The following is a 55,700-nucleotide window of genomic DNA, read 5'->3' as shown; positions in this document are numbered from 1 at the left end:
TAATTCTTCGCCGGCTTCAAAGGCGCTGATCACCTTATGCTCGGCTCCGTGATACTGGAACAGACGTTTAATCACAGGGGTCTGTGAAATGGCTGTCAGATAGACTAACAGCAGAATCAGTTTAATGCCGCCTTCTACGAGGTTGTGCAGAATGTAGTTATCAAATGCATCTTTGAAAAGGAAATTCTCCACAAAGACAGGCACCAGCGTGAAAATGAGCTTACCGAACAGAAATGACAATATCCCCATAACGGCGACGCCAAAAATCATGCCAAGGCTCCAGCCTTCTTCCTTCTTCTTGGTCTTTTCTTTCTGCTTCGCCAGCTCTTCCGGCTCTGTCTCATCCTCGGCATAGGATTCAGCCGAATAATTGAGGTGCTTGGAGCCTTTGGCGCTTGCATCTATAATACTGACAATGCCGCGAAGCAGAGGAATCCTGCGCAATTTGATGACCCAGCTCTTATCGCTCTTCGGCACCTCCAAAAATGTAATTTCCTGATTCTTCCGCCGTACGGCTGTTACGTTGATATGCTTGCCGCCGAACATGACGCCTTCGATAACGGCTTGGCCGCCGTAACTGGGAGTTTCCTGGGACAACCAATTCACCTTCCCGCATATTAATATGATTTATATAATCCATTGTAACTAATTTATGCTTACATTGCTAGTTGGATTGCCTTTTCCTGTGCATACTAGCATATAGAGATCCGAGAAGCGCACCGCACACCATTTACCTGAAAGTGAGGCCATAAAATGAATAAAGCAGGCAAGAGAGAATCAGAACATACGAACCAGTTGTTTTTTGCGGTTGAACTGGGGATATTTGCCGGATTGATCTGGGGAGGTATCCGCTGGCTAATCTATACACTGCATTTCACCAAGGTGATCCCGGGTTTTTTGGCAGAGCCCTTTTTTAAGCATGAGTTCTTAATCAAACCTGCCGGGCATCTGCTCGGATATTTGTTTTATATCGCGTTTTCTGTAATTGCATCACTGATCTATGTACTGATCTTCCGCAAGCTGAAGGGGCCTTGGCCGGGCATGATTTACGGCATGCTCTGGTGGGCGGGAATCTTCCTAGCCGGCTCATGGATGTTCCTGCTGCAGCCCATGTTCAAGCTGCCATGGAACTCTGTTGTCAGTGAGTTTTGCATCTCTTTACTCTGGGGTTTATTCATCGGTTACACAGCGGCAATTGAGTATACCGATGAACGAAAACGCGAACAGCGGACAAAGCTTGCCTGAACGCCCGAAAAAACTTCTCAAGGGCATAACCCTATGTTAAAATACAATGTGGCTATTTCGAGAGGAGAATGAGAATGGGCAACAAGCGCGTCTCCAAGCTGCGTAAGGTTTTGCAGGAACAGGGATTGGATGCGATGTTAATCACCAGCGGCATTAACCGCCGTTATTTGAGCGGATTCACCGGCTCCTCCGGTTACGTGCTGGTCACTGGTGATGAGAGTTATCTGTTGACTGATTTCCGGTACCGGACACAGGCGGCAGAACAGGTAGCAGGGTTAAAGGTTGTTGAGCATGGTCCGAAATTCATTGACACTGTGCGTGAACTGCTTCCGCAGGGCGGCTCAGTCCGAGTCGGCTTTGAACAGGATGACGTTACCTTCAGCGCATATACGGCTTATGCTGCTGCGCTGCAGCCTGCAGTACTGGTTCCGGTATCCAAGGCTGTAGAGAATCTGCGCATGTTCAAGGACGAGGACGAGCTGGCTGTGATGCAGCGGGCGGCGGATCTGGCGGATGCGACCTTCAGTCATATTCTGAATGTGATCAAGCCCGGCATGACCGAGCGTGATGTTGATCTGGAAATGGAATTCTACATGCGCACCCACGGCGCAACCTCTTCATCGTTTGATACGATCGTTGCCTCAGGTGAACGTTCCGCCATGCCGCATGGTGTAGCCAGCAGCAAGGTGATTCAGAACAACGAGTTCGTTACTTTCGATTTCGGGGCGCTGCTTGACGGCTACTGCTCGGATGTAACCCGCACCATTGCACTGGGGACTCCCGATCCGAAGCTGAAGGAAATCTATGATGTCGTGCTTGAAGCCCAGCTGCACACGCTGGCGAATATCAAACCGGGCATGACCGGACGGGAAGCCGACGCTTTGGCGCGCGATATCATTACCAGTTACGGCTACGGAGAATACTTCGGGCACAGCACCGGGCACGGTCTGGGCATGGAGGTTCATGAATGGCCGCGTTTGTCCAAGCTTGCCGATGAGATTCTGGAGCCGGGGATGGTCGTTACCGTGGAACCGGGAATCTATCTGTCAGGTCTTGGCGGCGTGCGGATTGAAGATGATATCGTGATCACGGAGAGCGGCATTACGCTGCTGACGCATTCGTCGAAAGATTATCTTGTACTGTAATTCTGCTTCATCATGTTAATTAATCCAGGAGGGATTTTTAGTGATTTCAGTCAATGATTTTAAAACAGGTTTGACCGTAGAGGTGGACGGAGATATTTTTACCGTTCTTGATTTCCAGCACGTAAAGCCGGGTAAAGGCGCGGCATTTGTCCGCTCCAAGCTCAAGAACCTGCGCAACGGCAACACTGTTGAGCGCACATTCCGTGCCGGTGAAACGATCGGCCGCGCAATTATCGAAAACCGTGGCGTGCAGTACCTGTATGCCAGCGGTGCAGAGCATGTATTCATGGACAATGAAACCTATGACCAGTTTGAGCTGAGTGCCAAACAGCTGGAATGGGAGCTTAATTTCCTGAGAGAGAATATGACGGTTAACATCGTCAGCTACCAGGGCGAAATCCTCGGAATCAACCTGCCTACAAGTGTTGAGCTGAAGGTTACTGAAACAGAACCGGGCGTTAAGGGCAACACTGCTCAAGGCGCAACTAAAGCGGCTACGCTGGAAACCGGTCATACTGTACAGGTTCCGCTGTTCATTAATGAGGGAGATGTTCTCCTGATCGATACCCGCGAAGGTAAATACATCTCCCGCGCGTAGGATTAGTACGGCATTAGCCGCAGTTCGCTTTCAAGAAGGCCTCCCCGCATAGCGGCGGAGGTTTTTTTTGTGAAACCATTAACGCTTAATATGAATTTCGTATTATACTGGGTTAAAGCGTTAATCCAAATATAAGCTTCATAGAGCGAAATAGGGAGTGAATGGGACTTTGTCACTTTATGTCATGAAATTCGGAGGCAGCTCCGTCGGCGACATTGAACGTATGAAACGGGTCGCTAAGCGCATCGCAGACAAGCAGGATGAAGGTCACCGCTGCGTTGTGGTTGTATCTGCTATGGGGGATACTACGGATGATTTGATTGATCAGGCCAAACAGCTGAATGAACAGCCGCCTGCACGCGAAATGGATATGCTGATGACGACCGGGGAACAAATTTCAGTTGCTCTCCTGTCCATCGCGCTGCATGGGATTGGCAGGGATGCCGTCTCTTATACAGGGTGGCAGGCAGGCTTCCGCACCGATGAGACCCATGGACGGGCACGGATCAACGAAATTGTACCGCGGCGTGTTCTGGAGTCCCTGGAACGTGATCAGATTGTCATTGTAGCCGGATTCCAGGGGATGACGCTGGACGGCGAGATTACAACACTGGGCCGCGGAGGTTCAGATACGACAGCCGTAGCGCTGGCTGCCGCGATCAAAGCAGATGTCTGCGAGATCTATACGGATGTCGACGGAATCTATTCAACGGACCCGCGTATTGTGAAGACGGCGCGCAAGCTGAAGGAGATTTCCTATGATGAGATGCTGGAGCTGGCCAATCTGGGTGCAGCAGTACTCCATCCCCGTGCCGTTGAATATGCCAAAAGATATCAAGTGAAGCTGGTCGTCAGATCGAGCTTTAATCATAATGAAGGTACTGTTGTGAAGGAGGAAGCAAGCATGGAGCAGGGAGTTGTAGTTAGTGGTATTGCGTATGACAAGAACGTAGCGCGGATCAGTATTCTTGGGGTGCCGGATGTTCCGGGCGTACTTGCCCAGGTATTCGGCAAGCTGGCTGCTGAAGGCGTTGACGTAGATATTATCGTGCAGAGCGGTGTCCAGAACGGGGAAGCGGACTTCTCCTTTACACTCGCGCTGAGTGAGCTTGAGCGGGCCAAGGGAATCATCGAAGGTCTGCACACCGAACTGCCTTACCGCGAAGTGACCTCTGAGGACAATCTGGTTAAAGTTTCGATCGTCGGTGCAGGCATGGTCAGCCACCCGGGGGTTGCAGCGCAGATGTTCGAAGTGATTTCCGGCGAAGGGGTCAGCATCAAGATGGTCAGTACCTCTGAAATCAAGGTGTCCTGTGTCATTGAATCAGGTAACCTGCCTACAATCATCCAGGCGCTTCATACCGCCTACAACTTGGATACAGAAGAGCAGGCCTTCGTTGGTGGTCCTAAGGACCGCCGCTAGGCCGCTGCTACACAAACAAAGGGATGTTTCTTCAGCCGGAGGGCTGGAGACACATCCCTTTTTGCTTAATGAGACTGAGAGAACCATGTACCCTTAAAAAGAAGTACACAGGCATCAAGCAATTTGTATTGGAGCCGCAGCAAGGTGATTGGGCGGTTGCAGGTATATCGATCTGTTCTAACAGAAAGTGGCGGAAGGGGATTTTGGAACTGTAGGAGCGAGAGCGTTCGCCTTTGTCTGCGGATTTCCACCGCGAACAGCGGTCAAATCAAGAAATCTGCAGAAGGGCAGCGGCCGGAAGTCCAAACATTCTCTGGAGTCACGGCTAATCCGTAAACTGAAAAATACAAGCTCAATTTATATAGCTAACCGAGCCGTCTGAATCTGCCTACGATCTCCACCGTCTCCAGCACGTTGACGAAGGATTTGGGATCCGTTTCCAGGATCGTCTTCCGCAGCTCAGCCAGCTCATAGCGTGTCGTTACCGTCATCAGCATCGTGTTGCCCTCATGGCTGTATCCGCCCTCTGCATTGACGACGGTGATGCCGTGCGGAAGCAGGGTCAGGCGATCCAGCATTTTTTCCCGTTCCTTCGTTACAATGAAGCAGGTTAGTTTAATATGGCGGATATGAATCATATCTACAACCCTGCTTTTGACGAAGATACAGAGCATCGCATACAGGGCGGAGTCCCAGCTCTTAAAGAAGCCGAGGCTAAGAATAACCAGACCGTCCAATACAAACAGCACAGTCCCCATTGGAATATCGCGTTTACGGGTAATAATTGAGCCTAAAATATCAAATCCTCCGGAAGATCCTCCCGCACGAAGCGAGAACCCTACCCCGCCCGCAATGATCACTCCGCCAAAAATACTGGCCAGAATCGGATCCTTGGTCAGCTTAATCACCGGAATTACAGTCAGGAACCAGGTGGTGGAAACGACGGACAGCATGCTCAGACAAATATATTTTTTACCTACGGCCACAAAGCCCCAGATCAGAATTGGAAGATTAATTGCAAAATAATACAGTGAGATATACTTCGGATTTGTCAGATAGCCGATGATGGAAGCCGTCCCCGCCACCCCGCCGCTTAGCAGCTGATGCGGAATTAGGAACAGCCGGAGCCCGCTCGCCACCAGAAAGGCTGAAAAGATAATGACAGCCACATCTTTTACCTGCTTGGCAGCAGTGCTTGATACGAGCGGTACTACGAGATTACGAACTTGCATGATAAAAAATCCCCTCTTTTAAGTAGTATTTAATCAGATGCAGGAAAGCCATTAAGCTGAAAATATAAGGATGTCTTAGTCTAACCAACCTCCTGCACTTCTATTTTCCATTAGGCCTAAACGCTTAATAACAAATTTATTTTATCACACTGATGATATTTTTTTATGAAAAAATTCACTATGATTTCTTTCACATTTCGCTTCCAGTGCCCTGCCGATTTTAGGTTGTCTAAAGTGGGAGGCTTCCGCATATCCATGGAATACAGCTTGTTTAAAAAAGCTAAAGAATAGTTCTAGCAATAGATTTGGAAAAAGGAGTGGAGCGGATTGGACAAGTATGTAAGCTGGATGGCGGTGCTTAGGCTGCTCTCCGGCAGTGTGGAAATAACGGCTGCCCTGATCATGCTGAAGTTGAATCAGGTAGATAAGGCGCTGGCGGTTAATTCCGGGCTGGCCCTGGTTGGACCGACGATACTGATTCTGACGACGGCTGTCGGCCTTACAGGGATGGCTCAGGAGCTGTCATGGGGCAAGCTGGGCTGGATTGGCTGCGGAGTAGCCTTTCTCTTAATCGGTATTTTGAAAAAATGATAGATGATAGTCATAAAGCACAGGTACAAGCATAAATATGGAATAAAGCTATAAAAGTAGAGGAGAACTTGGGGGTACTCTGTATGGCAAATGACTGGCTTTTATTATTTCCTGAAAAAGTAAGGGTGCTGCTGAACGGACTCCCGGTCCCGCTGCTCGCGAAAGTAGAAGAAATCAGGGTGCGAGAAGGGCGTCCGCTGGAGATCAACTATTCCGGCCACTATCATTTCCTTACCGTGAGCGGCAGCCTGACGCAAAATCCTGGCGAAGCGTACAAGCCAAGCCGTGAGGACACGCACCGGCTGCTCGACCTGATCAGCAATCATTCACTGTATACGATGGAAGAAGAGCTGCGCAAAGGCTTCATTACCATCCCTGGAGGGCACCGGATCGGCCTTTCAGGCCGGACAGTGCTCAGCGGCGGCGGTGTGGAGCATCTGCGGGACATCACCGGATTCAATGTCCGGATCGCCCGCGAGATTCCGGGCATCGCCGACAGCGTGCTGCCGTATTTGCTGGAGCGGGGACGGCAGCGTATCATGCATACGCTGATCCTCTCGCCTCCGCAGCACGGCAAGACTACACTGCTCCGGGACCTTGCCAGGCAGATCTCGGCGGGAAGCCGGGAAGGCCGTGAGGGCAGCCGGGCGGGCCTGAAGGTCGGTATCGTCGATGAGCGCTCGGAGATCGCCGGCAGCCGCCGCGGCATCCCCGCCTTTGACGTCGGGCCGCGCACGGACATCCTCGACGGCTGTCCCAAAGCGGAAGGCATGATGATGATGATCCGCTCTCTCTCGCCGGATGTGCTGATTGCCGATGAGATCGGGCGGCTGGAGGATGCCGAAGCCGTCACTGAAGCGCTGCATGCCGGCATCTCGGTAGTGGCATCGGCCCACGGCAAGGAAGTGGCCGAGCTGGCCCGCCGTCCCGGCCTTGGCGGACTACTCGAGCACCGGATGTTCGAGCGGTACGTCATTCTGCACCGCACAGAGGCGGGACTTACCTTCCGCATTCTGGACGGGCAGAAGCGGGCACTGCTGCTGATCTCGCCGGAGGAGCGGCTGGGCGGTGAGCGCCATGCTTAAGCTGCTCGGAGCTGTGCTGATCGTGCTGGCCGGCACGTTGGCCGGGTTCAAGCGGGCTGCCCAGTATGCAGACAGGCCAAGGAACATCAGGGCCCTCATCGCCGCCCTGCAGCGGCTGGAGACCGAAATCCTGTACGGGTACACCCCGCTTCCGGAGGCTCTGCACCGGATTGGGCAGCAGTCGAAAGAACCGCTGCGGACCTTTTTTACCGCAGCGGCGGATGAGATGAGCCCGCCGCAGAACCGCAGTGCCGAGGAGGCCATTCAGCGGGCGATGGAGGTTCACTTCACATCCGCCGCTCTGAAGGGGACGGAGAAGGAGATTATCCGGCAGCTGAGCTGCACCCTGGGCACAAGCGACAGATCGAATCAGAGCACGCATATTGCGCTGGCTCTGCAGCAATTGAAGCAGGAGGAGACAGTAGCCAGAGAAGATCAGGGCAAATATGAAAAAATGAGCAAAAGCCTGGGTCTGCTGCTTGGAGCATTGATCGTCATTTTGATCTTTTAGCGAGGTGCCAGGAATGAATATTGAAGTCAACGCGATCTTTCAAATCGCCGGCATCGGCATCATCATCGCCATGATTCACACGGTGCTTAAGCAGATGGGGAAAGAGGATATCGCCCACTGGGTGACCATTGTCGGATTTATCATCGTGCTGTTTATGGTGATCCGCATGCTGGACGGACTGCTTCAGGAAATTAAAACGATTTTTCTTTTTCAATAGGCAGGCGATATGGAAATTATTCAAGTAGTGGGAATAGGACTCTTGTCGACGGTGCTGATCCTTGTGCTGAAGGAACAAAAGCCGATGTTCGCCTTTCTGCTGACTACGGCAGCAGGCATACTGATTTTCCTGTTCCTGATCGGCAAGATCGGCACGATTCTGGGGACGCTGGAGCGGGTGGCGGAGTCCTCAGGAATGGAAATGATCTACATCAAAACCGTATTCAAAATTATCGGAATTTCCTATATCGCGGAATTCGGGGCGCAGATTGTGCGTGATGCCGGGCAGGAATCGATCGCCTCCAAGATTGAGCTGGCCGGCAAGGTCCTGATCATGGTGCTGGCGGTGCCGATCATCAGCATTATTATCGAAACGGTAATGAAGCTCCTGCCCGCATGAACCGTGCTGAGGCCCAGAATAATCCAGAGAAAGGCGGTGGTAAGCCCATGTGTGAGCGCAGTGTGTTCCGGCCTCCGAAATTAAAAATGCTGCTGCTCATCCTGCCCTGCCTGCTTTTTCTCTGGTTTGCGGATACCGCCTGGGCCACCAGTGCTCCGCAAGCTTCAGGCGGTTCGTCCTCACCCGTTGACGGATGGGTCAAGGGTCAGGTGGAGAACCTGCCGATGGACGGGGTTGAATCGTACTGGGACCAGCTGATGAAGGAGTACGGGGGATTTTTTCCGGACGGTAAAACGCCGTCGCTGATGGATATGCTGCTTCCCGGTGAGGACGGGCTGAGCTTCAAAAGTGTCCTGTCCGGGCTCACCCGGTTCATGTGGCATGAAGTGCTGTATAACGGCAAGCTGCTGGTCACGATCGTGATGGTCAGCGTGCTGAGCATGATTCTGGAGACTCTGCAGACCGCTTTTGAACGGAAATCTGTTAGTAAAATCGCTTATATGCTCTGTTATATGGTGGTGCTCGTCATCGCCGTTAACAGCTTCAATATCGCCATCGGGTATGCGAAGGATGCGATTGACCGGATGATTGACTTTATGATGGCCATGATCCCGCTGCTATTCGCACTGCTGGCGTCCATGGGCAATATCGTGACCGTGTCGGTCACCCATCCGCTGATTGTATTCATGATTCATACCGTAGGCACGCTTATCCACACCATCGTGTTTCCGCTGCTGTTCTTCTCAGCGGTGCTGCACCTGGTGAGCGCCATGTCGGACAAATACAAGCTGACTCAGCTGGCTAATCTGCTGCGCAATATCGGTGCCGGACTGCTGGGCGTGCTGTTGACGGTATTTCTCGGAGTGATCTCGGTCAGAGGCATCACAAGTTCAGTGACTGACGGTGTGACGATCCGGGCCGCCAAATACATTACAGGTAATTTCGTACCGGTCATCGGCAAAATGTTCGCGGACGCCACGGACACGGTGATCTCGGCTTCACTGCTTGTGAAAAATGCAATCGGGCTCTCAGGCGTCATTATTATCCTGTTCCTTTGCGCATTTCCGGCAATCAAAATATTGGTTCTTGCTCTGATCTACAATGTAGCCGCCGCTGTGATGCAGCCGCTGGGTGATACACCGATCGTATCCTGCCTGCAGACCATCGGCAAAAGCATGATCTATGTATTCGCGGCACTGGCCGCGGTCTCTCTGATGTTCTTCCTGGCTGTCACAATCATGCTGACCGCCGGCAATGTCACCGTCATGATGCGGTAAAGGCGTATGGGCGAAATAGATTAGGATGCAGAAACTTTTAGGAGGTATCCAATGACCTGGTTAGGCGGGTGGCTGCGGGAGCTCATACTGGTGGTCCTGATGGCTGCCTTCGTGGAAATGCTGCTTCCGAGCAAGTCGATGGAGCGTTACGCCAGGCTGGTGCTCAGTCTGCTGGTGCTGCTGACGATGCTTAGTCCGATCGTCTCCCTGCTGAAAGGGGATGCCGCGAAAGAGCTGAGTGTCGCCATGGTGCAGCAGGAGCAGGATGGCGGGCTGCTGTCCGGTGCGGGAAAAGGGGCCGATTCGCTGGAGAAAATTCTGGCGGACGGGCGGAGGCTGGCAGCCGGAGCCAGGGAGCAGAGCCTCCAGCTTGCCGCAGAGGAAGTCGCCGGACAGATGCGGGAGCAGATTGCCGGCAGTACAGGCGTGAAGGGAGCCACAGTTACAGTGAAGCTGGGGATGGGGAAATCCTCCGCTGGTCTAGGAGGTGATGCGGTTCCCGTAATTTCTTCGGTAACTGTTTCCCTGCCGGCAGCGGCCGGACCGGCACAGACCGGCAGCATGGGAGGAGATACAGATCTCGCAGCGGGAACAGAGCCGATTGAAATCGAGCCGGTAGCCCCTGTGCAGGTGGATATTGGCGGAGAAAATGCGGATTCAGGCATTTCAGCTACCGAGGCGGTTGCTTCACAGGCAGACCTGGCCGGTGCAGATAGTGCTGCCGGGAAAGCGGCTAACAACGATACAGAGGCAATCATCAAGCTGCTGGAAACGAACTGGAATCTTGAGCGCGAATTGATTCAGGTAGTTGACAGCGGAACAGATACAGGGAAATCATGAAAAGCAATGTGAAACCTGCGAGGGGGGATAGAAGTGGGCAATTGGTTAAAGAAGCTGGAGCAATGGGCAGGCGGCGGCTCCGGCAGTCCGAAAAGGAGTCATACCTTCCGCTGGCTGATCATTTTGGGACTGCTGGGCGCGGCGATCATGCTGTTCAATTCCTTCGTGAATGTGAAGAAGCTTGACAGTGAGAACACGGGGAGGGAGCCGCCGGTCAGCGAATCGTCACAGGCCACCCTGCAGCAGGGGGATATGGGGTCTCCGAATTCTTTTGACGGAATTGAACAGGCGATGGAGGATCGCACCAAGGAAATCCTGGAGAAAATCGTCGGTGTCGGAACCGTGGACATCATGGTAACGGTAGATTCTACAGAGGAAATCGTAGTGCAGCGGAATATGAATGATTCGCAGCAGCAGAGTGAAGAGACCGATGCCAGCGGCGGCAAACGCCATACGACTCAATACACAAGAGATGGTGAAATTGTCACCTACAGCCAGTCGGGTGACGAAACCCCGATTATCACCAAACGGATCAAACCCCAGGTACGCGGCGTTCTTGTCGTCGCCAAAGGCGCGGAGAATAAGGTCGTACGGGGACTGATCGAAGAGGCGATCCAGAAAGGCCTGAATGTGCCAAGCTACCGTATCTCAGTCGTGCCGCGGAAGCAGGAATAGATTCTAGGCTGTGAAGTGAGTTTGCGAAGCGATTACTAAGAAGTAAATGCTATCAATAATTTTTAGGAGGAATAAAAATGAAGGGCAAAAGACAAACAATTTGGTTGGTTTCCATGCTTAGTTTGATGGTGGTGCTCTCGGCATACTATTTATTTACAGAAGACACAGGTGCTTCTATCCCCAAGGAAACGGCGGGAACAATCCAGGTAGACAGCGCGGATAACGGAACAGACTCCACGGTGCTCGATAACGGCCTGGTTGTCAATGAAGTGGACACACAGGGTGCGCTTGAAGCTGATGCTGATTCAAAGGATGCAGCAGCAGGCAATGACAGCAGCACAGCAGCTGTTACAGACCCTGCAGCTGTTACAGACCCCGCTGCCATTACAGACGACAGCAAAGCGGCTACAGCTTCAGAGGACACCAAAGCCGCTGAGACTACTAAAGATAAACCTGCTGCTGCAACAAGCGGGGACTCAGACAAGACGGCGGCAGCAGAATCGGATGCTGCAGCAGATAAAGACACCGCGAGTGCTTCAACCGGCAAGACACCGGCTAAGGGTGATGATGAGATTCTTAAAGAGGTTGCCGCCCAAAGCTCCTCCGCAAGCAGTTTGTTCAACAATTATCTTTTTGAACGCGAGCAGAAGAATCTTAAGAACTACAATGATCTGATTGCCCAGATCAATGACATGGAGAAGACGCCTGCCGAGAACGCGGCTGCCCAGGAGCAGCTCAGCAAGCTCGAAGAAAAAGAATCGAAAATCAACGATATTGAAACCAAGTTACAGCAAAAATTCGGTGAAGCCATCGTCAAGGAAGAAAAGGGCGAAAGCTACACAGTGGTTGTGCAAAGCGATAAGCTTGATGTGAAAGAGGCGGTTGGGATTGTTGATCTTGTTATGAAGGAACTGAGCGTCACCCAAGATAAGATCAGAGTCCAATATGTATCAGAGCAATAATTTACTGAAGAATACAGCAAAAAATGCCGAAAGAGCTCGGGTTGTCCCGGGCTCTTTCCATTTCTAGCGTTTGTGATATAATACATAAAGTTATCTTGATGAAAGCGACCCCAGGATTGCGCAAACAACTGAAGCTATGCAAGGAATAGCGAAACGGCGCAGCCGTTTTTTGCTTGAAAGATAAGAATTTATTTGCTTTACGCAATAAATGATCCTTCTCTTTCCCGCAGAAACGGATACCTTCCCTATAAGGATGGCATGGTCGTTTCTTCTTGTCTGCACCAGAAAAGTGGCTTCGAGAGAAAGCTGAAGGAGTGAACTATTAAATGTTCAAGTTAAGTGAGATTAAGGAATTGATTAAATTGCTGGACCAGACCTCCTCTGTACATGAGCTGGAGATTGAAAGCGAAGGCATGAAGCTGGCTATACGTAAACCGGATCGCCCTGAAGCTGATGGAAACGCAATTCAGGCGGCTCCTTATGTCTATCCCTTTACGCCGGCACCCCAGCCTCAGAGCCCGCAGCATGTAGCACCTACGGTTTCAAGTGAGATTCCAGCTGCTGTGCAGCCGCAGGTCTCTTCTGCCGAAGGAGCATTACATAAAATTGTTTCTCCGATGGTAGGAACCTTCTATAGTGCAGCTTCTCCGGACAACCCATCCTTTGTAAGTGTAGGAGACCGGGTGAATGAGAAAACAACGGTCTGTATCATTGAAGCGATGAAGCTGATGAACGAGCTGGAAGCGGAAATTAAGGGCGAAATCGTGTCCGTGCTTGCCGAGAACGGCCAGCTTGTAGAATATGGCCAGCCGCTGTTTCTGGTAAAACCGGAGTAAACGCCGCAGAACTAGAGGAGCTAGCAGGCCTCGTTAAACTTTGGGAGGAAACGCATGAACATTCAAAAAGTGCTGATTGCCAACCGCGGTGAAATCGCGGTCCGCATCATTAGAGCTTGTCGTGAACTGGGCATTTCCACCGTCGCGGTCTATTCAGAGCCTGACCGGGATTCACTTCATGTCCGGCTGGCGGATGAAGCTTACTGCATCGGCCCGATGCCGTCTAAAGATAGTTATCTGAACTTTACCAATATTATGAGCGTGGCTACTCTAACCGAGTGCGATGCCATCCATCCGGGCTACGGATTTCTGGCGGAGAACGCCGATTTCGCAGAAATCTGCGAATCCTGCAATATCACCTTTATCGGGCCTTCACCGGATGCCATTACCCGCATGGGTGACAAGGCTGTGGCCAAGGAAACGATGAGGCTAGCCGGTGTTCCTATCATTCCCGGCTCTGACGGGCTTGTAGGGGATATCGAGGAGGCAGTTATGCTGGGCCGCGATATCGGGTATCCGATCATTGTTAAGGCTACCGCAGGCGGCGGAGGCAAAGGCATCCGCATTGCCGAGGATGAGGAATCCCTGGTGAAGCAGATTACAGCTGCCCAGCAGGAAGCTCAGAAGGCCTTCGGCAATGCCGGAGTGTACCTGGAGAAATTCCTTACCGGCATGAAGCATGTGGAGATTCAGATCATTGCCGACAATCACGGAAATGTGGTTCACCTGGGCGAACGGGACTGCTCCGTGCAGCGCCGCCGACAAAAGCTGGTGGAGGAAGCGCCTTGCTCCGTGCTGACACCGGATATCCGCGAAGCGATGGGCCAGGCAGCAGTACGTGCAGCACTCGCCGTGAATTACTCCGGAGCAGGTACCCTTGAGTTCCTGCTGGGACCGGACGGGCAGTTCTACTTCATGGAGATGAACACGAGAATTCAGGTGGAACACCCGGTAACTGAGATGGTGACCGGCGTTGATTTGATCAAGGAGATGATTTCGGTGGCGGAAGGCAATCCGCTTTCTTTCACCCAGGAAGACATCGTGATCAACGGCTGGTCGATCGAATGCCGTATCAATGCGGAGGATCCGGAACGTAACTTCATGCCTTCGCCGGGCAAAATCGGGTTTTACCTGCCGCCAGGCGGACTGGGAGTACGGGTTGATAGTGCGGCTTATCCAGGCTATACAATCTCGCCATTTTATGACTCCATGATTGCCAAGCTGATCGTCTGGGCGCCAACGCGCCAGGAGGCAGTTGCGAAGATGAAACGGGCACTCGCTGAATTTGCTGTAGAAGGCATACATACCACGATCCCATTCCATCAGAAGCTGCTGGAGCATCCTGTGTTTTTGGACGGGGATTTCGATATCAAATTCCTTGAAGAGTATGAAATTTAGGATCGCTTCACATTGTTTGTCATAAAGTTCGGCAAATGATATAGTATGTTTAATAAGAGACGTGCTCTCCGCTAGAAATGTTGAACAACTTTTTTATTGAAAGGGTTGAAGTCCAAAATGAGTACATTGCCGACGGAATATGAACGTACGGAAATCGGCGAAATCCAGATCGCTCCAGAAGTGATCGAGGTTATCGCTGGTTTGGCAACCGTAGAAGTTAAAGGCGTGGCTGGCATGAGCGGCGGATTTGCCGGAGGAATTGTCGAGCTTCTCGGACGCAAAAACCTGTCCAAAGGAGTCAAAGTAGAGGTTGGACAGCGTGAGGCTGCAGTAGATGTGTCCGTCATTATTGAATATGGCAACCGTCTTCCGGAAGTAGCCGGTGAAATTCAGCGCAACGTTAAACGTTCCATCGAGACAATGACCGGTTTGACCGTAGTCGAAGTGAATGTGCATATTCATGATGTGCAGTTCAAAACGACTGGCAATGTAGATAAGAACGAAGATACAGAAGCGGTTCTCCGCGTGAAATAAGGGCCATCGTTTATCCATAAACCCCCGACAGCACCGTCGAGGGTTTACTCTAATTTAAGGAGGTTATGAGACTCGTGGCAAAAATTTTGGACAGGCTTCTGCTGTTTCTGTACAGCTTAAGCATCGGAATATTATCTGTAATTGCCATCCTCCTTCTAAGCGGCGCAATTCCCGATACCCTGGAAATTCAGGATGGTCCGGCCGCCTATATTGCTGCAATTGCGGTGGCAGTTATTCTGTTCCTGCTCAGCATCCGGTTCTTCTATATTTCTCTGCGCCGCGACCGGGCTTCACAGCCTTCAGTAGACCAGCGTACGGAATACGGGGACATACAGATTTCCATGGAAACGATTGAGAACCTGAGCCTGAAAGCAGCCGGCAAAGTTAAAGGCATCCGGGACCTGAAGTCGCGCATCCGCGTTTCACAGGCCGGGCTTGAGATTATGATCCGCGCAGTGGTGGACGGCGAGCATTCGCTGCCGCTGCTTACGACGGAGGTCCAGCGTCAGGTGCACGATTTCGTGCAGGAAACAACCGGAATTCCGGTTGCAGACGTGTCGGTCTATATTGCCAACCTCACACAGTCTCCAAGCTTCAAAAGTCGAGTGGAATAGAGGTGAGTTTCCCTTATGCCCTGGAGAGAAGTATGGGAAAGTCACGGGGGTAGAATTACCGGAGTAACCTTCGGTATTGTTCTTGGTTTGATTTATTTGATTAGCGGTTTTTGGGATATGTTGTTCTTTGCACTGGTAGTGTTCATCGGATATACGCTCGGCAAAAGAAAGGATACCGCACAGCCCCCGCTGTTTCAGTGGCAGGAGCTGGCTCAGCGGCTGTCCGGACGCTGGCGTCCCTTTAAGTGAACCGCGATAGTCTTTCTCCCGGAGCATGGAACCCGTCACTTGAGTTGCCTGGCTTGCAGGAAGAAAGGCTGTGCGGTTTTTTTGATGATAAGAATCTATCTGTTTTCTGAGCTAGAAAACCATGTCTTGTTGTGAAGAAAAGTTACGAAGAGAGTAGTGTAATTGTAGATCGTGCAACTAAAAGCTGTTAAGACATCTCACAGTTGGTTTAACTGTATTTCGTACAATTAAATCCAGGAACGAACTCAGAAATAACCCTTTTTCTGATTTTTAATTGTACGAAATACAATTAGGGATAGAATTTGCTGATATTAGCTCAAAATAGCTGCATGAAATACAATTATTTATTTTATAAACAGCAAAAAACAATGGAATACCAATATAAAAGTATGCGAGATAAGATTGTAGGAGGAACACATGAAGAGACGTTTAGCAAGAGAGATTATTGTCCAGAGCCTGTACCAGATGGAAATGAACGATGTAGACAGCGCGGAAGCAGTAGAGATGCTGATTGCCGAGGCTGCAGATGAGAATGAGACGGAACATGTAATTACGGATGAGATTGAGTTGAAGACTTATGTTGTGCAGCATGTGAATGGCGTGTGGGAGCATAAGGTCGCCATTGACGACATGCTGGAGCATTATTTGAAGGGCTGGCAGATGAGCCGCCTGTCACGCGTTGATCGCCAAATTCTGCGTCTGGCAACTTTTGAAATGGTCTTTGCAGATGATGTGCCGGCTAAGGTTGCCGTGAATGAAGCGATTGATCTAGCCAAGCATTTCGGCACGGAAGACTCCGGCAAATTCGTGAACGGTGTACTGGGGAAAATGATTCAAGAGGTTGACACGCTGAAAGGCGATCTGTAAACCGCACGATAAGACATTAACTATTCATTAACGTTCCAGCATCCATCTACAGTAGATAAAAGGGGAGAGACTTACATGACAGCAGCAATCATCAGCGGTAAACAGGTATCAGACGAAATTCGTATTGACATTGCCCAGCAGGTTAAACAACTGGCCGAACGCGGCGTGAAGCCCGGTCTTGCTGTCGTGCTTGTCGGTGAAGATCCGGCTTCTCAGGTCTATGTCCGCAATAAGGAGAAATCCAGCACCGAGCTTGGCTTCCACTCGGAAGTGCACAGACTCGATGCAGCGACAACCCAGGAAGAGCTGCTTGCCCTCGTGGCAGAGCTGAACAGCCGTAATGATATCGACGGTATTCTTGTCCAGCTGCCGCTTCCTAAGCATATCGAGGAGAAGGCGGTTATTGACGCCATTGCTGTAGAGAAGGACGTGGACGGCTTCCATCCGATCAATGTGGGCAATCTGGTGATCGGGGATGACAGCCTGCTGCCTTGTACACCTGCCGGTTGTATCGAACTGATCAAGCGGACAGGAACCGGAATTTCCGGCAAGCATGCCGTCGTAATCGGCCGCAGCAACATCGTCGGCAAGCCGGTCTCCCTGCTGCTGCAGCGCGAGAATGCCACTGTAACGATGTGTCACTCCCGCACGGCTAATATGGCGGAAATCTGCCGCCAGGCAGATATTTTGGTAGTAGCTATCGGCCGGGCCAATTTCATCGACGGCTCTTATGTGAAGCCGGGGGCTGTAGTCATTGACGTCGGCATGAACCGGCTGGATAATGGCAAGCTTGCCGGTGACGTGGACTATGAAAGCGCGCGGGAGGTTGCTGGATACATCACACCTGTACCCGGCGGCGTAGGCCCGATGACCATAACCATGCTGATGAGCAATACGCTGATTGCGGCCAAACGCCGCCGCGGCCTGGAATAGGCACTGCTTATGGCGGCAGAACGGCAAGTCTTATCCATCAAGGATCTTAACAAATATATCCGCATGAAGCTGGATTCGGATGTTTTGCTCTCGGATGTATGGATCCGCGGTGAAATCTCCAATTTCACCCATCATGGCAGCGGCCATATGTATTTTACGCTGAAGGATGAGAGCAGCCGGATCAAAGCGATTATGTTCGCCTCGCATAACCAGCGGCTGCCCTTTGTTCCCAAGGAAGGGACCAAGGTTATCGCCAGAGGCAATGTGACAGTATATGAACGGGACGGGCAGTATCAGTTCTATGCAACCCATATGCAGCCTGACGGAATCGGCAGCCTGTATATGGCCTACGAGCAGCTCAAGCGTAAGCTGGAGCAGGAAGGGCTGTTCGCTTCTGAGCGCAAGCGCCCCCTGCCGCGCTTCCCGCGCGTTGTTGGAGTCGTAACGTCGCCGACAGGTGCGGCTGTAAGGGATATTATTATTACCCTGCAGAGGCGCTTTCCGCAGGTGGCGGTTGTGCTCTATCCCGTGCTGGTGCAAGGCAAAGGGGCCGGCCCCTCTATTGTGAAGGCGATTCAGAATCTTAACGCCATGGGCGAGGCCGACGTGCTGATTGTCGGCCGCGGCGGCGGTTCGCTGGAGGAGCTGTGGGCCTTCAATGAAGAAGCCGTCGCGCGGGCGATTGCCGGCTCAGTGATTCCGGTGATCTCGGCCGTCGGTCATGAGACCGACTTCACGATCGCCGATTTCGCCGCCGATCTCCGGGCGGCAACCCCTACGGCGGCGGCGGAGCTGGCTGTGCCGCATGCCGCCGAGCTTGCTGCGCAGCTGCGCACAGCTGAGCAGCGGCTGCGCCAGGGTCTGCTGCGCCGCTCCCAGCGCGGCGGCGAGCGCCTGGCCTCGCTGCAGCGCTCGCTGGCGCTGGTCGGCCCGCGCCGCCAGCTGGCCCAGCACGCGCAGCGGCTGGACATGCTGCGCATGGCGCTGAGCCGCGCAGCCGAGAGCCGGCACCGCCGGGCGCAGGAGCGCCAGGCGGTGCTGAGACACAGCCTGCAGCGGTTCCACCCGCAGGCAAGTGTCAATGCGGCCCGGCAGCGCACGGAGGGCATCACCCGCCAACTGGCGGGTGCGATGCAGGCGCGCCTGCAGGACAAGCGCTCGCGCTATGTGGCCGAGCTGCGCCATCTGGATGCGCTCAGCCCGCTGAAGGTGATGTCGCGGGGCTACAGCCTCGTGTACGACGAGAAGGAAGAGCATTTAATCAAATCGCTGAAGGAAGTAGAGCTCGGCGATGTGGTCAACATAAAGCTGAATGACGGACAGCTAAGCTGCCAGGTCTGGGGAATGAAGGAGGATGGCAAAGACGATGACGAAGGAAGCGGAGCTTGATTTTGAAGGTGCAATGGGGCGGCTGGAGGAAATCGTACGTGAGCTTGAGCACGGCGACGTTCCCCTGGAGAAGGCCATCGACTTGTTTCAGCAGGGAATGAAGCTGTCGCAGCTCTGCGGCAATAAGCTGGAGCAGGTAGAACGTAAGATTGAAATGATCACAGAGATGGATGGGGAACTGCGCAAGAAGCCTTTCGGCGCGCGGCTGGAAGGGGACAGCGATGAGCCAGTCTGAGCATAATCTGGAGATGAATGCTGAAGAAGGCGTACGCCAGACGCTTCCGGATTATATCACCGGGGTCTGCGTGGCTGTCATGCAGGAACTGGAGACAACGCTTCCGGCGGACTGGAATGTGCCTGTCCACTTAAAAGAAGCGATGGATTATTCCCTGCAGGCCGGAGGCAAGCGACTTCGCCCGCTGCTGGTTATCGCTGCCTGTGAAGCACTCGGAGGCAGCCGGGAGGCCGCCTTGCCGGTGGCAGCAGCGATTGAGATGGTACATACCTACTCGCTGATTCATGATGATCTGCCGGCTATGGATAATGATGATTACCGGCGGGGCAAGCTTACCAATCATAAGGTATTCGGCGAAGCTACCGCCATCCTGGCCGGAGATGCACTGCTGACACATGCCTTTTATAGTGTGGTGCAGGCTTCCCGCCGGCACGGAATCCCTGCAGAGCAGGCGCTCTCCATCGTAGAGGATCTGGCGGAAATGGCCGGTCCGCGCGGCATGGTAGGCGGGCAGGTGGCCGATATGGAGGGTGAGCAGGGGCTTACCGATTTAGAGCAGCTGCAATATATCCACCGTCACAAGACTGGGGATCTGATCGTATTCTCACTGCTTGCCGGCGGCAGGATTGCCGGAGCAGATGCCGGACAGCTGGAAGCGCTGCGCGAATTCGGCACACAGATTGGCCTGGCCTTCCAGGTGCAGGACGATATTCTTGATCTGGTTGGAGATGAAGGCAAGCTTGGCAAGAAGACAGGCAGCGACATCAAGCAGCAGAAGGTGACCTACCCGTATTTTATCGGGCTGGAAGCCTCGCAGGCTGAGGTGAAGCGGTTGACGGAAGCAGCCCGCAGCGCGGTGCTTGAAGGCGGTTTTCCGGACAATTCGCGCCTGCTGGAAATTGCCTCATATCTAATGTCCAGAGATCATTAGGGAAAATTCGGAAGCGGCTGTATTTCGACAGCCGTTTCGTTTGTGTTATAATGGGGTTTATATTTTACAACATCTAGGAAAGCGGGGAAGACTCGTGCTGCTTCCAAATATAAATGATCCGGAGCAACTGAAAACATTGTCGGTGCCTGAGCTGGACACTCTGGCAGAGGAGATCCGTAGGTTTCTGATTGAGAAGCTTACTGTAACCGGCGGGCACCTCGGATCCAACCTGGGGGTAGTGGAGCTAACACTGGCCCTGCATTACTGCTATGACAGTCCCCGGGACAAAATGATATATGACGTAGGACACCAGGCTTATGTCCACAAAATCCTGACCGGCCGCCAGGACCGCTTTGACACGCTTCGCAAGAAAGACGGACTTTGCGGTTTTGTGAAACGTTCGGAGAGCGAGCATGATGTCTGGGAAGCCGGACACAGCAGCACCTCCTTGTCTGCAGCCATGGGTATGGCGATGGCACGTGACCTTAAGGGCGAGGATAACAAAGTTATCGCTGTAATCGGCGATGGTGCCCTGACCGGCGGGATGGCCTTTGAAGCATTGAATCATATTGGCCATGAACGCCGCAAGCTGATGGTTATTCTGAATGATAATGAAATGTCCATCGCTCCTAATGTAGGGGCAATGCACAATTATTTGAGCAAAATCCGTTCGGACCGTCATTATCTGCGTGCGAAAGATGAGGTTGAAGGACTGCTGAGAAGAATTCCGGCAATTGGCGGGAAGCTGGCCAAGACTGCTGAGAAGCTGAAAGACAGCCTTAAATATATGATGGTTCCGGGTGTACTCTTTGAAGAACTGGGCTTCACTTACCTGGGTCCGGTGGACGGCCATGATATTGAGAAAATGATCGAAACCTTCCATCAGGCGGACAATGTATCAGGACCTGTTCTGGTGCATGTGCTCACTACCAAGGGCAAAGGGTACAAACCGGCTGAAACCGATTTCTACAAATCACATGCGATTTCTCCTTACAAAATCGAGTCCGGCCAGTCCCTTAAGGCTGTCGGCAATCCGATGTACACGGAAGTGTTCGGCCAGACGCTGATTGAACTGGGCCATGAGGACCAGCGGCTGATTGCTGTGACTCCGGCAATGCCGGGCGGATCAGGACTGTTTCCGTTTGCCAAGGAATTCCCTGACCGGATGATCGATGTCGGTATTGCCGAGCAGCATGCCGCGACGCTCTGCGCAGCACTCGCCATGGAGGGGATGAAGCCGGTGTACGCCGTCTACTCCACCTTTATGCAGCGGGCCTACGATCAGATCGTCCATGACATTTGCCGCCATAACGCCAATGTCATGTTCGCGATTGACCGGGCAGGCTTTGTCGGTGCTGACGGCGAGACCCATCAAGGGGTATACGATATTGCCTTTATGCGTCATATTCCGAATATGGTCATGATGATGCCGAAGGATGAGAACGAGCTTCGCCATATGATGAAGACGGCGCTGGAATATAACGACGGGCCGATTGCCTACCGGTATCCCCGTATTGACGGAACCGGTGTGGCACTGGATCCCGAACTGCGCGTTCTGCCGATCGGTTCATGGGAGCGGCTGCGGCCTGGTGACGATTATGCGGTGCTGGCCTGCGGCCCGATGGTTCAGGTGGCGGAAGAAGCAGCAGAGGTGCTTAAGCGAGAAGGCATTCAGGTGGGTGTAGTGAATGCACGTTTCCTGAAACCGCTCGACAATACCATGCTGCTGGAACTGGCCCATGCCGGAACCTCCATGGTAGTGATGGAGGAAGCAAGTCAGGCAGGAAGCCTTGGCAGCGCAGTGCTGGAATTCTTTTCGGAACAAGAAATATATGATGCCCGTGTCCATTTGATGGGCGTTCCGGATATTTTTATCGAGCACGGTTCCGTCAAGGAGCAGCGCCAGCAGACCGGACTTACCGTTGAAGCGCTGTGTGCACGTATCAAAGCGATGAAGGCGCTCAGTAAATATACCTACAAGACGACTTCTACTTCTTAAAAGCCAGAAGAGAATCTCGTTAGCCCAAGAATGATCGGGAGATGAACATGGAACACCCTAAAGAACGGATAGATGTATTGTTAGTAGAGCAAGGCTTTTATGAGAGCCGGGAAAAGGCCAAGGCTGCGATTATGGCCGGTCTTGTTCTGGCGGATGAAGAACGGATCGAGAAACCCGGGATGAAGGTACCACGCAGCTCCACCCTGAAAGTGAAAGGCGCCGTGCATCCTTATGTCAGCCGCGGCGGCCTTAAGCTGGAGAAGGCGCTCCGAAAGTTTGAGATCGGCCTGAACGGTCGGACTATGCTTGATATTGGAGCATCCACCGGCGGGTTTACTGATTGTGCGCTGCAGAACGGGGCAAGCTATGTCTATGCCATTGATGTCGGTTATAACCAGCTGGACTGGAGCCTGCGCAATGATGAGCGGGTCAGCGTGATGGAACGGACGAATTTCCGTTATATGACGCCACCAGACCTGAAGGGGCCGGTTCCGGACTTTGCGAGCATTGATGTATCCTTCATCTCGCTCAAAATTATCCTTCCTCCGCTCAAAGCCCTGCTGAACCGTCCGGCGGATATTGCGGCACTGATTAAACCGCAATTCGAGGCTGGGCGTGAAAAGGTTGGCAAATCCGGCGTAGTGCGTGATCCGGCGGTTCATAAGGAAGTGCTGGTGAATGTGCTGACTATGGCTGCAGGGCTTGGTTACCGGCTGGAGGGGCTGACATTCTCGCCGATTACCGGCGGAGAAGGCAACATCGAGTTCCTGGCGCATTGGAAGCTGCTTCCTGAGGCAGAGGCTGCCGCAGGTGAAGCGCAGCCGGAAGCGGCGGCAGCTCAGCTCAGCCCTGTTGACAATTTCGCAGCGTTGGCTGATGACGTTATCAAAGAAGCCTCTGCAACCTTTACTGCGAACACCAACGGAAACTCATCGAAAAAACGATGAGTTTCTTTTGCTTGAATGGAGAAGGCAGTATCCAAAAAGCAGGATTTCAGCGCTGCTCAAGCGAATAAATCACCGAGGTGATTGTGTTGGCAAGCTCTGATAAAACCGTTATGGTGCTCATTGGACTGGCGGTTGCGATATTTCTGGTTTACCGGATCTATATATGGCTGCAGAGTTCACCGCGGTCCTTCCTGAAGGACCGGGTGCCGATCAACAGTGTGATTACGCCGCATCCTTCCATTGAGTGGCTCGAGGCGGCAGGGTACGAGGTGATTGGCGGCAAACTGAAAATTCCGCTTGCTTTTAATGTTGACGGATCTTCCATGTACAGCAGGCTGTTTATCGACTATGTGGCCAGCAAAGAAGAGGATTCCTTTTACCTCGTGATTTTATCCCGTCCCCGTAAAGAGCTGGAATTCACCGGCAGCGCGCTTCGGGATGCACTTCTGCCGTATTTGCTGATTTACCCTGACTGCAGCGGCGTGCTGTACGTCAATACCGTATCATCTGCCATACATCTGATTTCGCTCGGTAGGGATGATGGAGAATCCAATTAATGTTCATCTTTTAAATACAGGAGGCAATAATGAAGGGACACAGGCATATCAAGATCCGTGAGATCATCACACAGAAAGACATTGAAACACAGGATGAGCTGGTGGATGCGCTGCGTGACGCGGGCTTCCAGGTTACCCAGGCGACCGTATCCAGGGACATCAAGGAGCTGCTGCTGATCAAGGTGCCGATGGATGACGGGAGATATAAATATTCACTTCCGACCGACCAGCGATATAATCCGACACAGAAGCTTAAGCGAGTGCTGGTGGATAATTTTGTCCAAATTGATTACTCCGGCAACCTTGTGGTAATGAAATGTCTTCCGGGAACGGCAAACTCGGTGGCGGCTCTGATTGACAATATTGACTGGCCGCAGATTATGGGCACTATTTCCGGCGATGACACCATCCTGATTATTTGCCGGCAGCCGGAAGACAGCAAGAACGTAATTACGCAAATAATGGGATATATCTCCTGATTACAATAAAATAAGTTTTAATCCATTCATGGGAAACATCTTTCCGGAGGTGCAGTATTCGTGTTAGAGACCTTGTCGATCCGCAATCTAGCCGTTGTTGAAGCGGTAGATGTACATTTTTATCCTGGTTTTCATGTACTTACAGGGGAGACCGGCGCCGGGAAATCGATCATTATCGATGCGCTGGGCCTCATTGCCGGCGGCCGCGGTTCCGCGGATTCCATCCGCTACGGCTGCGAAAAGGCAGAGATGGAAGCCCTGTTCAGCCTGCCCGCCGGCCATCCGGTGTGGGAAACGCTGGAGCGTCTGGGTATCGGAGGGCATCGTGAAGAGCATCTGGTCATCCGCCGGGAAATCACTTCCCTTGGCAAAAGCACCTCGCGCGTCAACGGGCAGATGGTTAATCTCAGCATGCTGCGTGAAATCGGTGAGCAGCTGGTAAATATCCACGGCCAGCATGAGCACCAGAATCTGCTTAAGGCAGAGCGTCATCTCGGGCTGCTTGATACGTATGGCGAAGCTGTGATCGGACCGCTCAAAGCCGATTATCAAGAGAAATATTCGGCATTTGCCAAAGTGGAAAAGGAACTGCGGGAACTTCAGGAATCCAGCCAAAAAGCCTATCAAATGCTGGATTTGTACCGTTTTCAGCTGGAGGAAATTTCTTCAGCGCGATTAAAACCGGGAGAAGATGAATTACTTGCCGAAGAACGGGTCAAACTATCCCACAGCGAGAAAATGATGGATTCGGTTTCCGGCGCATACGAGCTGCTGTATGACAGGCAGGGCCTGGAGTCCATCGGTAATGTCATCTCCCGGCTGGAGGATGCAGTCCGTTACGATGAAAAAGGGCTGCGCTCGGTATTGGATCAGCTGCAGTCATCCTATTATCAGCTGGAGGATGCCGCTTTCCAGCTGCGGGACTATCGTGAGGATATTGAGTTCAATCCGGCCCGGCTGGAGGAGATCGAGAACCGTCTGGATCTGATTACCGGGCTGCGCCGCAAATATGGGGACAGTGTCGAGCAGATTCTGGCCTATTACGAACAGATTCACCGGGAAACGGATCTGCTGGAGAATAAGGATGAATATATCGAGAAGCTGACCGTGAAGCGGGATGGACTGCTCAGTACCTTAATGGAAGCAGCACGGGCACTTAGCAAGGCGCGCAGTCAATGTGCGGCAGACCTCTCCACCCAGGTTGAGGGCGAGCTCAAGGATCTGCAGATGGAGCGGACATCGCTCCAGGTTAAGCTCGATACCCTGGAGGATCCGCGGGGCGTAGAGTATCAGGAGCGCCGTTACCGGCTGACCCGGCAAGGCATCGACAGCGCCGAGTTTATGATCTCTCCGAATCCGGGGGAGCCGCTTAGACCGCTCGGCAAGATCGCCTCAGGCGGTGAGCTGTCACGGATTATGCTGGCGATGAAGAGCATTTTTGCCCGGACGGATGCTATTCCTGTACTGATTTTTGATGAGGTGGATACCGGGGTCAGCGGACGCGCAGCCCAATCCATTGCCGATAAATTGTATAAGCTGTCCTCCACCTGCCAAGTGTTCTCCATTACGCATCTGCCGCAAGTGGCGTGTATGGCCGATCATCAATATCTGATCCGCAAAAAAGTCGAGGACGGGCGCACAATGACCGAAGTGGATTCCCTCACAGCAGAAGGCAGAGTCATGGAGCTTGCCCGCATGCTGGGCGGCGTGGAAATTACCGAAAAAACATTGCATCACGCACAGGAAATGCTCGGTCTGGCCGAGGCCAGCAAAGCAGCTATAGGCTAAGCGGGACAATGATTGACAGTAATAAAAGCCTGGGGGCAAGGTTATCTTATAGGTACGCAATTGGCGACCACCTTTTTCGTCAAGCGAAAGAAGCAAAAGGGAGCGTGACAGCCATTGAAGCCGAACCTCAGGAAGTTAATGCCCGGCCTTTTATTTGCCTTCTTTCTCAGCTTATCAGGCATAACGGGACCTCTACAGAGCTATGCTGCACCGCTTGATCAACTAAACAAGCAGGTGCATGGGACTGACCAGGAGCTTAAGGTTATCCCGGGAGGTCAGACGATTGGCGTGAAAGTAAAGTCTGCAGGTGTACTTGTTGTTGGCCATCATTTGATTGAAGTGTCTGAGCAGTCCAAGCTTTCCCCCGGAGAGAACAGCGGGCTTGTTCCCGGAGACCTGATGGTCTCCATTGACGGAGTGAAGCTGGACGAGGTATCCAAGGTAGCGAAGCTGGTTGAGCGAGCAGGCAAGGCAGGAGACACTTTAAGCATCGTCTACAAACGCGGCGGTAAAGAGCATACAGCCAAGCTTACCCCCGCTTATGACCGTAATGACAAGGTATGGAGACTGGGGCTGTATATCCGTGATTCTGCGGCGGGTGTCGGCACCTTAACCTTTTATGCTCCGGAGCAGGGAGTTTATGGCGCTCTGGGCCATGTCATTACGGACATGAACACCGGTACTCCGATTGTAGTGGGCAGCGGTCATATCGTACAATCCACTGTAACCTCGATCTCCAAGAGCCAGGATGGCGATCCCGGAGAGAAGCGTGCTGTTTTTCTCAAGGAGAGCCAGGTGCTGGGAAATGTGCAGAGCAATACGGATTTCGGAATTTTCGGCAAAATGACCAGGAACCCCGAGCACAGCCTATACAAACAGCCGATTCCGGTTGCGATGAGCAATGAAGTGAAGGAAGGTCCGGCGCAGATTCTAACCGTGGTTGACGGGCAGCAGGTGGAGCGGTTTGATGTGGAGATCATCCATGTAGCGCATCAGCAGACGCCGGCAACCAAAGGACTGGTGCTGCGTATTACCGACCCGCGCCTGATCGAGAAGACCGGCGGTATTGTCCAAGGCATGAGCGGCAGTCCCATTGTGCAGGACGGGCGTCTCATTGGAGCGGTAACCCATGTATTCGTCAATGATCCCAAATCGGGGTATGGCTGCTTCATCGAATGGATGCTCAAAGACTCCGGTGTAGCAGAGCAAATTGAAGGTTCACCCTATAATCTTAAGGCGGTATAGCCTTAAGATTTTTTTGTCGAAGCTAAGCGATAAACATCGAAAGATGAAATAAAATAATTAATTATAATCCAACACCGAAAAAAAATAAAGAAAAATAATTTTCGACAGAAGGATATTTAGAGTGCATGTCGAAAGTGTAAGGGAGGACAGATAAATGCTAATTAGAAATCGCAGAGATGAATAAGGAGGAAGCAGCCAGTGCAGAATATTGAAGTGTTGTTGGCCGATGATAATAGGGAATTTACAAACTTGCTTGCCGAATACATTACGGAACAGGAAGATATGACCGTTACAGGCATCGCCTACAATGGTGAAGAAGTGCTTCAAATGCTTAGCGGGGCAAGAAAAATTCCCGATGTACTAATCCTCGATATTATCATGCCGCATTTGGACGGACTCGGCGTTCTGGAACGCCTGCGTGATATGGATCTCAATCCTCAACCGAAGATTATTATGCTGACTGCATTCGGCCAGGAGAACATCACTCAACGGGCTGTGCAGCTTGGCGCCTCTTATTATATTTTGAAGCCGTTCGATATGGAAGTTCTGGCCAACCGTGTGCGTCAGCTGGTCGGTGCACAGGGCAGCATGAGCAGCTCCCCGAACATGTCCAATATTCCGGTTCAAGAGCAACGTCCAATAACAATGTTGTGCCGCTCTCCAAGGGCAAGAATCTGGATGCCAATATTACTTCGATCATCCACGAAATCGGTGTACCTGCACATATCAAAGGCTATCAGTATCTGCGTGAAGCGATTACGATGGTCTATAACAATATTGAAATTCTCGGAGCCATTACCAAAACGCTCTACCCTGCCATCGCGGAGAAGTTCAAGACCACTCCATCGCGTGTAGAACGGGCCATCCGCCATGCAATTGAGGTCGCCTGGACCCGTGGCAACATCGACAGCATCTCCCACCTGTTCGGCTATACGATTAATATCTCCAAATCCAAGCCGACTAACTCGGAATTTATTGCCATGGTAGCGGATAAGCTGCGCATTGAGCATAAGGTGTCTTGAAAGGGTAAGGAGCAGGATACGTGAGGTTTTTAAGCCGATCTATTTCTTCTCAGTATATGTATAAATTTCACTCCTTTATTGGGTATCAGAATCCAATGAAGGAGTGTTTTATTATGACCAGTTATCGTATTATTGAGCAATATAGTTATGAGGAGCAATCATATGTTTGATAATCAAAATAAAGTGTGGAGCACGTTAATTTTATTTATCATTTTGGGGTTACTTGTATACGGCGGGGCGACTGAAATTTTTATCCCTAGCGGGGCTTCGCTGGAGATTAAAGTATTCAATATGAATTTTACGGGAGAATTCCCCCATATATATACATCCATTAATACTGATCTTACGGTATTACACGGAATACAAAATGGGGTAGCCTTGACGGGAAAAATCATTTGGTCTGGCTTGAAAAGTGTATGGGCAGATTATATTCAGGGATTCCAAGAGGGCTTGAAGCTAAAGATTGTTTGGCTAATTTTGGGGATTCCATTAGAAATTATTAAGAACTTTTTTAAATATTTTATACTTTTCTTTTTAATGATTATTAATTTATTTGTTTTTGGCGGAAATAATTATCAGATTGCTTTAGCTGTTTCTGCGCTTATTCTTCCGGCTTTAGCGGTAGCGTTATATACAATGTATCCTTCTAAATCGAAGGACATTAGGCAAGAATGGTGAGTAAATAATCAGGTATTAATTGTTATATTGAAACACAAAGTGTTATCTTGTGTTATGATAGAGGTAGAGGTGACCCCATGAACGATTTCGATCATTATCCCGATGAGCTCGGAAACTTTATCCGGCACTTCAGGAAAGCGCGAGGTTTGACCTTAAGGGGTCTGGAAGAGAAGAGCGGCATCAGCTACTCACAGCTCAGCAAGATTGAACGGGGAGAAAGCATTCCTCTAAAAGACAACCTGGACAAAATAATCGAAGCGCTCGGAAGTGATCTCAAGAACCGGATGTACCACCTGGCCGATTACATGCCTGATATTGAATATATTAAGACGTTGAAGCAGGGATACAAGCAGTCACAGGATTACAGATATGAGACAGCTTTTAATAAGCTGAAGGCGTTTCGGGCTAAGGAAGGTAAGGAGACGTCTTATGTTTCGTTTGATTCAGACGAAGTGATCGTATATGAAACGGAATATGGGGCAGGAATGGTAATAGAAAAAATTGAGAAATATAATCTTACGGATGTACTCAATGACAAGTTTGAAGGAAATCTGGATTCACTGCGGAAGCAGCCCCGCAAAGGCCGGCAAGCCTATCTGTTCGGGGAGTGGCTGAGGGAGTATATCTACGAGCTCAAGGAAGAGGAGCAGGACGAGATTATTCAGGCTTTGAAGGAATTTACCCAGTTTAAGGCGCAGCAGGTTAAAGGGGCTTTTAAATAGCTGTGAGCCGGTACAACCAGTTTTCAAAAATGAATAATGTTGCCCTTTCTTGCAGCCATCTATTCATCTTGATCCATAAACCAACAAAAAATGGTTCGACAGAAAAGGGGATATCTATTAATGAGAATTAACATGAAATTTACCACCAAGGGAAAAGCCGCAATTGAAAATTTCAACAATGAAGAGCTGCTGGAGATTTTCGCCCGGTACATCAAAACCCTGACCAAGAAATACGACATCGAAGTCGATGTGCCTCTTGAAGTAAACCAGAACATCGTAGGTGACGGAACGGTTATTGCGATGGCACAGAATGTGAAATGTGATGTCGATACGTTCTTCAAGGAACTGGGCCGTGATATTAAGGTACCACTCAAAAAAAGACTTGGCGGGAAATTGGATAATGTGTTTAAAACTGAATTTATCGAGTAGCCGGACGAGTATTACGATGTGTTCCGGTCCGCATGCAAAGAAGCCATCCTCTTCACGGTCGTGAGGGATGGCTTCTTTAGTTATGGTTATTGAAAATAATTATGTAGAAGTGGGCTGGGACAGTGTGCTCACACATCCTGAACCTTCGAGGCTGCAGATTGTCTTCCAGATAGAACACTTACTATAATTTCAATAAAATCAGGCGAAGCTTTTGCCTCCACCGCTAATTCATAGATATTCAACAACTGCTCGTCAGATAATAATTCAAGTGATGAGGGTCGCGGAGAAGGATGAAAATAATAATCCATTAGATTCCTCCATCAAATAGTGTAATGTTTTAAATTGTAGCTAATCTATTTAAATGGTACCATTTGGAAGGTTATCCGTCTCCTGGCATTCACCCTGCGAATCACCCTTTACAAAATAGGAGGAATATGTAATAATATTTTATTTATTATTGCTATTATTAAATAAAAAATCCCAGAGTCTGCTAGACGCCGGGATGAATAGAGAACTATAATGCGCAGATGATCAGTCTGCGGATTTTTTTATACGGGAAGCCAGAAACCTTTTGATGCGCGGTTCGTTGGACTCCGAGACGGTCGCAAATTGTTCGGCTTGGGTAAAATGAACGATTTTCCGCTCGGCGTCATACTTGTCAACGTTGTCAAGACTGACAACATTGTTACGGTCAAGGCGTTCGAATCCTTTACCCTTGTAAGCAATCAACAGATCGGAAAGAGTAGTGGGGAGAACAAACTCGCCTTCTTTCGTATGGACGAATATTGCATTCTTAAAACTTGAGAAATACAATATATCTTCTTCCCTAATATCCAGGGAGGAGCCGTCGTTTTGTAAGACACGCATGTTTTCCCCATCCTTGTTTGATTACTTACGCAATTCTTTAGGTGCTTCCGGGCTGTGCAGACCAATCTTCATAACAGTAGCGAAGAATCGGGCGGATGCTTCAAGCATTGAAGAAGTTTGCTTAGCAATGAATGATTTCATACTTTTAACCTCCCTTTCCATGGAATTACTGTTAAGGATTGCACGAGATAAGCCAATCCAATGACAGACGAGCCAATAAAAAAGTTCAACCCTACCAATACTATGGAAGCCAGCTTCAACCCTGGATAATATCTGAACGGAATTTGTGCATTTTTATCCGGGTTGGGGGCAAATAAAAGCATAATGAAAAAGGATAAAGCATTTATTATCCAAAGCGAGGTCCCAGTGATATTTATTAATAAGGGGGGGGCTACACAAATTAAAGTGGTAACAACGTTGCAGGCTGCTGCTGTTTTAAGATGAAAGCCTCCTGAACATAGACGCAGTACAGAAAAACAGAAGTAAAAGATTAATGTTTGAGTGAAATTATTAAACAGCCAGCCAAGGGCAAGGGAAGCTGTGATGGTTAGCAGGGTATTTAGGATGATGTTCAGGGCATATTGCATGATTTCTACAGAGCAGGTTTCCTCTGGATTGGCCCGCTTCAGGGCGACTGAAATTTTTATAGCAAGGCTGTTCAGAAGTCATCACCGCGGTTCGTTTTGAATGAGAAATTCAAATATCCGAATAAGAGTACAGCATAACAAATAGGAATGATAATGAAAAACTGCGAGAAATTCTCAGAAAGATATATCATTAAGAAGATTATAAGAATAGAAGGGAGGCTTAATGCAAAAAGAATCTTTTTATGACAGTTAATAGCTAATTTCACTTCAGGCTTGTCCGGGATAAAATCAAATCCTTTTCTTCTTTTCCCGATAAAGCGTCCTATACTGAAGGCTGTCAAGGCAGACAGGGTTTGCATTAAATATACTCCTATCGTCACTGAGTGGAACTCTAAGCCGATGACACCTATAGGTTTCATCAATAAATATAATAAAGATTGGATAAGCATATAGAACTGGTAGACCATACCTGTCATGATAGCGGCATAAAAAACATGAATCCGAAACAGCATCCATATAAAACAAAAGACTAGCAGGTACTGGGTAAAAACATCGATTTCTGCCATGCCACTCTCAATTCGTACTTCATAGGAGAAGAAGGCCATAATTAGACCTGCAAAAACAATTTCTTTCGGATAGAGGTCAATCTTGAATATCTTGAATGCCAGATAAAATAACGCGGTACTTTCAAGTACCGAAAACAAAATGAATAAAACAAAATCCAGCATGCCTACACTCCCGATGAATAGATTAACTTTTCCTTAATCTTGCAAAGATTATACATAATATACTAAAATACAACAATAACATTTTATGCTCTTGGACTAGTTTTTCATAAAATTGGGAGTGGAAGGGGCCGTTTATATGAATCAGCGTCCGGAAAAAAGCGAATATTTGGAGTATCAGACAGCGTACATCTCTTTAGTACCATCTGAGGGAGATTTGGCAACTATTCTCCGCGAGCAGTCAAAAGAAATCTTTGCGCTGCTGGAGGGTCTCACCGAAGAGCAGGGAAGCTACAGGTACGCCCCGGGAAAGTGGAGCATCAAGCAGATGATTGGCCATTTGACGGATAACGACAGGATCATGTCCTACCGCCTGCTGTGTTTTGCCAGAGGTGAGCAGGCGCCGCTGCCCGGATATGAGGAGAATGATTATGTAGCGGCAGGGGATTTCGACCGGTTCAGCTTAAAGGAAATGCTGCTTCATTACCGGATCGTGCGTGAGTCTACACTTGCACTTCTGGAAAGCCTGCCGGCTGATTCGTGGACCAAGGCTGGCCAGTTCTTCTCGGTACCTATGACAGTCAGAGCCCAGGCCTGCGTGATCATCGGACATGAACGGCATCATATGAATGTATTGCAGGAGCGTTATTTGAAGCAGGCGTGACCGGCGGGACAATAAGCGGTGAATTACAGGAGGAGAAGCGTATGAGCTTAGCCAAAAGCATACTGCATTTCTTTTTACCGCAGGAAAGAACACTGTTGTTTACGACTTTTGACCAGCGGCAATATTTCCTAATCAAGAACCGGCTTAGTGCTGCAGGTATCCGGCACCGTTCTAAAATTAACGGAGGCATGCGTGTCATATCAAGCCGTAACCACTATGGCGGAAATATGGCGTCTAGACATGAGCTGTTCGTAAGCAAAGAAGATGAATATGAGGCACTCAAGGTCATTCAATCCTAAGATTTGCGTCAAAAAAAAAGCATTCCGGCCGTAAAAAGAGCGGTACCGGAATGCTTTTTGCGTTTTTACAAAGGAGGATTCTTGTGACATTTGCGGCAGACCGGGTAATAAGCTTCATTGCCGCCGATTTGGATTTGTTTGCCGCTGTAGACGGGCTTGCCGTTCTCAACCCGCAGCGCCATCGTGGCTTTCCGTTCGCAGAACCAGCAGATGGTCTTCATCTCTTCAATTTTATCGGCGTAAATCAGCATATACTTGCTGCCTTCGAAAAGATTGTTCTGGAAATCATTTTTCAGGCCGAAGGCCATGACCGGAATGTTCAATTCATCCACGATCCGCACAAGCTGGAGGATGCAGTCTTTGCTGAGGAACTGGCATTCATCAATCAGCACGCAGTGGGGCTTCGGCAGATTACGGCTTACAATGCTGAAAATATCTGTATTCTCGTCGACAGGTATGGCCTGCTTGCGCAGTCCGATGCGGGAGGAAATATACCCGACCTCGTCCCGATCGTCCAGGGATGGAGTGAAAATGAGCACCGACTTGCCCTGCTCCTCGTAATTATGGGCTACCTTGAGAATCTCAATGGATTTACCGCTGTTCATTGCCCCATACTTGAAAAACAACTGTGCCACGTCCATCTGTCCTTTCGCTCTATAACCTGAAGTATAGTATTCCTAAAAATGCGACTTTATTAGAGTATCATATGAGCAGCCGAGCTAGCCAGTGAAAACATGTTGAACCCCTAAACTTTCAGTCTGCGGGGGCACTTGAGGTAAAGATCATTTCTGTAGATGTGTTATAATGTACGCACTTGTGTTTTCAGCTGGAGAACTTTTATTAGGAAGGAAGTATGGCAGGTGACGGATAAATTGGAGCAGTTCCAAGAAAGACTGGCTGGGGTGATGGAAAACGGGGGGCTGTCTGCAGAGGCGCAAAGCCTAATGTCGGAAATGATGGACGAGCTGGCAGAACTACAACGCAGCAACAAGGCACTGCGAAGGGTTATTTTGAAGAGCGGACAAGGCTCAGCAATGTCTACCCGTTTGCGGGATGCACTTTACGAATAGAACAAGAGGATAACGCCGATGAACCTAATTTTCTTATATCTCAAAAAATACAGGGTAGCTGCTATTGCCGCACTGGTAATGATGGGAATTGAGCTGGCAGTGGAGCTTTCACAGCCCTTGCTGATCGCGAAGATTATCGATAACGGAATCAGGGAAAAGGATATGACAGTGGTCTGGCTGTGGGGCGGAGTGCTTACCTTTAGCGCTGTAATAGCGTTTGCGGCAGGCATTTTGAGTTCATTTTTTGCCTCCCATGCCAGCCAGGGCTTTGCTTATGATCTTAGGGATAAGCTGTACGAAAAGGTGCAGTCCTTCACTTATGAAGTGTTCAGCCGTTTTCAGACTTCTTCGCTGATCACGCGGCTGACCGGGGATGTAACGCAGCTGCAGGATACGGTATTTATGGCACTGCGTTTTATGACCCGTGTACCGCTGGTTGTGCTGGGCAGTGTAATCATGGCGCTGGTCGTGCATGTGAAGCTGGGCCTGTTGCTGGCCGTCACGCTGCCGCTGCTGATTGTGGTCCTGACTTGGGTGATGCGCAGGTCTTCGGCCTTGTTCAAGATTGTGCAGAGCAGAGTTGACGGTGTAAACGGTGTCATTCAGGAGAATCTTACTGGTATCCGGCTCATCCGGGTATTTGTGCGTATGGGTCATGAGATCGGCCGCTTTGCTTCGTACAGCGGGAGTCTGATGAAATCCACTGTTGCTGCGTTAAGGTTAACCGAAACGATGGGACCGCTCATTATGCTGATTGTCAACGCGGGAATTGTAGCTGTGCTGTGGTTTGGGAGAATCGAAATTTCTGCCGGGCAAGCTACACTGGGGGAGACTGTCGCGGTTATTAACTACTCCTTGCGTACCATTGGGGCGATGTCGGCCCTTTCCTGGATTATGGCGACTTTCTCCCGGGCTGTTGCTTCGGAGCAGCGTATTTCAGAAGTAATGTCTTCGCCTGAGGGCCGGGGAGAAATCGGATCGGCAGATGTACAGGTAAGCGGGTCACATGCGGCAGGGGAAAATCTGGTGAAACAAACCCATGAAGAGGCATCCATCGAAGGCAGAGTGGAATTCATTGATGTAAGCTTCAGTTACCCGGGAAGCGATATAGCTGTGCTGGAGCAAATCTCATTTGCGGTTCAGCCTGGTGAGCGTGTAGCCATCATGGGTGCAACCGGCTCCGGAAAGTCATCGCTGGTAAGCCTGATTCCCCGTCTATACGAGCCTGACAGCGGGATCATCAGGATTGATGGAGAGAACAGCTCTGAGATGGAGGTTAGCAGGCTGCGCAGGTCTATTGGTTATGTTCCGCAGGAGATCATGCTGTTCTCCGGTTCGGTGCGTGAAAATATTGCCTGGGGAAATGAGCATGCTACGGCAGAGGAGATTGAACAGGCGGCTGCGGCAGCCCAGATCCACGAGACGATCACTGGTCTGCCTCAAGGCTATGAGACGATGCTGGGCCAGCGCGGGGTCAATCTGTCCGGAGGCCAGAAACAGCGGATGACCATTGCCAGGGCACTCGTAAGGAAGCCGGCAATTCTGATTCTGGATGACAGCACCAGTGCCCTTGATGCGGTAACCGAGGGGCTGCTGCTGAAAGAACTCAAAAAAATGTCCTGCACCACCTTCCTCATTACCCAGAAGATTAGCTCTACTGTCTCTGCTGATTTGATTCTGCTGCTTGATGAGGGCAGGCTGATCGCCGGGGGAACACACGGGGAGCTGATGAAGGATTCAGCCCTTTACCGCAAAATTAATGAATCACAGAATGAGGAGGCGGCGCAGCATGTTCAAAGCACTACTTGAGCCATTCCGCCATCCGAAGCTGGAACTGGGGCTGGGTGAGGGGAAGAGCTTCGGATCCCCCGCCGGACGGAAGCCGAAAGCCAGGGCGAAAAATTCATCAGCTACACTGAAACGGATCTGGGCTTATCTGGCTGCACGCAAGGCAAAGCTGATCCTGGTGCTGGTAATGGTGCTGCTCAGCTCCGGGCTTGCCCTGCTGGGGCCTTATCTGATCAGCAGAGCGGTGGATCATTACCTGGAGGGAGACGGGGGCAGCACCTGGATCGTTTTTTTGATCACGCTGGCCTCGGTCTATGTGTTAAATTCTCTTACGTCGTGGCTGCAGAATATCTGGATGATCGAAATTGCCCAGGAGACGGTATACCGGATCCGTACGGATCTGTTCGCACATTTACACCGTCTGCCGATCTCCTTCTTTAACCGCAGGCAGCAGGGTGAGATTATGAGCCGCCTGACGAATGATATCGAGAATATCAGCTCGACGCTTAACAGCTCGGCAATCCAAATTTTCTCGAGTGTCTTGACCTTACTGGGGACGGTTGGAGTGATGCTGTGGCTGAGTCCGCTGCTCACTCTGCTGACGTTCATTGTCGTGCCGCTGATGACATTTGGCATGCGCTGGATTACGCGGCGTACAGGCCCGCTATTTAAGGAGCGCCAGCGCAATCTGGGCGAGCTTAACGGATTCATTGAGGAGACCTTATCCGGCCAGCGGATTATAAAGGCCTTCTCCCAGGAGGAACGGGTAATCAACGGTTTCCGCGAGCGGAACGGGCGTATTATGCTGTCCGGGTACTGGGCACAGTCGATTTCCGGCTTTATTCCCAAATTGATGAACGGGCTTAACAATCTTAGCTTTGCTATCGTTGCAGGGGTCGGCGGTCTGCTGGCCATCCGCGGCCTGGTCACTGTCGGAGTGATTATCGCTTTTGTGGAATATACACGCCAGTTCACGCGGCCGCTGAATGACTTGGCTAATCAGTGGAACACCCTTTTGTCGGCGATTGCCGGAGCGGAGCGGGTGTTCGAAGTGATGGACGAGGAGAAGGAAGCGAGGGATGAAGGCGCTGCACATCTGCTGGAGCATGTGGAAGGTGCGGTGAAGTTTTCGGGGGTATCCTTCTCCTATGACGAAGGGGCTGATATTCTGCAGGATATCAGCTTTGAAGCGAAGCCTGGTGAGATGATCGCACTGGTCGGGCCTACGGGTGCAGGTAAAACAACGCTGATCGGGCTGCTGTCGCGTTTTTATGATCCGGACAAAGGCAGCATTACCCTCGACGGCCAGGACTTGTCCTCCATCCGGCGGGAAAGTCTGCGCAGCCATATGGCTTTTGTGCTGCAGGATTCCTTTCTGTTCAAGGGGACGATCCGCGACAACATCCGCTACGGCAGGCTGGGGGCTACGGATGAGGAAGTGGAGCAGGCGGCGAAGCTTGCTGGTGCCCATGCTTTTATTATGCGGATGCGCGGCGGGTATGACCGGATGCTGTCGGTGGATGGAAACGGGATCAGCCAGGGGCAGAAGCAGCTGCTGGCGATTTCGCGGGCGATTCTGGCTAACCCGTCGATGCTCGTGCTGGACGAAGCAACAAGCAGCATTGATACCGTGACCGAAATCAAGATTCAGGAGGGTCTGCAGGCGCTGATGAAGGGCCGGACCAGCTTTGTCATTGCCCACAGGCTGGGTACGATCCGCGCTGCAGACCGCATTCTGGTGCTCAAGAACGGACGGTTGCAGCAGCAGGGTTCCCATGAGGAGCTGTTGCGGCAGGGCGGACTGTACAGTGAGCTGGTGCGGGGGGCTTCAGCAGCTTCAAGGGCGGAATAAAGCAATACAAAAAGCAGTTCCGGGTTTGCCGGAGCTGCCTTTTGTATTTATATAAGATCGAAATTGAAGACTAAACTAAAGGGGATAGTGTGGAACCTTAGAATGCGGTATGTTTAAACCATTGTATCCGGTGAGGCCGGCTGCTGGGCTTTTTGCTTTTCCCGGAATCGGGGTCCCACGTAGTTCTTCTTGCGGTCTCTGGTCAGAATCCAGCCGCCGAGGAAGCTCATTCCTGCCAGGAACAGAAGCAGTCCGCCGCCAAAATGCAGCCAGGCGAATACGGGGGTTACAGTATCATCGCCGTGCATGGAGACGTAGTTGAAAATATCATCCTTCATCATCAGGAAGCCCTTCATCGCCATCAGACCCGGAAGAACGAGAATGAGAATAGCAATGAAGCGTGAAATGAGCAGTTTCATTTAGGATTCATCTCCCTTGCAGGCCTTTGGATTCACCCATATGATAACGCTTCAACCGGTAAAAGTCCATGTTTACATGACGTTTATAAGTTTTGTATTAGGCTTAAAAGGGAGTACAATGTAGGGAGTTATGCAGAACTTATGAGTAATGACTGGAGGATACATATAATGACAATTTCCTGTGACGTGGCTATTCTGGGCGGAGGAACCGGCGGTTATGTGGCAGCGATCCGCGCGGCCCAGCTGGGCAAGTCTGTCGTCGTCATCGAAATGGACAAACTGGGCGGAACCTGCCTGCACCGCGGCTGCATTCCGAGCAAGTCGCTGCTGCGCAGTGCAGAGGTATATGCTGAAATACAAGAGAGCGAGAGCTACGGCATCGAAACTTCCGGGGTAAAGCTGGTATTTCCGAAAGTACAGAGCCGCAAGGAAGCTGTTGTCGAGCAGCTGCACCAGGGCGTACAGTTTCTGATGCGCAAAAATAAAATTCAGGTGCTGAAGGGCAAGGGACGGATTATCGGCCCTTCGATCTTCTCTCCGCGTAGCGGTGCGGTGGCAGTGGAGCTGGAGGATGGCGAAATGGAGACGGTGGTCTCTACCCATCTGATTATCGCGACGGGCTCCCGTCCGCGTGTACTGCCCGGCCTAAAGCCGGACGGCCAAGTTATTCTCAGCAGTGAGGAAGCGCTGACGCTGGAAGAGCTGCCTTCTTCGATCATTATCGTAGGCGGCGGAGTGATCGGAGTGGAATGGGCTTCAATGCTGGCGGATTTTGGTGTCCAGGTTACGGTTGTGGAAGCAGCAGACCAGCTGCTGCCGCTGGAGGATGCGGAGATTGCCAGGGAGCTCATGCGCCTGCTCAAAAAACGCGGAGTGAAGGTTCTGACCGGAACCACTGTCGATGCGGAGACCTGCGTGGTGACGGAGGACGGTATTACCATCGAAGCCCGCAAAGGGGAGCAGAGCCAGACCCTGTCCGCCGGAAAGCTGCTGGTCTCTGTAGGCAGAGTAGCCAATGTTGAGAATATCGGGCTGGAAAATACCGATATCCGCTTTGATAAAGGGGTTATCGAGGTCAATGACAACATGCAGACAGGCGAGCCCCATATCTATGCGATCGGCGACTGTATCGGGGGATTGCAGCTGGCCCATGCCGCGAGCCATGAAGGTATTCGTGCCGTCAATCATCTGGCCGGGGAGAAGCTTCATCCGTATCATGCCCACCTTGTCCCTCGCTGTGTCTATACTAGGCCGGAAGTAGCCAGTGTCGGTTATACAGAGAAGGAAGCCCAGAGCCTGGGTCATGATGTGGTCACCGGGAAATTCCCGTTCTCGGCCATCGGTAAGGCGATTGTGTATGGGATGAAGGAGGGTTTCGTCAAGGTTGTAGCTGACCGCACCAGCGGGGATATTCTTGGGGTGCAGATGATCGGTCCTCATGTGACCGACCTGATCGGGGAAGCTGCGCTGGCGCAGCTGCTGGATGCCACACCTTGGGAGATCGGGGAAGCGATCCATGCCCATCCGACCTTGTCCGAGATTATTGGAGAAGCAATGCTGGCTGTGGATGGCAGAGCAATAGGATTCTAGGAAACGATGCGGGTAATAAAAGGAAGCCGAAAGAGAGCTAATTACGTCTGATGACCGTAAAATAGCGCTATTCCGGCTTTTCCTCTCTTTTCTTTTTGACTGTAAAGGGCTTATAATGATCTTGAGTTAGGTTTAGTACCTGGTTATAAGATCAGGGCATAATAGATGGAGTTGTACGAAGCAGCAGGCAGTATAGCTATCAAAATATTTAGGAGGTACCTCTGTATGGAATCCCAAGGTACTACTGTAGGAACGGTTAACAGACATTCACAGCTTGGACTCACAGACGGCCAGGTCATTGATATGTACAGATATATGCAGCTCGGGCGCAAATACGATGAGCGCAGTTTGCTGCTGCAGCGTGCCGGCAAGATTAACTTTCATGTCTCCGGTATCGGCCAGGAGGCGGCGCAGGTTGCAGCAGCGTTTGCGCTGGACCGGCAGAATGATTATTTTTTACCGTATTACCGCGATTACGCTTTTGTATTGTCGGTGGGCATGACTACGCGTGAGCTGATGCTGTCCGTATTCGCTAAGGCGGAGGACCCCAACAGCGGCGGCCGGCAGATGCCGGGCCATTTCGGCAGCAAGCGCCTGCGCATCGTGACGGGCTCAAGTCCTGTGACAACCCAGGTTCCGCATGCGGTTGGCTTCGCTCTGGCAGCTAAGATGAAGAAGAAGAAATTCGTGTCCTTTGTCACCTTCGGAGAAGGCTCCAGCAACCAGGGGGATTTCCATGAAGCCTGCAATTTTGCGGGTGTGAATAAGCTGCCGGTCATTATTTTTTGCCAGAACAACCAGTATGCCATTTCTGTTCCGGTCCACAAGCAGCTTGGCGGCAAAATCAGTGACCGTGCGCTGGGCTACGGCTTCCCGGGCGTGCGCGTTGACGGTAATGATCCGCTTGAAGTGTACCGCGTGGTTAAGGAGGCGCGGGAGCGCGCGATTGCCGGGGAAGGGCCGACACTGATTGAAGCGATGATGTACCGTTTGTCGCCGCATTCCACCTCTGATAATGATCTGGCTTACCGGACCAAGGAAGAGGTCGACGAGAACTGGAAAAAAGACGGCATTGCCGCATTCCGCACCTATCTGACCGGACTAGGACTGTGGAGTGACGAGCAGGAGCGTGATCTTGCCGCTGAATATAATTTGGAACTTAAAGAGGCTATCGCATACGCGGAAAATGCACCGTTTCCGAAACCGGAAGACACGCTGCTGCATGTGTACGATGATTCCGGCCTCAAAGGAGGAGCATAACTCATGGCGATGATGGAATATATCGATGCCATCCGTTTGGCGATGAAGGAAGAAATGGAACGCGATGATTCGGTATTTGTGCTCGGCGAGGATGTTGGCCTTAAGGGCGGTGTGTTCACCACCACTAAGGGATTGCAGGAGCAATTCGGGGAAGAGCGTGTAATGGATACACCGCTGGCCGAATCGGCGATTGCAGGTGTTGCCATCGGGGCAGCAATGTACGGCATGAAGCCGATTGCGGAAATGCAGTACTCTGACTTTATGCTCCCGGCCACCAACCAGATTATCAGTGAAGCGGCCAAAATCCGCTACCGTTCCAATAACGACTGGAGCTGTCCGATTGTGATCCGTGCGCCGATCGGCGGAGGGATCTTCGGCGGACTGTACCATTCCCAGTGCCCGGAATCAATCTTCTTCGGTACGCCCGGACTGAAGATTGTTGCGCCTTATTCGGCAGCCGATGCCAAGGGGCTGCTGAAATCAGCAGTACGGGACCCTGATCCGGTGCTGTTTTTTGAGAATAAGAAATGCTACAAGCTGATTAAGGAAGATGTGCCTGAAGGTGATTACACCGTGCCGATCGGCGAAGCGAACCTGCTGCGTGAAGGCAGTGATATCACGGTTATCGGGTACAGTCTGCCGCTGCATTTTGCGATGCAGGCAGCAGAGGAACTGGAGCGCGAGGAAGGGATTACCGCGCATATTCTTGATCTGCGCACCCTGCAGCCGCTTGACCGTGACGCGATTATTGCGGCGGCCCGCCAGACCGGCAAGGTGCTGATTGTCCACGAGGACAACAAAACCGGGGGCATCGGCGGAGAGGTGGCAGCGATTATCGCTGAACACTGCCTGTTCGAGCTGGACGCGCCGATCTTCCGGCTGTGCGGCCCTGATGTGCCGGCGATGCCGATTAGCCCGCCGATGGAGAAGTTCTTCATGCTGAGCAAGGATAAAGTGAAGGCGGAAATGCTCCGGCTGGCACAGTACTAATATCAATTGAAGGAGTGACAACATGTCTGACAATACAAAGCTGACCGATGTGATTATGCCGCAGCTTGCGGAATCGCTGGTGTCAGCTACGATTGGCAAGTGGCTGAAGAAGCCGGGGGATCTGGTAGAGCAATATGAACCGCTCTGTGACCTCATTACCGATAAAGTGAATGCCGAGCTCCCTTCCACCGTGGAAGGTACGCTGGTAGAGCTGCTGGCCGAGGAAGGCCAGACGGTCAGCGTGGGCGAGATCATCGCCCGCATCGCCGTTGCTGCGCCTGCCGGAAGCTCCGCACCGGCGGCTTCTGCTGCACCGCAGGCGGCTTCAGCAGCATCTGCCCCGAGCACGCCTGCCGCACCGGGCAGACCGGCTGCGCTGGCTCCTTCAGCAGCGGACGCGCCGATGCGCTCCCGCTACTCGCCGGCGGTGCAGACGCTTGCCGCTGAGCACCGCATAGACCTAGGTGCCGTGCCGGGCACCGGACTCGGCGGACGCATCACACGCAAGGATGTGCTGATGTTCCTGGAGAACGGCGGCGCTGCTGCCGTTCAAGGAACGTCCGCACAACCGGCTGCGGCGCCGGAAGCCCGGACTGTGCCTGAAGCCTCCCAGCAGCCTGCGCTGCAGGCCATTCAGGCCGAGGTGCAGAATAAGCTGGAGCCGGTCCGTCATTCCGGTCTTCACCTGAGCGAGTCCCCGCGTATTCCAACGATTGAGGTGGAAGGCGGACTTGGCAGCAGCTCGGAGTATCTGATCGACGTTACACCGATCCGCAACACAATCGCGACAAGAATGCGCCAGAGTGTATCGGAAATTCCGCATGCCTGGACGATGATTGAGGTGGATGTGACCAATCTGGTCGTGCTGCGCAACAAAATCAAGGATGAGTTCAAACGCAAGGAAGGGATCAATCTGACTTATCTCGCCTTTATGATGAAGGCTGTGGTTAGTGCGATCAAGGATTACCCGATTATGAACTCGGTTTGGGCCGTAGATAAAATCATCGTTAAACGTGATATCAATATCGCGCTTGCTGTCGGTACCGAGGATTCCGTCATGACGCCGGTGATCAAAAAGGCTGACCAGAAGAATATCGCCGGGCTGGCCCGCGAGATCGATGAACTGGCCCAGAAGACCCGCGAGGGCAAGCTGCGCCTGGATGATATGCAGGGCGGTACCTTTACAGTGAACAACACCGGTTCCTTCGGTTCTATTCTGTCCTACCCGATCATCAACTACCCGCAGGCGGCGATTCTGACATTCGAATCCATTGTCAAAAGACCTGTTGTGATCAATGACATGATTGCCGTGCGCTCTATGGCGAACATCTGTCTGTCCCTGGATCACCGGATTCTGGATGGTGTTATTTGCGGCCGTTTCCTGCAGCGTGTAAAAGATAATCTGGAAAGCTATACGCCCGATACAAAACTGTATTAGGTTATATATGAATCCTAAATCGGAAGACTGATATCCAAGCGGGGAGCTGAAATGATGAATCAACCGGAACTTGGTAAGCTGGAGCTTTCATATCACCCCCTGATGGAGTATGGCGCGGCCTGGGAGCTGCAAAAGAAATCCGTACTGGCGATCGATGCCGGAGAGGCTAATGAACAGCTGATTCTTTTGCAGCATCCGCCTACCTACACCATCGGTTCACAGAATCATCCGGAGCATCTGCTCTTAAGCAAGGAACAGCTGGAGCAGCAAGGTATTGCCTTGTTTGAAATCGACCGCGGAGGAGACATTACATATCATGGGCCGGGCCAGCTTGTCGGCTATCCGCTGCTTAAGCTAGGGGAAGAGGGCAAGGTGGATTTACGCGGATATCTGCGCCGCCTGGAGTCTGTTATCATTGATTATTTGGCAGCCCAGGGGATTGAAGGAACACGCAAGCCGGAGTATACCGGTGTGTGGGTCGGGGATGAGAAAATCTGCGCGATTGGTGTCAAGTTCAACAAAAGCAGATCACGCAGAGGCTTTATCACCAGCCACGGGTTCGCCTTCAATATCTCGGAGGGAATCGGACAGCGCGGATTTCAGGGGATTATTCCTTGCGGCATTTCGAGTTATGGCATCACGTCACTGGAGGAATGCACCGGGCGCTCCTTTGAACTGGAGCAGGTGGCGGAGGCATTGATTCCTTATTTTCTGCACCATTTTCCTTATGAAGCGGTTCGAGCAGAGGGCCGCCCGGTTCCGGCGGATTAAGCGGCAGCTGCTTGCATAACAAACAGCGCCCGGAAAATACCGGACGCTGTTATTAAGGTTTCAAGGCTTGTCCGTTAACCGGCCATAAAGGGCTCGATTACCAGCAGCACGGTTGAGGCGACCATGGCGATCAGCATGACATAAATGACGACGCGGAACCATTTTTGACGATTCATGAGTGACTCCTTTGGGATTAGTTTAAGTTAAAAGCGTACATGAAAATAAGCATTACCACTATTGTAACGTATCTGTGAAAGAGAGGGAAGCCTAAGTGATAGTACAAGACCGATTGATTCAGGAGTTCATGGAGCTTGTCCGTGTGAACAGCGAAACCGGAAATGAACGGCAGATAGCCGATGTGCTAAAAGCAAAATTCAGCGCTCTTGGTTTAACAGCCATCGAAGATGACTCCCAGGAGCGTACCGGACATGGAGCGGGCAATCTGTTCGTAACCTGGGCGGCTGACAGCGGTGCGGCAGGACCTAAACTGCTGTTCACCTGTCATATGGATACAGTGGTTCCGGGACAAAATATCAAACCGATTCTCGGGGAAGACGGCTGGATTACCAGCGACGGTTCTACAATCCTCGGCTCCGATGACAAAGCGGGACTTGCTGCCTTGTTCGAAGCGATCCGCGTTATTCAAGAACAGAAGATTCCACACGGGCAGATTCAGTTCGTGATTACAGCGGGTGAAGAATCCGGACTGCTGGGCGCACGGGCGATGGACCCGAGCCATCTGGATGCGGATATGGGCTTCGCCCTTGATTCCAACGGTGAAGTTGGAGGGATTGCTGTAGCCGCACCGGCACAGGCGAGAATAACGATGCAGATTTTCGGGAAATCCGCGCATGCAGGTGTTAACCCTGAGGACGGCATCAGCGCCATCCAGGTTGCCAGTAAGGCTATTTCAGCGATGAAGCTGGGACGCATCGATAAAGAAACAACCGCTAACATCGGTAAGTTCGCAGGCGGCGGTCCGACGAATGTTGTCTGCGACCATGTACAGCTGGACGCGGAAGCGCGCAGTATTGTGCAGGAGAAGGTCGAGCTGCAGATCGCTTCCATGCGTGAAGCGTTGGAAACTACAGTGCGGGAATATGGTGCAGAGTGCGAGTTCCGCAGTGAGATTATCTATCCCGCGTTCAGCTTCAATGAACATGACCCTGTAGTTCAGCTTGCTGACCAGGCGATTACTTCACTGGGGTTGAAGACCCGCCTGTTCCCTTCGGGCGGTGGAAGCGACGCTAACGTATTCAACGGCCTGAAAGTTCCAACGGTGAATCTGGCAATCGGTTATGAGCATATTCATACGACCAAGGAACGGATCAAAGCTGAGGATATCGTCAAGACAGCTGAACTGGTTGTAGCAATCGTAAAAGAAAGCGTTAAAGCTTAATAAATGAAATGAAGGAGCTGTTTCCGGGAATGCCCGGGAACAGCTCCTTATGTTTAGCCGGCGGGTGAAGGCGTGAAGGTGTATTATTCAGCCGGCTCTGGGTGGATAGATCCGGGACGCTGCTTGCAGCTGGAGAACGTAGGCCAGGGGCATATCACGTCCGTACTTTTCCGTCCAGCCTGCAATGACCGCTTTAATCTGCTCGGGCTTGCCTGCGATTGTAACTGCTGATGTGCTTGTACGGATAAGAATGTCCTTCATGCCTGCATTCCTTCTTTCCCCTTAAGTTTGCTATAATACACCTTATGCAGAACCCAGTTAAAGGAGACCATGAAACTATGAAAAAAGAGGAATTGAATCGTAACCCGGCCTTAGACGAAGAGACATTGTCCACGCAGCCGATTTTTGAAGGCAAAATCATTACCCTTCAGGTAGATACCGTGAAGCTGCCGGACGGCAATACCGCTACCCGTGAGGTGGTGAAGCATCCTGGTGCTGTCGCGGTACTGGCACTGAACAACAATAAAATGCTGGTGGTAGAGCAGTACCGCCAGCCGATGCACCGCACGGAGGTAGAGATTCCTGCAGGTAAGCTGGATAAAGGCGAGGACCCGCTGGCAGCCGCAGGACGTGAGCTTCAGGAGGAAACTGGCTTTCACAGCGGGGAGCTGAAGCTGCTGAAATCCTTTTATACCTCACCCGGCTTTGCGGATGAAATCATCCATCTGTATGTAACGGACAATGCCCAGCCGGGGGATATGGCGCTGGATGAGGATGAATTCTTAGAGGTCTCTGAGCTGACACTGGAGGAAGCGTACGCGTATATTGCGGACGGGCGGATTGCCGATGCCAAAACCATGATGGCAGTGTACGCATGGCATCTCTACACGCTGACAGGTCAATGGCACTAGAACCGAAGCTGCGCAGCTATTACTGCGATCTCCATGTTCATATTGGCCGGACCTCTTCCGGACAGGCAGTCAAAATCAGCGGCAGCCGTAATCTCACCTTCGCGAACATCGCCATAGAAGCGGCGGAGCGCAAGGGGATAGAGCTGATCGGCATCATTGACAGCCATTCGCCGGGCGTGCTGCAGGATATCCGCGATGCTCTTGAGTCCGGTGAGATGACTACGGCAGAAGGCGGGGGGATTGCTTACCGGGGAACAACACTTCTGCTGGGGAGCGAAATCGAAATCCGCGAGCCCGGCCGTAAGGAATGTCATGTACTGGCTTTCCTGCCGGACCTTGCGGCCATGGAGGATTTCAGCGGCTGGATGAGCCGGTATATGCGTAACATCAACCTCAGCTCGCAGCGGCTGTATGCCTCTTCCAGAGACCTGCAGAATGAGATCTGCGGACGGGGAGGAATACTGATTCCCGCGCACATTTTCACGCCGCATAAAGGGCTGTATGGCTGTGCGGCGGAGCGGATGGCGGAGCTGTTTGATCTGGAACGGATTGCAGCGGTTGAGCTTGGCCTCAGCGCGGATTCGGAAATGGCGGGATATATTTCCGAGCTGGACAGCTATACCTTCCTGACCAATTCCGACGCGCATTCCCTCGGCAAAATCGGCCGTGAGTACAATGTCATTGAACTTGCCAAGCCTTCGTTCAGCGAGCTGCGCCTTGCGCTGGAGCGCCGTGAGGGCCGGAGGGTCAGTGCCAATTTCGGCCTGAATCCGCGGCTTGGCAAGTATCACCGGAGCTACTGCGCCGGATGCGGCAGCATTATCGACGAGACGTATGCCACCTCGGAACGCTGCCCTTATTGCGGCAGCCCTAAGCTGGTGCAAGGGGTGTTTGACCGGATATTGCATATCGCCGACCGTGAGCATCCGGTTGTTCCGGCACATCGACCGCCTTATCACTACCAGGTTCCGCTCGAGTTTATCCCGGGTCTGGGCAAGGCCAAAATGAACGCGCTGCTGGCGGCTTTTGGCACCGAGATGAATATCCTGCACCGTGCCGGCGAGCCGGAGCTTGCTCAAATCGCGGGATCCCAATTAGCGGCACAGATCGTTCTGGCGCGTACGGGCCGGCTTGAGCTGACCTCCGGAGGCGGCGGGACTTACGGTAAAGTGAAGAGCACCGAGAGATAACGGGCACTTGGGGCCTGAACGTCTCACATATCCAAAGGACAAGTCATAGAGCGGGACGTTTCCTCATATGGTGTAACATGTGACCTGAAAGGAGAACGTCCCTATGCGCAGTTTGCGGCTGATGATCAAGGAACAGACGCCTCTTTATATTTTTGTTGCGGTATTATTTCTGGTTGGGGTCGTTTTTGGGGCACTTATAGTAAGTGCGCTGACCCTTGATCAGCAGCAGGAGCTGGGTGATTATCTGGGGAATTTCTTTGTGACCGTGGATCAGCAGGGACTGCCCGCCGCTCCTGATTCCTACTGGGGCATTGCCGCGCTGAATCTGAAGTGGGTCGGCCTGATCTGGATTCTGGGCTTGTCGGTGATCGGACTGCCGGGGATTCTAATACTTGATTTTCTCAAAGGGGTGCTGATCGGCTTTACGGTCGGCTGCCTGGTCAGCGAGTATTCTTGGCACGGGATGCTGTTCGCGCTTGTCTCTGTGGCTCCGCACAATCTGGTGCTGATTCCGGTACTGCTTGTCAGCAGTGCGGCGGCTATCGCCTTTTCCCTGCTGATGATCCGCAGCCGCGTGCTTGGCCAGCGGCGTACGCCGGTGACCAGACCTTTTGCCATGTATACGCTGCTCTCACTCGGGATGGCCGTGCTCGTGCTGGGGATTTCCGGTTTCGAGGCCTGGGTAACGCCGGAGATGATGAGATGGGTGACACCGATGCTGATAGGTCAGAGTGTGTGAAACCGTAACTATATGAACAAAAATAACCTGCCGGGCCATTAGCCTGACAGGTTATTTATTTAATAATGATATCGTCTGCTTATGTATCGATCATAAGGATACTAAGTGGAAATACACCCGCTAAATCAGCTGATTTTCCTTGTAGTCAACATCTAAGTGGAATCAATCCACTTACATTGCGGGAAAAGCAGATTGTTGCTTAAAAAAGGATAAATTAGATGGACATATTCCCGCAAAATTCACTATTGTCTCTGCAATCAAATATGTAAGTGGATTCATTCCATCTAGTCTATTACAGTTAAGTCAAGCTACCAGGAAGTGTGTCATTACGGTATCTCCTGAATCAAGTCAGTTTCGCTCGATTAGCGTCCATACTGTTAGTATCAAACTCAACAGAATGATAACCCATAGGCCTGTCCTTTCAGAAAAGCCAGCGGCTACTCCTATCGAGGCGGCGTTTCCCAATATAACTTCTTTGAGGATGTAGTGCAGTATTTTGAGGATGGTGAAGAACATAAGTATAGCCTTAACGGATTTTTTGATTGCCTGCGTTCTGATAAAGTTCACCACCACTTTACTCCAAATACAACCGATAATTCCGGCATGCCTCCATTATCTTGCAGGTTCCTGCCGGATTCAAGTTGTTAATGAGCCTTTTCATCAAACCTTTATCTTTCATTCATTCTATTTTAAGCTTCCGGGCTTATAGTAGTCACATGACCCCCTTATAATAGAACTTGGCCCTGCCGGACGCCGGTGGGGTCCCTTTTTTTGTGCATACATGCCGGGTGTCCTGCTCTTGAACCTATTCTAAAAGCGTTTGACTTCTCAAAGCGACTCCCCCTATAATGTAAGAAGTGGTTTTGTGCCCGGTGCGGTAATTTTCTTTGGGGGAGGGAGATAGGTGGAAGCCCGGATAGACAAGATAAAACAACAGCTACAATCCCAAGGATATAAGCTTACACCCCAACGGGAAGCGACCTTAAGAGTGCTGCTGGAGAATGAAGATGATCATCTAAGCGCTGAAGATGTGTTTATGCTTGTAAAAGAGAAGGCTCCCGAGATCGGTCTCGCCACCGTATATCGTACCCTGGAACTGCTCAGCGAACTTCATGTCGTGGAGAAGATTAATTTCGGAGACGGTGTTGCCCGCTATGATCTGCGGACGGATACAGCTAAACATCATCATCATCATCTGATCTGTGTGCAATGCGGCTCGATGGACGAGATTCGCGAGGACTGGCTGGGACCGCTGGAAGAGCGGCTTGAGAAAGATTATAATTTTACGGTGCTTGATCATAGACTTGATTTTCACGGGATTTGCCACCGTTGTAATGAGAAGAATGCTGCGGACGGCAACGCTCCCGAATAAGCTTATAGATGAGGAATTACCGCACAAGCTCTCCCCGGTATCTGCCGGAGAGGGCTTTTTAAATGATTTTTCCAGAAGAAATACATACTATCAGTATCCGGCGCATACAGTTTAGGACGAGTTAACGCGAGTGGTAACTATATTTTTCGTTGACTGTTTTGTACAAAGCTCTTCATCGTGACTATACTTTTAGGAGGTATCTTAAATGATTATCTCTGTGCCCAAAACAGTGCGCCGGTTGTATTTTATGACTTTGCTGGTTGCCCTGAGCTGCCTTTTTTATTATGCGCTGAACTGGATCGGCGCCTGGATCAGTCCGGTAGATCATTATGAAATCCCGGAAGGCTCGGCTGTCCGGGCGTTTCAGGAGTCCCCGCATCCCGAGGAAGGGCTGAATGCCGGGCAGCGCCTGCGGCTGTACTACTGGTACGGCGAGTGAAGCTGCGGCCAAAAAGCAGGGAAAAGCTAGAAGTCTGTCGAATGTAGCTAAGGTGAGTTTACCCGGTTTGCTGTTACAGGCCGGCTGTCAGACTCACATGCCTAAATGCTGCATAGCCGCGAAGAGCAGCCTGAGCAGACGGGAGAGTGAGTAGAATGAAGTCACATTTGCAGCCTTTTATGCAATATCTGTCCGTTGATAAAGGCCTGTCTTCGAGTACGCTGGAATCTTATGGACGCGATGTCTCGCAGTTTTTGGAATTCGCCGGGGAGCGGGGGATCGTATCGCCGGGGGAGATTAGAAGATCGCATCTAATTCAGTATCTCGCCGGACTACGTGGTGCCGGGCGGGCAACGGCCACGGTTAACCGGAACACCGTATCGCTGCGCGCCTTTTTTCACTATTTGCTTAAGGAAAGGCTGATTGAGCAGGACCCTACGCTTGATATGGAAATGATCAAACCCAGCAAGAAGCCGCCGATGATACTGAGTATTGGGGAAATTGAGCGGCTGCTGGCAGCACCTGATGAGGCCAGTCCGCAGGGCATACGGGATAAGGCAATGCTGGAGCTGCTGTACGCAACCGGCATCCGCGTCTCTGAACTGATCTCCCTGAATGTAGAGGACGTGCAGACGGAGATGAAATTTGCCCGCTGTAGTGCAGCATCTGGCAAAGAGCGGGTGGTACCGATCGGTACGATTGCTGCAGACTGCGTTGCTGTATATACAGCCGGGATGCGGGACAAGCTGCTGCGGGGGAATCAGGAGGAGCCTGCTTTGTTTCTGAATAGTCTCGGCGGACGGCTGACCCGTCAGGGATTCTGGAAAATCATTAAAAAATACGCGCGTGAAGCCCATATTGAACAGGATATTACACCGCATACCTTGAGGCATTCCTTTGCCGCCCATTTGTTGGAAGGCGGTGCGGATCTCCGCTCGGTTCAGCAGATGCTGGGCCATGCCGACATCTCTACTACACAGGTGTACAGCGGAATTGCCCGCAAAAATATGAAGGAAGTCTACGAGAGCCATCATCCGCGGGCCAAGTAAATGCTCTGCGGTTAATGGGCTGGATCAGGTTTAGTGGAAGTTGCCCGTTACATTAACGTGCTAAAAAAGGTGCTTTTTGTGAGTAAGATAGTTATGATGGAATCATACTGAAAGAATGGCCGGATACATCGGTACAGCCGGACGGTTCTTTCGCAAGAAAACGGGTACCTAACAAGCGGGCTATTGCCCCCGGGCTTTCCAGGGGAGTACCCCCTGCGGAAGAAGGTAGAGCCGTTTCTTCTTGTTTGGATCAAGACCTCAGAGAATGCAAACTTCGAAGGAGTGTATGAATGAATGTCCTCATTTAAACGGATCGGATTTATTGTGCTGGATAGTGTGGGTATCGGTGAAGCGCCGGATGCCGAAAGTTTCGGAGATAAAGGTTCCCATACGCTGGGACATATTCTGGAGCGAGTGCCGGGCCTCAAGCTGCCGAACCTGCAAAGACTAGGCCTGGCGAATATTGCGCCGCTGCCGCCGCTTGAACCTGTAGATGCACCTACCGGATATTACGGCAAAATGCAGGAGGTATCTGTAGGTAAAGATACGATGACCGGCCATTGGGAGCTGATGGGGCTGAAGATTGAGGTTCCGTTTAACGTCTATCCGGACGGTTTTCCTGCCGAACTGATTGAGAAGTTCGAAGCAGCCACCGGACGCAAAGTGATCGGCAACAAACCGGCTTCCGGCACCGAAATTCTGGTTGAATACGGTGAAGAGCAAATGAAAACCGGTGCCTGGATTGTGTACACGTCGGCGGACAGCGTCTTCCAGCTTGCAGCGCATGAAGATATTATTCCGCTTGAAGAGCTGTACAGCGCCTGCAAAATCGCCCGCGAGCTGACGATGGCCCCTGAATTCTCAGTTGGCCGCGTCATTGCCCGTCCTTATGTCGGCGAGCCGGGGGATTTCAAGCGCACTCCGAACCGTCATGACTATGCCGTGAAGCCGCCGGAACCGACGATTATGAATGCTTTGGAAGACATCGGCAAAGATGTTATTGCTGTCGGTAAGATCAACGACATTTTCACAGGTGAAGGTGTTACAGCCTCTTACCCGACAAAGAGCAATGAGCATGGTATCCAGATCACCATTGACGAGTTGCGTAAGCCGTTTGACGGCTTCCTGTTCACCAATCTGGTAGACTTTGATTCGTTGTACGGGCACCGCCGTGATCCGGAAGGATACGGACGTGCGCTGGAGGTCTTTGATGAGGCACTGCCGGAACTGCTGTCTACACTAAGCGAAGATGATCTGCTGATTATTTCCGCCGACCACGGCAATGACCCGATCCACAGCGGAACGGACCATACGCGTGAGTATGTGCCGCTGCTCATTTACAGCCCAAGATTCAAGACGCCGGGCAGCCTCGGCATCCGCCAGACCTTCTCTGATGTTGCGGCAACGATTGCCGACAATTTCGGGGCGAAAGCGCCGCAGTACGGGACAAGCTTTTTGGCAGAACTCAAATAATGAAGCAGCCCGGATCAACCGGGCATAACCTCAAGGAGGCAACAACCATGGCAGTGACTCAAAACCATATTCAAGAAGCAGTAGCTTATATTAAAGATCAATGTACGGTAGCTCCGGAAATCGGCTTGATTCTCGGCTCCGGTCTCGGCATTCTGGCCGATCTTATTACAGATGAAGTCGTAATTCCTTATAATGATATCCCGCATTTCCCTGTCTCCACAGTGGAAGGGCATGAAGGCGAGCTGCTGATCGGCATGATCGAAGGCCGCCGGGTGGTCATGATGAAAGGCCGCTTCCATATGTATGAAGGCTATGGCCCGGAGACCACTGCATTTCCGGTACGTGTCATGAAAGAACTTGGCGTAACCAGCCTGCTCGTTACCAATGCCGCAGGCGGTGTGAACACAGACTTCACTCCGGGCGACCTGATGCTGATTACTGACCATTTGAATCTGACCGGCCGCAATCCGTTGACTGGACCGAATGATAATGCGCTTGGCGTACGTTTCCCGGATATGTCGACTGCGTACAGCCCTCGTCTGATTGCAGTAGCTAAGGAAGCTGCGGCAGCGCACAATTTTGAATTCAAGGAAGGCGTGTATGCCGGTCTGCTTGGCCCGAACTACGAAACGCCGGCCGAAATCGTTATGCTGCGCCGCCAGGGTGCAGATGCCGTAGGAATGTCCACTGTATCTGAGACAATCGTGGCCCGCCATGCCGGTATCGAAGTGCTGGGAATCTCCTGCATTACCAATATGGCCGCCGGTATTCTGGAACAGCCGTTGAATCATGCGGAAGTGATGGAGACGGCAGAACGTGTGCGTGAGCAATTTTTGAAGCTGGTTCTGGCGTTTATTCCAAAAATGTAGGCTGCGCCGTTCAGAGCGGCATTTGCTGTGCAAAAAACAATATATATAGGCAAAACTATTCATTCCGGGAGGTTCATCTCATGACACAGACAACTATCGCTTACGGTACACAAGTAAAAGAAGCGGCTGCATATATCAAGTCTAAATTCGGACAGTACAGCCCAAGCATCGGACTGATTCTAGGTTCGGGCCTTGGTGATCTGGGCGACCAGATTGAAGACGCAGTCTATCTTCCTTACGAAGAAATTCCCCATTTCCCGCGTTCCACAGTGGAAGGCCATGCCGGCCGGTTCGTTATCGGTAAGCTGGAAGGCAAGGATGTAATCATCATGCAGGGCCGTTTTCACTATTATGAAGGCTATGAAATGCGCAAAGTTGTGCTGCCTGTGTATGTTATGGCTAAGCTGGGCGTAGGAACGCTGGTCATTACCAATGCCGGGGGTGGTATGAACCGGGCTTTCAAAGCCGGTGACCTGATGCTGATCACAGACCATCTTAATATGACCGGTGACAACCCGCTAATCGGACCGAATGATCCGGAGCTGGGTGTGCGTTTCCCGGATATGTCCCGTGCCTATGACCCTGAATATATTGAGCTGGCCAAAAAGCTGGCGGTTGATGTCAAAGGTGTTGACGGTGAAGCGCTTGTGCTGCAGGAAGGCGTCTATGCCGGCATAAGCGGCCCGACCTATGAAACACCGGCTGAGCTGAAAATGCTCGCTTACCTGGGCGGAGATGCGGTCGGCATGTCCACTGTGCCGGAAGTAATTGTTGCCAGCCACAGCAAGCTGCGCGTACTCGGTATCACTTGTATCACCGATATGGCGATTGGCGATGAGCTGGAGCCGCTGACACATGAGCAGGTAGTAAAAGTAGCAAACCTGACCAAGCCGAAATTCATCGGACTTGTCCGTGCGTTTGTGCGTGAGGTACAGGTATAATGCGTGCGGTTGATCTGATTCAGAAGAAAAGAGACGGCGGCGAGCTAAGCCGTGAGGAAATCGCCTACCTGATCCAGGGTTACAGCAAAGGCGAAATTCCGGATTACCAGATTTCCGCCTGGGCAATGGCCGTATACTTCCAGGGAATGAACGCGCGGGAAACCGGCGATCTGACACTCGAAATGGCGATGTCCGGCGACCAAGTGGACTTGAGTCCTATCGCCGGCATCAAGGTGGATAAGCATTCCACCGGCGGTGTAGGTGATAAAACAACAACAAAGAACATAAACATTCTGATATCCTTAGCCAAAGGCCAGTCACATAACTTTAGAGAGTGGGCGTTAGAAATATACAACGCCCATAAATCAAGTTTTAAGCATTGGCTTATCCAGTGTGCAAATGAAAAAGAAATATCTCCAAAACCCAATGCTTTATCGCTTGTAACAGGGATTAGTAGTACAACAATTAAAAGTTATTTGATTTATGGAGTTGTGCCACAATTTGAAAAGTTTTTGAAAATTACTGAAGCATTCGATAAATCGCCAGATGAATATTTACATTATGCTAATATCTATACTCCTTTAGAATTGACGTTTGAGATTATAAAGATGGTTGAAGTTTGGCATAATAAAGACTTGCTTAACCTTAAAAGTAAGGGGTGAAAACAATGAGAATGGTGGACTTGATATTAAAGAAGCGTAATGGACAAGCTTTATCTAAAGATGAGATAGAGTTTATGATTAATAATTATGTCATAGGTGAAATTCCCGATTATCAGATGTCGGCATTTACGATGGCAGTTTGCTTTAATGGAATGGACAATAATGAGGTTTCGTACTTAACACATGCTATGGCCTTTTCTGGTGACACTGTAGACCTTTCGGCAATTCGAGGAGTAAAGGTTGATAAACATTCATCGGGAGGCGTAGGAGATAAAACTAGCCTG

Annotated in this window: 64 protein-coding genes and 2 pseudogenes (2 of these 66 only partly in view); 55 read left to right on the top strand and 11 right to left on the bottom strand. The window is 51.2% G+C overall.

Features of this window, described 5'->3' with window-relative positions:
- Positions 1–546, bottom strand: partial view of a DUF1385 domain-containing protein gene (locus JRJ22_RS20475; RefSeq protein WP_408637907.1) — the 5' portion only. The gene continues 402 nt to the left of window position 1, outside the view; 546 of the gene's 948 nt are visible here — the first part of the coding sequence; the start codon lies at positions 544–546; the stop codon falls past the left edge of the window.
- Positions 547–753: 207 nt separating this feature from the next.
- Here JRJ22_RS20475 and JRJ22_RS20470 point away from each other — a divergent pair, with 207 nt between their 5' ends.
- From JRJ22_RS20470 to JRJ22_RS20455, 4 genes are all read left to right on the top strand, one after another.
- On the top strand, positions 754–1,245 hold the full coding sequence (locus tag JRJ22_RS20470; protein ID WP_206101256.1) for a YqhR family membrane protein: 492 nt from the start codon (positions 754–756) through the stop codon (positions 1,243–1,245).
- 74 nt (positions 1,246–1,319) lie between these two features.
- On the top strand, positions 1,320–2,390 hold the full coding sequence (locus tag JRJ22_RS20465; protein ID WP_206101255.1) for a M24 family metallopeptidase: 1,071 nt from the start codon (positions 1,320–1,322) through the stop codon (positions 2,388–2,390).
- A gap of 40 nt (positions 2,391–2,430) precedes the next feature.
- Entirely contained in the window at positions 2,431–2,988 is a 558-nt protein-coding gene (efp, locus tag JRJ22_RS20460) for an elongation factor P (RefSeq protein ID WP_054941504.1), read from the top strand.
- A gap of 169 nt (positions 2,989–3,157) precedes the next feature.
- Positions 3,158–4,411, top strand: coding sequence for an aspartate kinase (locus tag JRJ22_RS20455; protein ID WP_206101254.1), 1,254 nt, complete (start codon positions 3,158–3,160; stop codon positions 4,409–4,411).
- A 365-nt stretch (positions 4,412–4,776) separates the two neighbouring features.
- Here JRJ22_RS20455 and JRJ22_RS20450 read toward each other — a convergent pair whose 3' ends face one another.
- Positions 4,777–5,643 (bottom strand): YitT family protein, encoded by an 867-nt coding sequence (locus JRJ22_RS20450; RefSeq protein WP_206101253.1) that lies wholly within the window; start codon positions 5,641–5,643, stop codon positions 4,777–4,779.
- A gap of 327 nt (positions 5,644–5,970) precedes the next feature.
- Here JRJ22_RS20450 and JRJ22_RS20445 point away from each other — a divergent pair, with 327 nt between their 5' ends.
- The 29 genes and pseudogenes from JRJ22_RS20445 to JRJ22_RS20305 all read left to right on the top strand — a co-directional run bounded on the left by JRJ22_RS20445 (position 5,971) and on the right by JRJ22_RS20305 (position 30,052).
- Complete coding sequence (locus JRJ22_RS20445) at positions 5,971–6,234, top strand: YqhV family protein (RefSeq protein WP_408637844.1); 264 nt, start codon at positions 5,971–5,973, stop codon at positions 6,232–6,234.
- 83 nt (positions 6,235–6,317) lie between these two features.
- On the top strand, positions 6,318–7,319 hold the full coding sequence (gene spoIIIAA, locus JRJ22_RS20440) for a stage III sporulation protein AA (RefSeq protein ID WP_206101252.1): 1,002 nt from the start codon (positions 6,318–6,320) through the stop codon (positions 7,317–7,319).
- A complete protein-coding gene (gene spoIIIAB, locus JRJ22_RS20435; protein ID WP_206105222.1) occupies positions 7,312–7,830 on the top strand; it encodes a stage III sporulation protein SpoIIIAB in 519 nt (172 codons plus the stop codon). Before spoIIIAA ends, spoIIIAB begins: the two co-directional genes overlap by 8 nt.
- A gap of 13 nt (positions 7,831–7,843) precedes the next feature.
- The gene (gene spoIIIAC / locus JRJ22_RS20430; protein WP_020426549.1) at positions 7,844–8,047 is read left to right on the top strand and encodes a stage III sporulation protein AC; all 204 of its coding nucleotides are present in this window, start codon (positions 7,844–7,846) and stop codon (positions 8,045–8,047) included.
- A 9-nt stretch (positions 8,048–8,056) separates the two neighbouring features.
- Positions 8,057–8,446 (top strand): stage III sporulation protein AD, encoded by a 390-nt coding sequence (gene spoIIIAD, locus JRJ22_RS20425; protein WP_039875230.1) that lies wholly within the window; start codon positions 8,057–8,059, stop codon positions 8,444–8,446.
- A gap of 47 nt (positions 8,447–8,493) precedes the next feature.
- Complete coding sequence (gene spoIIIAE / locus JRJ22_RS20420) at positions 8,494–9,723, top strand: stage III sporulation protein AE (protein ID WP_232381207.1); 1,230 nt, start codon at positions 8,494–8,496, stop codon at positions 9,721–9,723.
- Between the two features lie 51 nt (positions 9,724–9,774).
- Positions 9,775–10,563, top strand: a complete 789-nt coding sequence (gene spoIIIAF, locus JRJ22_RS20415; RefSeq protein WP_206101251.1) for a stage III sporulation protein AF — start codon at positions 9,775–9,777, stop codon at positions 10,561–10,563.
- Between the two features lie 33 nt (positions 10,564–10,596).
- On the top strand, positions 10,597–11,238 hold the full coding sequence (gene spoIIIAG, locus JRJ22_RS20410) for a stage III sporulation protein AG (protein WP_206101250.1): 642 nt from the start codon (positions 10,597–10,599) through the stop codon (positions 11,236–11,238).
- Between the two features lie 77 nt (positions 11,239–11,315).
- Positions 11,316–12,200, top strand: coding sequence for a SpoIIIAH-like family protein (locus tag JRJ22_RS20405; RefSeq protein WP_206101249.1), 885 nt, complete (start codon positions 11,316–11,318; stop codon positions 12,198–12,200).
- 326 nt (positions 12,201–12,526) lie between these two features.
- Complete coding sequence (gene accB / locus JRJ22_RS20400; protein WP_206101248.1) at positions 12,527–13,036, top strand: acetyl-CoA carboxylase biotin carboxyl carrier protein; 510 nt, start codon at positions 12,527–12,529, stop codon at positions 13,034–13,036.
- A 54-nt stretch (positions 13,037–13,090) separates the two neighbouring features.
- Positions 13,091–14,434: an acetyl-CoA carboxylase biotin carboxylase subunit gene (gene accC, locus JRJ22_RS20395; RefSeq protein ID WP_206101247.1), complete on the top strand. Its 1,344-nt coding sequence runs from the start codon at positions 13,091–13,093 to the stop codon at positions 14,432–14,434.
- Between the two features lie 117 nt (positions 14,435–14,551).
- Entirely contained in the window at positions 14,552–14,968 is a 417-nt protein-coding gene (locus JRJ22_RS20390; protein WP_206101246.1) for an Asp23/Gls24 family envelope stress response protein, read from the top strand.
- Positions 14,969–15,042: 74 nt separating this feature from the next.
- Positions 15,043–15,582 carry an alkaline shock response membrane anchor protein AmaP gene (gene amaP / locus JRJ22_RS20385; RefSeq protein WP_054941494.1) on the top strand — a complete coding sequence of 180 codons (540 nt, stop codon included), beginning with the start codon at positions 15,043–15,045 and terminating at the stop codon, positions 15,580–15,582.
- Between the two features lie 15 nt (positions 15,583–15,597).
- Entirely contained in the window at positions 15,598–15,831 is a 234-nt protein-coding gene (locus JRJ22_RS20380; RefSeq protein WP_206101245.1) for a DUF2273 domain-containing protein, read from the top strand.
- A gap of 417 nt (positions 15,832–16,248) precedes the next feature.
- Positions 16,249–16,698, top strand: a complete 450-nt coding sequence (nusB, locus tag JRJ22_RS20375) for a transcription antitermination factor NusB (protein ID WP_206101244.1) — start codon at positions 16,249–16,251, stop codon at positions 16,696–16,698.
- Between the two features lie 75 nt (positions 16,699–16,773).
- Positions 16,774–17,631 (top strand): bifunctional methylenetetrahydrofolate dehydrogenase/methenyltetrahydrofolate cyclohydrolase FolD, encoded by an 858-nt coding sequence (gene folD / locus JRJ22_RS20370; RefSeq protein WP_206101243.1) that lies wholly within the window; start codon positions 16,774–16,776, stop codon positions 17,629–17,631.
- 9 nt (positions 17,632–17,640) lie between these two features.
- Entirely contained in the window at positions 17,641–19,020 is a 1,380-nt protein-coding gene (gene xseA, locus JRJ22_RS20365; protein ID WP_206101242.1) for an exodeoxyribonuclease VII large subunit, read from the top strand.
- Complete coding sequence (gene xseB, locus JRJ22_RS20360; RefSeq protein WP_206101241.1) at positions 18,998–19,255, top strand: exodeoxyribonuclease VII small subunit; 258 nt, start codon at positions 18,998–19,000, stop codon at positions 19,253–19,255. The genes xseA and xseB overlap by 23 nt, the downstream gene beginning before the upstream one ends.
- 79 nt (positions 19,256–19,334) lie before the next feature.
- Positions 19,335–20,186 carry a polyprenyl synthetase family protein gene (locus tag JRJ22_RS20355; protein WP_232381206.1) on the top strand — a complete coding sequence of 284 codons (852 nt, stop codon included), beginning with the start codon at positions 19,335–19,337 and terminating at the stop codon, positions 20,184–20,186.
- A gap of 94 nt (positions 20,187–20,280) precedes the next feature.
- Positions 20,281–22,185 carry a 1-deoxy-D-xylulose-5-phosphate synthase gene (gene dxs, locus JRJ22_RS20350; RefSeq protein ID WP_206101240.1) on the top strand — a complete coding sequence of 635 codons (1,905 nt, stop codon included), beginning with the start codon at positions 20,281–20,283 and terminating at the stop codon, positions 22,183–22,185.
- A 47-nt stretch (positions 22,186–22,232) separates the two neighbouring features.
- On the top strand, positions 22,233–23,132 hold the full coding sequence (locus JRJ22_RS20345) for a TlyA family RNA methyltransferase (protein ID WP_206101239.1): 900 nt from the start codon (positions 22,233–22,235) through the stop codon (positions 23,130–23,132).
- Positions 23,133–23,218: 86 nt separating this feature from the next.
- Entirely contained in the window at positions 23,219–23,689 is a 471-nt protein-coding gene (locus tag JRJ22_RS20340) for a hypothetical protein (RefSeq protein ID WP_206101238.1), read from the top strand.
- Between the two features lie 29 nt (positions 23,690–23,718).
- The gene (ahrC, locus tag JRJ22_RS20335) at positions 23,719–24,168 is read left to right on the top strand and encodes a transcriptional regulator AhrC/ArgR (protein ID WP_269751856.1); all 450 of its coding nucleotides are present in this window, start codon (positions 23,719–23,721) and stop codon (positions 24,166–24,168) included.
- 60 nt (positions 24,169–24,228) lie between these two features.
- Positions 24,229–25,956 (top strand): DNA repair protein RecN, encoded by a 1,728-nt coding sequence (gene recN, locus JRJ22_RS20330; RefSeq protein WP_206101237.1) that lies wholly within the window; start codon positions 24,229–24,231, stop codon positions 25,954–25,956.
- 114 nt (positions 25,957–26,070) lie between these two features.
- Entirely contained in the window at positions 26,071–27,201 is a 1,131-nt protein-coding gene (spoIVB, locus tag JRJ22_RS20325) for a SpoIVB peptidase (protein WP_232380902.1), read from the top strand.
- Between the two features lie 198 nt (positions 27,202–27,399).
- Positions 27,400–28,223, top strand: a pseudogene (gene spo0A / locus JRJ22_RS20320) (sporulation transcription factor Spo0A).
- A gap of 162 nt (positions 28,224–28,385) precedes the next feature.
- On the top strand, positions 28,386–28,901 hold the full coding sequence (locus tag JRJ22_RS20315) for a hypothetical protein (protein ID WP_206101236.1): 516 nt from the start codon (positions 28,386–28,388) through the stop codon (positions 28,899–28,901).
- A 77-nt stretch (positions 28,902–28,978) separates the two neighbouring features.
- Positions 28,979–29,623 (top strand): helix-turn-helix domain-containing protein, encoded by a 645-nt coding sequence (locus JRJ22_RS20310; protein ID WP_206101235.1) that lies wholly within the window; start codon positions 28,979–28,981, stop codon positions 29,621–29,623.
- Positions 29,624–29,743: 120 nt separating this feature from the next.
- Positions 29,744–30,052, top strand: a complete 309-nt coding sequence (locus tag JRJ22_RS20305) for a hypothetical protein (protein ID WP_054941481.1) — start codon at positions 29,744–29,746, stop codon at positions 30,050–30,052.
- 128 nt (positions 30,053–30,180) lie between these two features.
- Here JRJ22_RS20305 and sda read toward each other — a convergent pair whose 3' ends face one another.
- The 5 genes from sda to JRJ22_RS20280 form a co-directional block, all read right to left on the bottom strand.
- A complete protein-coding gene (sda, locus tag JRJ22_RS20300; protein ID WP_206101234.1) occupies positions 30,181–30,360 on the bottom strand; it encodes a sporulation histidine kinase inhibitor Sda in 180 nt (59 codons plus the stop codon).
- Between the two features lie 223 nt (positions 30,361–30,583).
- Entirely contained in the window at positions 30,584–30,919 is a 336-nt protein-coding gene (locus JRJ22_RS20295) for a LytTR family transcriptional regulator DNA-binding domain-containing protein (protein ID WP_206101233.1), read from the bottom strand.
- Positions 30,920–30,940: 21 nt separating this feature from the next.
- The gene (locus JRJ22_RS20290) at positions 30,941–31,060 is read right to left on the bottom strand and encodes a cyclic lactone autoinducer peptide (protein WP_206101232.1); all 120 of its coding nucleotides are present in this window, start codon (positions 31,058–31,060) and stop codon (positions 30,941–30,943) included.
- Positions 31,057–31,548: an accessory gene regulator ArgB-like protein gene (locus tag JRJ22_RS20285; protein WP_332461408.1), complete on the bottom strand. Its 492-nt coding sequence runs from the start codon at positions 31,546–31,548 to the stop codon at positions 31,057–31,059. Before JRJ22_RS20285 ends, JRJ22_RS20290 begins: the two co-directional genes overlap by 4 nt.
- Before the next feature lie 29 nt (positions 31,549–31,577).
- Positions 31,578–32,234 carry a hypothetical protein gene (locus tag JRJ22_RS20280; protein WP_206101231.1) on the bottom strand — a complete coding sequence of 219 codons (657 nt, stop codon included), beginning with the start codon at positions 32,232–32,234 and terminating at the stop codon, positions 31,578–31,580.
- A 136-nt stretch (positions 32,235–32,370) separates the two neighbouring features.
- Here JRJ22_RS20280 and JRJ22_RS20275 point away from each other — a divergent pair, with 136 nt between their 5' ends.
- The gene (locus tag JRJ22_RS20275) at positions 32,371–32,895 is read left to right on the top strand and encodes a DinB family protein (RefSeq protein ID WP_206101230.1); all 525 of its coding nucleotides are present in this window, start codon (positions 32,371–32,373) and stop codon (positions 32,893–32,895) included.
- A 41-nt stretch (positions 32,896–32,936) separates the two neighbouring features.
- Positions 32,937–33,194: a putative signal transducing protein gene (locus tag JRJ22_RS20270; protein WP_206101229.1), complete on the top strand. Its 258-nt coding sequence runs from the start codon at positions 32,937–32,939 to the stop codon at positions 33,192–33,194.
- Between the two features lie 65 nt (positions 33,195–33,259).
- On the opposite strand, the gene JRJ22_RS20265 is transcribed toward JRJ22_RS20270, so the two are convergent.
- Complete coding sequence (locus JRJ22_RS20265; RefSeq protein WP_206101228.1) at positions 33,260–33,829, bottom strand: thymidine kinase; 570 nt, start codon at positions 33,827–33,829, stop codon at positions 33,260–33,262.
- 225 nt (positions 33,830–34,054) lie between these two features.
- Between JRJ22_RS20265 and JRJ22_RS20260 the strand changes: the two genes are divergently transcribed.
- From JRJ22_RS20260 to JRJ22_RS20250, 3 genes are read left to right on the top strand one after another with little or no spacing between them, the layout of a single operon-like run.
- Positions 34,055–34,264: a hypothetical protein gene (locus tag JRJ22_RS20260; protein ID WP_206101227.1), complete on the top strand. Its 210-nt coding sequence runs from the start codon at positions 34,055–34,057 to the stop codon at positions 34,262–34,264.
- A gap of 18 nt (positions 34,265–34,282) precedes the next feature.
- Positions 34,283–36,073: an ABC transporter ATP-binding protein gene (locus JRJ22_RS20255; RefSeq protein WP_206101226.1), complete on the top strand. Its 1,791-nt coding sequence runs from the start codon at positions 34,283–34,285 to the stop codon at positions 36,071–36,073.
- Positions 36,054–37,904, top strand: a complete 1,851-nt coding sequence (locus JRJ22_RS20250) for an ABC transporter ATP-binding protein (RefSeq protein WP_206101225.1) — start codon at positions 36,054–36,056, stop codon at positions 37,902–37,904. Before JRJ22_RS20255 ends, JRJ22_RS20250 begins: the two co-directional genes overlap by 20 nt.
- A gap of 113 nt (positions 37,905–38,017) precedes the next feature.
- Here the strand turns inward: JRJ22_RS20250 and JRJ22_RS20245 are convergent, their stop codons facing one another.
- Positions 38,018–38,323, bottom strand: coding sequence for a DUF2627 domain-containing protein (locus tag JRJ22_RS20245; RefSeq protein WP_206101224.1), 306 nt, complete (start codon positions 38,321–38,323; stop codon positions 38,018–38,020).
- A gap of 168 nt (positions 38,324–38,491) precedes the next feature.
- Here JRJ22_RS20245 and lpdA point away from each other — a divergent pair, with 168 nt between their 5' ends.
- The 5 genes from lpdA to lipB all read left to right on the top strand — a co-directional run bounded on the left by lpdA (position 38,492) and on the right by lipB (position 44,372).
- A complete protein-coding gene (gene lpdA / locus JRJ22_RS20240; protein WP_206101223.1) occupies positions 38,492–39,913 on the top strand; it encodes a dihydrolipoyl dehydrogenase in 1,422 nt (473 codons plus the stop codon).
- A 225-nt stretch (positions 39,914–40,138) separates the two neighbouring features.
- The gene (locus tag JRJ22_RS20235) at positions 40,139–41,173 is read left to right on the top strand and encodes a thiamine pyrophosphate-dependent dehydrogenase E1 component subunit alpha (protein WP_206101222.1); all 1,035 of its coding nucleotides are present in this window, start codon (positions 40,139–40,141) and stop codon (positions 41,171–41,173) included.
- 3 nt (positions 41,174–41,176) lie between these two features.
- Positions 41,177–42,163, top strand: a complete 987-nt coding sequence (locus tag JRJ22_RS20230; protein ID WP_206101221.1) for an alpha-ketoacid dehydrogenase subunit beta — start codon at positions 41,177–41,179, stop codon at positions 42,161–42,163.
- Between the two features lie 22 nt (positions 42,164–42,185).
- Positions 42,186–43,601 (top strand): dihydrolipoamide acetyltransferase family protein, encoded by a 1,416-nt coding sequence (locus JRJ22_RS20225; protein WP_206101220.1) that lies wholly within the window; start codon positions 42,186–42,188, stop codon positions 43,599–43,601.
- Between the two features lie 54 nt (positions 43,602–43,655).
- Positions 43,656–44,372: a lipoyl(octanoyl) transferase LipB gene (gene lipB, locus JRJ22_RS20220; RefSeq protein ID WP_206105216.1), complete on the top strand. Its 717-nt coding sequence runs from the start codon at positions 43,656–43,658 to the stop codon at positions 44,370–44,372.
- A gap of 74 nt (positions 44,373–44,446) precedes the next feature.
- Here the strand turns inward: lipB and prli42 are convergent, their stop codons facing one another.
- Positions 44,447–44,548: a stressosome-associated protein Prli42 gene (prli42, locus tag JRJ22_RS20215; RefSeq protein WP_108722016.1), complete on the bottom strand. Its 102-nt coding sequence runs from the start codon at positions 44,546–44,548 to the stop codon at positions 44,447–44,449.
- A 95-nt stretch (positions 44,549–44,643) separates the two neighbouring features.
- Here prli42 and JRJ22_RS20210 point away from each other — a divergent pair, with 95 nt between their 5' ends.
- A complete protein-coding gene (locus tag JRJ22_RS20210; RefSeq protein WP_206101219.1) occupies positions 44,644–45,771 on the top strand; it encodes a M20/M25/M40 family metallo-hydrolase in 1,128 nt (375 codons plus the stop codon).
- Positions 45,772–45,858: 87 nt separating this feature from the next.
- On the opposite strand, the gene JRJ22_RS20205 is transcribed toward JRJ22_RS20210, so the two are convergent.
- The gene (locus JRJ22_RS20205) at positions 45,859–46,032 is read right to left on the bottom strand and encodes a hypothetical protein (RefSeq protein ID WP_206101218.1); all 174 of its coding nucleotides are present in this window, start codon (positions 46,030–46,032) and stop codon (positions 45,859–45,861) included.
- A 77-nt stretch (positions 46,033–46,109) separates the two neighbouring features.
- Here JRJ22_RS20205 and JRJ22_RS20200 point away from each other — a divergent pair, with 77 nt between their 5' ends.
- The 11 genes and pseudogenes from JRJ22_RS20200 to JRJ22_RS20150 form a co-directional block, all read left to right on the top strand.
- The gene (locus JRJ22_RS20200) at positions 46,110–46,682 is read left to right on the top strand and encodes an NUDIX hydrolase (protein WP_206101217.1); all 573 of its coding nucleotides are present in this window, start codon (positions 46,110–46,112) and stop codon (positions 46,680–46,682) included.
- Positions 46,673–47,872, top strand: a complete 1,200-nt coding sequence (locus JRJ22_RS20195) for an endonuclease Q family protein (RefSeq protein WP_206101216.1) — start codon at positions 46,673–46,675, stop codon at positions 47,870–47,872. The genes JRJ22_RS20200 and JRJ22_RS20195 overlap by 10 nt, the downstream gene beginning before the upstream one ends.
- 103 nt (positions 47,873–47,975) lie before the next feature.
- Complete coding sequence (gene spoIIM / locus JRJ22_RS20190; protein WP_206101215.1) at positions 47,976–48,611, top strand: stage II sporulation protein M; 636 nt, start codon at positions 47,976–47,978, stop codon at positions 48,609–48,611.
- A 904-nt stretch (positions 48,612–49,515) separates the two neighbouring features.
- Entirely contained in the window at positions 49,516–49,983 is a 468-nt protein-coding gene (gene fur, locus JRJ22_RS20185; protein WP_206101214.1) for a ferric iron uptake transcriptional regulator, read from the top strand.
- Between the two features lie 205 nt (positions 49,984–50,188).
- Entirely contained in the window at positions 50,189–50,422 is a 234-nt protein-coding gene (locus tag JRJ22_RS20180) for a DUF4227 family protein (RefSeq protein WP_054941461.1), read from the top strand.
- A gap of 155 nt (positions 50,423–50,577) precedes the next feature.
- A complete protein-coding gene (gene xerD, locus JRJ22_RS20175; RefSeq protein WP_206101213.1) occupies positions 50,578–51,471 on the top strand; it encodes a site-specific tyrosine recombinase XerD in 894 nt (297 codons plus the stop codon).
- Between the two features lie 294 nt (positions 51,472–51,765).
- A complete protein-coding gene (deoB, locus tag JRJ22_RS20170; protein WP_206101212.1) occupies positions 51,766–52,944 on the top strand; it encodes a phosphopentomutase in 1,179 nt (392 codons plus the stop codon).
- A 47-nt stretch (positions 52,945–52,991) separates the two neighbouring features.
- Positions 52,992–53,813 carry a purine-nucleoside phosphorylase gene (locus JRJ22_RS20165; RefSeq protein WP_206101211.1) on the top strand — a complete coding sequence of 274 codons (822 nt, stop codon included), beginning with the start codon at positions 52,992–52,994 and terminating at the stop codon, positions 53,811–53,813.
- Positions 53,814–53,893: 80 nt separating this feature from the next.
- Positions 53,894–54,754 carry a purine-nucleoside phosphorylase gene (locus JRJ22_RS20160; RefSeq protein WP_206101210.1) on the top strand — a complete coding sequence of 287 codons (861 nt, stop codon included), beginning with the start codon at positions 53,894–53,896 and terminating at the stop codon, positions 54,752–54,754.
- Positions 54,754–55,029, top strand: a pseudogene (deoA, locus tag JRJ22_RS20155) (pyrimidine-nucleoside phosphorylase); the annotation flags it as partial. The gene JRJ22_RS20160 and the pseudogene deoA, both read left to right, overlap by 1 nt.
- Before the next feature lie 392 nt (positions 55,030–55,421).
- Positions 55,422–55,700, top strand: partial view of a pyrimidine-nucleoside phosphorylase gene (locus JRJ22_RS20150; RefSeq protein ID WP_206101209.1) — the start only. 1,020 nt of this gene lie beyond the right edge of the window; 279 of the gene's 1,299 nt are visible here — the first part of the coding sequence; the start codon lies at positions 55,422–55,424; the stop codon falls past the right edge of the window.

Origin of the sequence: Paenibacillus tianjinensis (genome assembly GCF_017086365.1) — a bacterium.
In the GTDB taxonomy this organism is placed as follows: domain Bacteria; phylum Bacillota; class Bacilli; order Paenibacillales; family Paenibacillaceae; genus Paenibacillus_AQ; species Paenibacillus_AQ tianjinensis.
Note: the sequence above shows the minus strand (reverse complement) of the source record. Positions and strands in the feature narration are given on the sequence as shown.

What these genes read in the sequence shown, in the direction of transcription:
- JRJ22_RS20470 (WP_206101256.1), top strand. Translation starts at nt 754, where the DNA reads ATGAATAAAGCAGGCAAGAGAGAATCAGAACATACGAACCAGTTGTTT.
- JRJ22_RS20465 (WP_206101255.1), top strand. Translation starts at nt 1,320, where the DNA reads ATGGGCAACAAGCGCGTCTCCAAGCTGCGTAAGGTTTTGCAGGAACAG.
- JRJ22_RS20450 (WP_206101253.1), bottom strand. Translation starts at nt 5,643, where the DNA reads ATGCAAGTTCGTAATCTCGTAGTACCGCTCGTATCAAGCACTGCTGCC.
- spoIIIAA (WP_206101252.1), top strand. Translation starts at nt 6,318, where the DNA reads ATGGCAAATGACTGGCTTTTATTATTTCCTGAAAAAGTAAGGGTGCTG.
- spoIIIAB (WP_206105222.1), top strand. Translation starts at nt 7,312, where the DNA reads ATGCTTAAGCTGCTCGGAGCTGTGCTGATCGTGCTGGCCGGCACGTTG.
- spoIIIAC (WP_020426549.1), top strand. Translation starts at nt 7,844, where the DNA reads ATGAATATTGAAGTCAACGCGATCTTTCAAATCGCCGGCATCGGCATC.
- spoIIIAD (WP_039875230.1), top strand. Translation starts at nt 8,057, where the DNA reads ATGGAAATTATTCAAGTAGTGGGAATAGGACTCTTGTCGACGGTGCTG.
- spoIIIAE (WP_232381207.1), top strand. Translation starts at nt 8,494, where the DNA reads ATGTGTGAGCGCAGTGTGTTCCGGCCTCCGAAATTAAAAATGCTGCTG.
- spoIIIAF (WP_206101251.1), top strand. Translation starts at nt 9,775, where the DNA reads ATGACCTGGTTAGGCGGGTGGCTGCGGGAGCTCATACTGGTGGTCCTG.
- JRJ22_RS20405 (WP_206101249.1), top strand. Translation starts at nt 11,316, where the DNA reads ATGAAGGGCAAAAGACAAACAATTTGGTTGGTTTCCATGCTTAGTTTG.
- accB (WP_206101248.1), top strand. Translation starts at nt 12,527, where the DNA reads ATGTTCAAGTTAAGTGAGATTAAGGAATTGATTAAATTGCTGGACCAG.
- accC (WP_206101247.1), top strand. Translation starts at nt 13,091, where the DNA reads ATGAACATTCAAAAAGTGCTGATTGCCAACCGCGGTGAAATCGCGGTC.
- JRJ22_RS20390 (WP_206101246.1), top strand. Translation starts at nt 14,552, where the DNA reads ATGAGTACATTGCCGACGGAATATGAACGTACGGAAATCGGCGAAATC.
- JRJ22_RS20380 (WP_206101245.1), top strand. Translation starts at nt 15,598, where the DNA reads ATGCCCTGGAGAGAAGTATGGGAAAGTCACGGGGGTAGAATTACCGGA.
- nusB (WP_206101244.1), top strand. Translation starts at nt 16,249, where the DNA reads ATGAAGAGACGTTTAGCAAGAGAGATTATTGTCCAGAGCCTGTACCAG.
- folD (WP_206101243.1), top strand. Translation starts at nt 16,774, where the DNA reads ATGACAGCAGCAATCATCAGCGGTAAACAGGTATCAGACGAAATTCGT.
- xseA (WP_206101242.1), top strand. Translation starts at nt 17,641, where the DNA reads ATGGCGGCAGAACGGCAAGTCTTATCCATCAAGGATCTTAACAAATAT.
- xseB (WP_206101241.1), top strand. Translation starts at nt 18,998, where the DNA reads ATGACGAAGGAAGCGGAGCTTGATTTTGAAGGTGCAATGGGGCGGCTG.
- JRJ22_RS20355 (WP_232381206.1), top strand. Translation starts at nt 19,335, where the DNA reads ATGCAGGAACTGGAGACAACGCTTCCGGCGGACTGGAATGTGCCTGTC.
- JRJ22_RS20345 (WP_206101239.1), top strand. Translation starts at nt 22,233, where the DNA reads ATGGAACACCCTAAAGAACGGATAGATGTATTGTTAGTAGAGCAAGGC.
- ahrC (WP_269751856.1), top strand. Translation starts at nt 23,719, where the DNA reads ATGAAGGGACACAGGCATATCAAGATCCGTGAGATCATCACACAGAAA.
- JRJ22_RS20315 (WP_206101236.1), top strand. Translation starts at nt 28,386, where the DNA reads ATGTTTGATAATCAAAATAAAGTGTGGAGCACGTTAATTTTATTTATC.
- JRJ22_RS20310 (WP_206101235.1), top strand. Translation starts at nt 28,979, where the DNA reads ATGAACGATTTCGATCATTATCCCGATGAGCTCGGAAACTTTATCCGG.
- JRJ22_RS20305 (WP_054941481.1), top strand. Translation starts at nt 29,744, where the DNA reads ATGAGAATTAACATGAAATTTACCACCAAGGGAAAAGCCGCAATTGAA.
- sda (WP_206101234.1), bottom strand. Translation starts at nt 30,360, where the DNA reads ATGGATTATTATTTTCATCCTTCTCCGCGACCCTCATCACTTGAATTA.
- JRJ22_RS20295 (WP_206101233.1), bottom strand. Translation starts at nt 30,919, where the DNA reads ATGCGTGTCTTACAAAACGACGGCTCCTCCCTGGATATTAGGGAAGAA.
- JRJ22_RS20290 (WP_206101232.1), bottom strand. Translation starts at nt 31,060, where the DNA reads ATGAAATCATTCATTGCTAAGCAAACTTCTTCAATGCTTGAAGCATCC.
- JRJ22_RS20280 (WP_206101231.1), bottom strand. Translation starts at nt 32,234, where the DNA reads ATGCTGGATTTTGTTTTATTCATTTTGTTTTCGGTACTTGAAAGTACC.
- JRJ22_RS20275 (WP_206101230.1), top strand. Translation starts at nt 32,371, where the DNA reads ATGAATCAGCGTCCGGAAAAAAGCGAATATTTGGAGTATCAGACAGCG.
- JRJ22_RS20270 (WP_206101229.1), top strand. Translation starts at nt 32,937, where the DNA reads ATGAGCTTAGCCAAAAGCATACTGCATTTCTTTTTACCGCAGGAAAGA.
- JRJ22_RS20255 (WP_206101226.1), top strand. Translation starts at nt 34,283, where the DNA reads ATGAACCTAATTTTCTTATATCTCAAAAAATACAGGGTAGCTGCTATT.
- JRJ22_RS20250 (WP_206101225.1), top strand. Translation starts at nt 36,054, where the DNA reads ATGTTCAAAGCACTACTTGAGCCATTCCGCCATCCGAAGCTGGAACTG.
- JRJ22_RS20245 (WP_206101224.1), bottom strand. Translation starts at nt 38,323, where the DNA reads ATGAAACTGCTCATTTCACGCTTCATTGCTATTCTCATTCTCGTTCTT.
- lpdA (WP_206101223.1), top strand. Translation starts at nt 38,492, where the DNA reads ATGACAATTTCCTGTGACGTGGCTATTCTGGGCGGAGGAACCGGCGGT.
- JRJ22_RS20235 (WP_206101222.1), top strand. Translation starts at nt 40,139, where the DNA reads ATGGAATCCCAAGGTACTACTGTAGGAACGGTTAACAGACATTCACAG.
- JRJ22_RS20230 (WP_206101221.1), top strand. Translation starts at nt 41,177, where the DNA reads ATGGCGATGATGGAATATATCGATGCCATCCGTTTGGCGATGAAGGAA.
- JRJ22_RS20225 (WP_206101220.1), top strand. Translation starts at nt 42,186, where the DNA reads ATGTCTGACAATACAAAGCTGACCGATGTGATTATGCCGCAGCTTGCG.
- lipB (WP_206105216.1), top strand. Translation starts at nt 43,656, where the DNA reads ATGAATCAACCGGAACTTGGTAAGCTGGAGCTTTCATATCACCCCCTG.
- prli42 (WP_108722016.1), bottom strand. Translation starts at nt 44,548, where the DNA reads ATGAATCGTCAAAAATGGTTCCGCGTCGTCATTTATGTCATGCTGATC.
- JRJ22_RS20205 (WP_206101218.1), bottom strand. Translation starts at nt 46,032, where the DNA reads ATGAAGGACATTCTTATCCGTACAAGCACATCAGCAGTTACAATCGCA.
- JRJ22_RS20200 (WP_206101217.1), top strand. Translation starts at nt 46,110, where the DNA reads ATGAAAAAAGAGGAATTGAATCGTAACCCGGCCTTAGACGAAGAGACA.
- JRJ22_RS20195 (WP_206101216.1), top strand. Translation starts at nt 46,673, where the DNA reads ATGGCACTAGAACCGAAGCTGCGCAGCTATTACTGCGATCTCCATGTT.
- spoIIM (WP_206101215.1), top strand. Translation starts at nt 47,976, where the DNA reads ATGCGCAGTTTGCGGCTGATGATCAAGGAACAGACGCCTCTTTATATT.
- JRJ22_RS20180 (WP_054941461.1), top strand. Translation starts at nt 50,189, where the DNA reads ATGATTATCTCTGTGCCCAAAACAGTGCGCCGGTTGTATTTTATGACT.
- xerD (WP_206101213.1), top strand. Translation starts at nt 50,578, where the DNA reads ATGAAGTCACATTTGCAGCCTTTTATGCAATATCTGTCCGTTGATAAA.
- deoB (WP_206101212.1), top strand. Translation starts at nt 51,766, where the DNA reads ATGTCCTCATTTAAACGGATCGGATTTATTGTGCTGGATAGTGTGGGT.
- JRJ22_RS20165 (WP_206101211.1), top strand. Translation starts at nt 52,992, where the DNA reads ATGGCAGTGACTCAAAACCATATTCAAGAAGCAGTAGCTTATATTAAA.
- JRJ22_RS20160 (WP_206101210.1), top strand. Translation starts at nt 53,894, where the DNA reads ATGACACAGACAACTATCGCTTACGGTACACAAGTAAAAGAAGCGGCT.